This is a genomic window from Marinobacter iranensis (assembly GCF_029207565.1).
Classification (GTDB): domain Bacteria; phylum Pseudomonadota; class Gammaproteobacteria; order Pseudomonadales; family Oleiphilaceae; genus Marinobacter; species Marinobacter iranensis.
In genome coordinates this window covers 224,903-282,573 of record NZ_JANCMW010000001.1, presented here as the reverse complement: position 1 = coordinate 282,573, position 57,671 = coordinate 224,903, and the positions used below count along the sequence as shown (strand labels likewise).

At 58.7% G+C, this 57,671-nt stretch carries 53 protein-coding genes (2 of these 53 running past the window's edge); 24 read left to right on the top strand and 29 right to left on the bottom strand.

The features are described 5' to 3' along the window. From miaB to lnt, 5 genes are all read left to right on the top strand, one after another. Positions 1-19: the end of a tRNA (N6-isopentenyl adenosine(37)-C2)-methylthiotransferase MiaB gene (gene miaB / locus NLU14_RS01385; protein WP_275704364.1), read on the top strand. The gene continues 1,328 nt to the left of window position 1, outside the view; 19 of the gene's 1,347 nt are visible here — the last part of the coding sequence; its start codon lies beyond the left edge, outside the window; its stop codon occupies positions 17-19. A gap of 504 nt (positions 20-523) precedes the next feature. Next, positions 524-1,507 (top strand): PhoH family protein, encoded by a 984-nt coding sequence (locus tag NLU14_RS01380; RefSeq protein ID WP_275704363.1) that lies wholly within the window; start codon positions 524-526, stop codon positions 1,505-1,507. Next, positions 1,504-1,977 carry an rRNA maturation RNase YbeY gene (gene ybeY, locus NLU14_RS01375; RefSeq protein WP_275704362.1) on the top strand — a complete coding sequence of 158 codons (474 nt, stop codon included), beginning with the start codon at positions 1,504-1,506 and terminating at the stop codon, positions 1,975-1,977. Before NLU14_RS01380 ends, ybeY begins: the two co-directional genes overlap by 4 nt. Beyond that, complete coding sequence (locus NLU14_RS01370; protein WP_275704361.1) at positions 1,974-2,825, top strand: HlyC/CorC family transporter; 852 nt, start codon at positions 1,974-1,976, stop codon at positions 2,823-2,825. Before ybeY ends, NLU14_RS01370 begins: the two co-directional genes overlap by 4 nt. Then, on the top strand, positions 2,815-4,365 hold the full coding sequence (gene lnt / locus NLU14_RS01365; protein ID WP_275704360.1) for an apolipoprotein N-acyltransferase: 1,551 nt from the start codon (positions 2,815-2,817) through the stop codon (positions 4,363-4,365). Before NLU14_RS01370 ends, lnt begins: the two co-directional genes overlap by 11 nt. Positions 4,366-4,626: 261 nt before the next feature. On the opposite strand, the gene NLU14_RS01360 is transcribed toward lnt, so the two are convergent. Further along, the gene (locus NLU14_RS01360; RefSeq protein ID WP_275704359.1) at positions 4,627-5,181 is read right to left on the bottom strand and encodes a zinc ribbon-containing protein; all 555 of its coding nucleotides are present in this window, start codon (positions 5,179-5,181) and stop codon (positions 4,627-4,629) included. A 312-nt stretch (positions 5,182-5,493) separates the two neighbouring features. Here NLU14_RS01360 and leuS point away from each other — a divergent pair, with 312 nt between their 5' ends. The 5 genes from leuS to NLU14_RS01335 all read left to right on the top strand — a co-directional run bounded on the left by leuS (position 5,494) and on the right by NLU14_RS01335 (position 10,834). Further along, complete coding sequence (gene leuS / locus NLU14_RS01355; RefSeq protein ID WP_275704723.1) at positions 5,494-8,079, top strand: leucine--tRNA ligase; 2,586 nt, start codon at positions 5,494-5,496, stop codon at positions 8,077-8,079. Between the two features lies 1 nt (position 8,080). After that, positions 8,081-8,653, top strand: a complete 573-nt coding sequence (locus NLU14_RS01350; RefSeq protein ID WP_275704358.1) for an LPS-assembly lipoprotein LptE — start codon at positions 8,081-8,083, stop codon at positions 8,651-8,653. Further along, complete coding sequence (gene holA / locus NLU14_RS01345; RefSeq protein ID WP_275704357.1) at positions 8,650-9,657, top strand: DNA polymerase III subunit delta; 1,008 nt, start codon at positions 8,650-8,652, stop codon at positions 9,655-9,657. Before NLU14_RS01350 ends, holA begins: the two co-directional genes overlap by 4 nt. Before the next feature lie 89 nt (positions 9,658-9,746). After that, positions 9,747-10,010, top strand: coding sequence for a hypothetical protein (locus NLU14_RS01340; protein WP_275704356.1), 264 nt, complete (start codon positions 9,747-9,749; stop codon positions 10,008-10,010). A gap of 188 nt (positions 10,011-10,198) precedes the next feature. Further along, positions 10,199-10,834: an endonuclease gene (locus NLU14_RS01335; protein WP_275704355.1), complete on the top strand. Its 636-nt coding sequence runs from the start codon at positions 10,199-10,201 to the stop codon at positions 10,832-10,834. A gap of 77 nt (positions 10,835-10,911) precedes the next feature. Here NLU14_RS01335 and NLU14_RS01330 read toward each other — a convergent pair whose 3' ends face one another. The 9 genes from NLU14_RS01330 to bioB form a co-directional block, all read right to left on the bottom strand. Further along, the gene (locus tag NLU14_RS01330) at positions 10,912-12,702 is read right to left on the bottom strand and encodes an acyl-CoA dehydrogenase C-terminal domain-containing protein (protein ID WP_275704354.1); all 1,791 of its coding nucleotides are present in this window, start codon (positions 12,700-12,702) and stop codon (positions 10,912-10,914) included. Between the two features lie 212 nt (positions 12,703-12,914). Continuing rightward, positions 12,915-14,714: an acyl-CoA dehydrogenase C-terminal domain-containing protein gene (locus NLU14_RS01325; RefSeq protein WP_275704353.1), complete on the bottom strand. Its 1,800-nt coding sequence runs from the start codon at positions 14,712-14,714 to the stop codon at positions 12,915-12,917. A gap of 237 nt (positions 14,715-14,951) precedes the next feature. Next, positions 14,952-15,575 (bottom strand): putative metalloprotease CJM1_0395 family protein, encoded by a 624-nt coding sequence (locus tag NLU14_RS01320; protein ID WP_420845014.1) that lies wholly within the window; start codon positions 15,573-15,575, stop codon positions 14,952-14,954. 162 nt (positions 15,576-15,737) lie between these two features. Next, positions 15,738-15,983 (bottom strand): flagellar biosynthesis protein FlgE, encoded by a 246-nt coding sequence (locus NLU14_RS01315; protein ID WP_275704351.1) that lies wholly within the window; start codon positions 15,981-15,983, stop codon positions 15,738-15,740. Between the two features lie 51 nt (positions 15,984-16,034). Next, on the bottom strand, positions 16,035-16,727 hold the full coding sequence (gene bioD / locus NLU14_RS01310) for a dethiobiotin synthase (RefSeq protein WP_275704350.1): 693 nt from the start codon (positions 16,725-16,727) through the stop codon (positions 16,035-16,037). A 19-nt stretch (positions 16,728-16,746) separates the two neighbouring features. Next, positions 16,747-17,571, bottom strand: coding sequence for a malonyl-ACP O-methyltransferase (locus tag NLU14_RS01305; RefSeq protein WP_275704349.1), 825 nt, complete (start codon positions 17,569-17,571; stop codon positions 16,747-16,749). Further along, the gene (locus tag NLU14_RS01300) at positions 17,559-18,311 is read right to left on the bottom strand and encodes an alpha/beta fold hydrolase (protein WP_275704348.1); all 753 of its coding nucleotides are present in this window, start codon (positions 18,309-18,311) and stop codon (positions 17,559-17,561) included. Before NLU14_RS01300 ends, NLU14_RS01305 begins: the two co-directional genes overlap by 13 nt. Further along, the gene (gene bioF, locus NLU14_RS01295) at positions 18,308-19,486 is read right to left on the bottom strand and encodes an 8-amino-7-oxononanoate synthase (protein ID WP_275704347.1); all 1,179 of its coding nucleotides are present in this window, start codon (positions 19,484-19,486) and stop codon (positions 18,308-18,310) included. Before bioF ends, NLU14_RS01300 begins: the two co-directional genes overlap by 4 nt. Before the next feature lie 27 nt (positions 19,487-19,513). After that, positions 19,514-20,596 (bottom strand): biotin synthase BioB, encoded by a 1,083-nt coding sequence (gene bioB, locus NLU14_RS01290; protein ID WP_275704346.1) that lies wholly within the window; start codon positions 20,594-20,596, stop codon positions 19,514-19,516. 40 nt (positions 20,597-20,636) lie between these two features. On the opposite strand from bioB, the gene NLU14_RS01285 reads away from it, so the two are divergent. Then, complete coding sequence (locus NLU14_RS01285; RefSeq protein ID WP_275704345.1) at positions 20,637-21,425, top strand: ComF family protein; 789 nt, start codon at positions 20,637-20,639, stop codon at positions 21,423-21,425. 10 nt (positions 21,426-21,435) lie between these two features. Here the strand turns inward: NLU14_RS01285 and NLU14_RS01280 are convergent, their stop codons facing one another. Further along, positions 21,436-22,551, bottom strand: coding sequence for an NAD(P)/FAD-dependent oxidoreductase (locus NLU14_RS01280; RefSeq protein ID WP_275704344.1), 1,116 nt, complete (start codon positions 22,549-22,551; stop codon positions 21,436-21,438). A gap of 145 nt (positions 22,552-22,696) precedes the next feature. Between NLU14_RS01280 and NLU14_RS01275 the strand changes: the two genes are divergently transcribed. The 5 genes from NLU14_RS01275 to cmoB are packed head-to-tail and all read left to right on the top strand — an operon-like array spanning position 22,697 to position 26,290. Next, the gene (locus NLU14_RS01275; protein ID WP_275704343.1) at positions 22,697-23,119 is read left to right on the top strand and encodes a hypothetical protein; all 423 of its coding nucleotides are present in this window, start codon (positions 22,697-22,699) and stop codon (positions 23,117-23,119) included. Positions 23,120-23,128: 9 nt separating this feature from the next. After that, complete coding sequence (locus NLU14_RS01270; protein ID WP_275704342.1) at positions 23,129-24,130, top strand: serine/threonine protein kinase; 1,002 nt, start codon at positions 23,129-23,131, stop codon at positions 24,128-24,130. 33 nt (positions 24,131-24,163) lie between these two features. Next, on the top strand, positions 24,164-24,535 hold the full coding sequence (locus NLU14_RS01265) for a PA3694 family proteiin (RefSeq protein WP_275704341.1): 372 nt from the start codon (positions 24,164-24,166) through the stop codon (positions 24,533-24,535). Then, on the top strand, positions 24,528-25,283 hold the full coding sequence (gene cmoA, locus NLU14_RS01260) for a carboxy-S-adenosyl-L-methionine synthase CmoA (protein WP_275704340.1): 756 nt from the start codon (positions 24,528-24,530) through the stop codon (positions 25,281-25,283). Before NLU14_RS01265 ends, cmoA begins: the two co-directional genes overlap by 8 nt. 11 nt (positions 25,284-25,294) lie before the next feature. After that, positions 25,295-26,290, top strand: a complete 996-nt coding sequence (gene cmoB / locus NLU14_RS01255) for a tRNA 5-methoxyuridine(34)/uridine 5-oxyacetic acid(34) synthase CmoB (RefSeq protein ID WP_275704339.1) — start codon at positions 25,295-25,297, stop codon at positions 26,288-26,290. 25 nt (positions 26,291-26,315) lie between these two features. On the opposite strand, the gene NLU14_RS01250 is transcribed toward cmoB, so the two are convergent. The 11 genes from NLU14_RS01250 to NLU14_RS01200 all read right to left on the bottom strand — a co-directional run bounded on the left by NLU14_RS01250 (position 26,316) and on the right by NLU14_RS01200 (position 39,383). After that, on the bottom strand, positions 26,316-27,611 hold the full coding sequence (locus tag NLU14_RS01250; protein WP_275704338.1) for an adenylosuccinate synthase: 1,296 nt from the start codon (positions 27,609-27,611) through the stop codon (positions 26,316-26,318). Positions 27,612-27,691: 80 nt separating this feature from the next. Next, positions 27,692-28,873, bottom strand: coding sequence for an ATP phosphoribosyltransferase regulatory subunit (locus NLU14_RS01245; RefSeq protein WP_275704337.1), 1,182 nt, complete (start codon positions 28,871-28,873; stop codon positions 27,692-27,694). Between the two features lie 183 nt (positions 28,874-29,056). After that, on the bottom strand, positions 29,057-29,932 hold the full coding sequence (gene hflC, locus NLU14_RS01240; RefSeq protein WP_275704722.1) for a protease modulator HflC: 876 nt from the start codon (positions 29,930-29,932) through the stop codon (positions 29,057-29,059). A gap of 2 nt (positions 29,933-29,934) precedes the next feature. Continuing rightward, positions 29,935-31,134: an FtsH protease activity modulator HflK gene (gene hflK, locus NLU14_RS01235; RefSeq protein WP_275704336.1), complete on the bottom strand. Its 1,200-nt coding sequence runs from the start codon at positions 31,132-31,134 to the stop codon at positions 29,935-29,937. Positions 31,135-31,212: 78 nt separating this feature from the next. Continuing rightward, complete coding sequence (gene hflX, locus NLU14_RS01230; RefSeq protein WP_275704335.1) at positions 31,213-32,511, bottom strand: ribosome rescue GTPase HflX; 1,299 nt, start codon at positions 32,509-32,511, stop codon at positions 31,213-31,215. Positions 32,512-32,630: 119 nt separating this feature from the next. Continuing rightward, entirely contained in the window at positions 32,631-32,879 is a 249-nt protein-coding gene (hfq, locus tag NLU14_RS01225) for an RNA chaperone Hfq (RefSeq protein ID WP_007154829.1), read from the bottom strand. A 46-nt stretch (positions 32,880-32,925) separates the two neighbouring features. Next, positions 32,926-33,966 (bottom strand): tRNA (adenosine(37)-N6)-dimethylallyltransferase MiaA, encoded by a 1,041-nt coding sequence (miaA, locus tag NLU14_RS01220; protein WP_275704334.1) that lies wholly within the window; start codon positions 33,964-33,966, stop codon positions 32,926-32,928. 7 nt (positions 33,967-33,973) lie between these two features. Next, positions 33,974-35,896, bottom strand: a complete 1,923-nt coding sequence (mutL, locus tag NLU14_RS01215; protein WP_275704333.1) for a DNA mismatch repair endonuclease MutL — start codon at positions 35,894-35,896, stop codon at positions 33,974-33,976. A 19-nt stretch (positions 35,897-35,915) separates the two neighbouring features. Next, positions 35,916-37,262 (bottom strand): N-acetylmuramoyl-L-alanine amidase, encoded by a 1,347-nt coding sequence (locus NLU14_RS01210; RefSeq protein WP_420845022.1) that lies wholly within the window; start codon positions 37,260-37,262, stop codon positions 35,916-35,918. Between the two features lie 40 nt (positions 37,263-37,302). Next, positions 37,303-37,809 (bottom strand): tRNA (adenosine(37)-N6)-threonylcarbamoyltransferase complex ATPase subunit type 1 TsaE, encoded by a 507-nt coding sequence (tsaE, locus tag NLU14_RS01205; RefSeq protein ID WP_275704332.1) that lies wholly within the window; start codon positions 37,807-37,809, stop codon positions 37,303-37,305. Then, positions 37,809-39,383 carry an NAD(P)H-hydrate dehydratase gene (locus NLU14_RS01200; RefSeq protein ID WP_275704331.1) on the bottom strand — a complete coding sequence of 525 codons (1,575 nt, stop codon included), beginning with the start codon at positions 39,381-39,383 and terminating at the stop codon, positions 37,809-37,811. Before NLU14_RS01200 ends, tsaE begins: the two co-directional genes overlap by 1 nt. A 154-nt stretch (positions 39,384-39,537) precedes the next feature. Here NLU14_RS01200 and queG point away from each other — a divergent pair, with 154 nt between their 5' ends. Continuing rightward, on the top strand, positions 39,538-40,602 hold the full coding sequence (gene queG / locus NLU14_RS01195; RefSeq protein ID WP_275704330.1) for a tRNA epoxyqueuosine(34) reductase QueG: 1,065 nt from the start codon (positions 39,538-39,540) through the stop codon (positions 40,600-40,602). On the opposite strand, the gene orn is transcribed toward queG, so the two are convergent. Next, complete coding sequence (gene orn / locus NLU14_RS01190; protein ID WP_275704329.1) at positions 40,597-41,139, bottom strand: oligoribonuclease; 543 nt, start codon at positions 41,137-41,139, stop codon at positions 40,597-40,599. The two genes, queG and orn, sit on opposite strands and share 6 nt — an antisense overlap. A gap of 228 nt (positions 41,140-41,367) precedes the next feature. On the opposite strand from orn, the gene rsgA reads away from it, so the two are divergent. Next, positions 41,368-42,423, top strand: coding sequence for a small ribosomal subunit biogenesis GTPase RsgA (rsgA, locus tag NLU14_RS01185; protein WP_275704328.1), 1,056 nt, complete (start codon positions 41,368-41,370; stop codon positions 42,421-42,423). A gap of 27 nt (positions 42,424-42,450) precedes the next feature. On the opposite strand, the gene motB is transcribed toward rsgA, so the two are convergent. Then, on the bottom strand, positions 42,451-43,410 hold the full coding sequence (gene motB, locus NLU14_RS01180; RefSeq protein ID WP_275704327.1) for a flagellar motor protein MotB: 960 nt from the start codon (positions 43,408-43,410) through the stop codon (positions 42,451-42,453). Between the two features lie 29 nt (positions 43,411-43,439). Further along, complete coding sequence (gene motA / locus NLU14_RS01175; protein WP_275704326.1) at positions 43,440-44,291, bottom strand: flagellar motor stator protein MotA; 852 nt, start codon at positions 44,289-44,291, stop codon at positions 43,440-43,442. Between the two features lie 181 nt (positions 44,292-44,472). Between motA and asd the strand changes: the two genes are divergently transcribed. Continuing rightward, on the top strand, positions 44,473-45,351 hold the full coding sequence (asd, locus tag NLU14_RS01170; RefSeq protein ID WP_275704325.1) for an archaetidylserine decarboxylase: 879 nt from the start codon (positions 44,473-44,475) through the stop codon (positions 45,349-45,351). Here asd and epmA read toward each other — a convergent pair. Beyond that, the gene (epmA, locus tag NLU14_RS01165; protein WP_275704324.1) at positions 45,323-46,297 is read right to left on the bottom strand and encodes an EF-P lysine aminoacylase EpmA; all 975 of its coding nucleotides are present in this window, start codon (positions 46,295-46,297) and stop codon (positions 45,323-45,325) included. The genes asd and epmA overlap by 29 nt on opposite strands. A 12-nt stretch (positions 46,298-46,309) precedes the next feature. Then, entirely contained in the window at positions 46,310-46,885 is a 576-nt protein-coding gene (efp, locus tag NLU14_RS01160) for an elongation factor P (protein ID WP_275704323.1), read from the bottom strand. Positions 46,886-46,930: 45 nt separating this feature from the next. Between efp and epmB the strand changes: the two genes are divergently transcribed. From epmB to NLU14_RS01145, 3 genes are all read left to right on the top strand, one after another. Further along, positions 46,931-47,971, top strand: coding sequence for an EF-P beta-lysylation protein EpmB (gene epmB, locus NLU14_RS01155; protein WP_275704322.1), 1,041 nt, complete (start codon positions 46,931-46,933; stop codon positions 47,969-47,971). A gap of 225 nt (positions 47,972-48,196) precedes the next feature. Beyond that, positions 48,197-50,002 (top strand): GTPase, encoded by a 1,806-nt coding sequence (locus NLU14_RS01150; RefSeq protein WP_275704321.1) that lies wholly within the window; start codon positions 48,197-48,199, stop codon positions 50,000-50,002. A 153-nt stretch (positions 50,003-50,155) separates the two neighbouring features. Continuing rightward, positions 50,156-52,243, top strand: coding sequence for an EAL domain-containing response regulator (locus NLU14_RS01145; protein WP_275704320.1), 2,088 nt, complete (start codon positions 50,156-50,158; stop codon positions 52,241-52,243). A 49-nt stretch (positions 52,244-52,292) separates the two neighbouring features. Here the strand turns inward: NLU14_RS01145 and serB are convergent, their stop codons facing one another. Together serB and parC are read right to left on the bottom strand one after the other, a co-directional pair. Beyond that, complete coding sequence (gene serB / locus NLU14_RS01140; protein WP_275704319.1) at positions 52,293-53,513, bottom strand: phosphoserine phosphatase SerB; 1,221 nt, start codon at positions 53,511-53,513, stop codon at positions 52,293-52,295. Beyond that, a complete protein-coding gene (gene parC, locus NLU14_RS01135) occupies positions 53,506-55,821 on the bottom strand; it encodes a DNA topoisomerase IV subunit A (RefSeq protein WP_275704318.1) in 2,316 nt (771 codons plus the stop codon). Before parC ends, serB begins: the two co-directional genes overlap by 8 nt. Before the next feature lie 224 nt (positions 55,822-56,045). Between parC and NLU14_RS01130 the strand changes: the two genes are divergently transcribed. After that, positions 56,046-56,285 carry a hypothetical protein gene (locus tag NLU14_RS01130; protein ID WP_275704317.1) on the top strand — a complete coding sequence of 80 codons (240 nt, stop codon included), beginning with the start codon at positions 56,046-56,048 and terminating at the stop codon, positions 56,283-56,285. 114 nt (positions 56,286-56,399) lie between these two features. Next, positions 56,400-57,671: the 5' portion of a methyl-accepting chemotaxis protein gene (locus NLU14_RS01125; RefSeq protein ID WP_275704316.1), read on the top strand. The gene runs 366 nt beyond the window's last position; the window shows 1,272 of its 1,638 coding nt (coding positions 1-1,272); its start codon is at positions 56,400-56,402; the stop codon falls past the right edge of the window.

Below are 57,671 nucleotides of genomic sequence, written 5' to 3'. Positions count from 1 at the left end.
TAGCTCGGAGATGTTTTAGGGCTGGGCTCCCATTCGTCCAGGGCTTGGTGGTTGCCGAGTGGTGGGTACCTCCTCCCAAAAAACGCTACAAGCACATCCGTGTGCGCTTGGGCTCCGCCATCCATGGCTCCGCACATTTTTGGGAGGAGGCACCCACCACTCTCCGCGGACTCTTTCCGTGTCTGCAGTCCAAACGGAGTAAACGTAGGTTGGATTAAGCAAAGCGCAATCCAACAATGGCCGCGAGATTCACAAATGGCCCGACATTTGTCGGATTACGACTTCGTCTAATCCGACCTACTTGTATTTGTACAAGCGGGCCTGCACATAAACATAAGGACGCTGGGCGGGACGGCTTTCCAAAAACGTGGAGCGCCAGGGATGGCGCGACCGAGCCCTACAGGGACGTATTCACAGGCGTTTTTTGGAAAGCCGTCCCGCCCAGCGTCCATCGCACAATGCAAGAAAAGCAATCTCCCCGAAGACACAACCAGAGGGGAGTCAAAACACAACCGGAGACTGTTTGAAAACCAACGACTCAAGACAATTTGACCTGCATCCGGTGGACCAGCACCGACTGACCACCCTTTGCGGCCAGTTCGATGAGCACCTGAAGCACATCGAGCGGCGCATGAACGTGAAGGTGGGCCGTCGTGGCCATCATTTCCGGGTGGAAGGTGAAACCGAGCATGTGGCTGCGGCCACCGAAGTTATTCGGCACCTGTACCGGGAAACCGAGGCCAATGACGATATTTCGCCGGACATGGTTCACCTGTTTATCCGCGAGACCGGCTTCGAGCGGCTGGCGGAGGATGTGCCCTACAAGGGCGCTGTCACGGTTATCAAAACCCCGAAACTACAGGCCAAACCCCGGGGCGAGAACCAGCAGAAGTACGTGCACAACATACGCACCCACGATGTGAACTTTGGCATTGGCCCGGCCGGTACCGGCAAGACCTGGCTGGCGGTGGCCTGTGCGGTGGAAGCGCTGAAAGACGAGCAGGTGAAGCGCATCCTGCTGGTCAGGCCCGCCGTAGAGGCCGGAGAAAAGCTCGGTTTCCTGCCCGGTGACCTGGCCCAGAAGGTGGACCCTTATCTTCGCCCGCTTTATGACGCGCTCTACGAAATGCTGGGGTTCGACCATGTCACCCGGCTGATCGAGAAAAGCGTGATCGAGATCGCGCCGCTGGCGTTCATGCGCGGTCGCACCCTCAACAATTCGTTTATCATCCTGGATGAAAGCCAGAACACTACCCGCGAACAGATGAAGATGTTCCTCACGCGGATCGGCTTTGGTTCCACTGCGGTGATCACCGGCGACACCACCCAGGTGGACCTGCCCCGGGGCCAGAATTCCGGCCTGATTCATGCGGCGGGGGTGCTGAGCAAGGTGTCCGGTATTGGATTCACTCGATTCGAGGCCCGGGATGTGGTGCGTCATCCACTGGTCCAACGGATTGTCGAGGCCTATGATTCCTTTGATGACGGGAGTGCCACGGGCCAGTGAATGAACTGACAGTGGATTTACAGCGGATTGTCGAGGCACCGGGCGCGCCTTCCGACGCCGATTTTGAGCGCTGGGCACAGGCAGCGTGGCTGGGTGAGAATCCATCCGAGGTGACGATTCGTATCGTTGCCAGCGATGAAAGTGCCGAGCTGAACAGCCAGTATCGTGGGAAATCCGGGCCAACCAATGTCCTGTCCTTCCCATTTGAAGCGCCAGCCGGTATAACGGTTCCGTTGGCCGGTGATCTGATCATCTGCGCCCCGGTTGTTGAAAAAGAAGCCACCGAGCAGCAGAAGACACTGACGGAACACTGGGCCCATATGGTGGTGCACGGCATGTTGCACCTTCAGGGCTACGACCACATTGACGATAACGATGCCGAGGTCATGGAAGCCCTCGAGATCCGGTTGCTTGGGCAACTCGGGTTCAGCAATCCTTACGAGACAGAGGAAACGGAAAAAGACTCATGAACGACGATCAGTCGAGTCGCAGTCAGGGCAGTAACAAGTCCTGGCTGGAGCGTATATCACAGGCCTTCTCCAGCGGGCCTGAGTCCGTCGAGGACGTGCTGGAAATCCTGCGGGACGCCGAGTCCCAGGACATCATTGATACTGATGCCATGAGCATCATCGAAGGTGCCATGCAGGTGATCGACATGCGGGTGGATGAAATCATGATTCCCCGCTCCCAGATGGTCACCGTCAAGGCATCCCAGGATCCGAAAGAATTCCTGGGCGAAATCATCTCCTCCGCCCACAGCCGCTTCCCCGTCATTGGCGACAGTCAGGACGATGTGATTGGCGTGCTACTCGCCAAGGACCTGCTCCCCCTGGCCCTGAACAACGACCTCAACTGGAACCGCATCCGCGAAATCCTGCGTCCGCCCACCTTCGTGCCGGAAAGCAAGCGCCTGAACCAGTTGCTGAAGGAATTCAAGGAAACCCGGAACCACATGGCCATTGTGGTGGATGAATACGGCGGCACTGCCGGCCTGATCACCATCGAGGACGTGCTGGAACAGATTGTGGGCGAAATCGAGGATGAGCACGATTTCGACGAAGAAACCCACATCAAGGCCCGTGGTGACGGCACCTACGCCGTCAAGGCCGTAACGCCGGTGGACGACTTCAACGAATTCTTTGAAACCGAGCTGGACGAGGAAGAGTTCGACACCATCGGTGGCGTTGTGCTCAAGGAATTCGGTCACCTGCCCAGACGGGGCGAGTCGGTGGAGTTTGGCGGGTTGCAGTTCACCATTGCCAATGCCGATAACCGTGTCATCCGTCTGCTGCAGGTAACGCGTGGTGATGACCAGTAACACAACACCCCAAACCACCGTGCTGACATCGCCCTTTTCTGAACGACCCTGGCTGCGCGCCGTTGCTCTTCTGATCGCCGGCGCTCTGCAGACCCTGACCTTCTCGCCATTCAACTGGTGGTGGCTGGGGCCGTTGTCTGTTGCACTGATCCTGCTTTGCTGCCTGCCCCTGGCCCCGCAGAAGCTGTTCCGGGCCGGCTGGCTTGCGGGACTGGGTTTGTTTGGTACCGGCGCGAGCTGGGTTTATATCAGCATCAGTGAGCACGGCAACACCTCCGTGCCCCTGGCCATTATCCTCACGGTTATCTTCGTGGCGGGGCTCGCCCTGTTCCACGGCCTGGCATTCTGGGCCTGGGGTAAGCTGGCGAAGGACAACCCCATCAGGCGGCTGATCCTGTTTCCGGCAATCTGGATCCTCGGCGACTGGGTTCGGAGCTGGCTGCTGACCGGCTTTCCCTGGCTCTATCTGGGCACCGCCCATGTTGACGGCCCCCTGGGCGGATTCGCTCCCGTGATTGGCGTTTACGGTGTCACCTTCTGGATCACTGTTACCGGCGGCGCGATCGTTGCCTGTTGGTGGCTGGCCAGGAATACGCGCTATGCCAGCGCCGCCATTGTGGCCGCTGTGGCCCTGCTACCCTGGATTACCGGCCCTGTTCTCTCCAACGTCAACTGGACGACACTTGACGAAGAACCCACCACGTTCGTGTCCATGCAGGGCAACATCCCCCAGCAGATCAAGTGGGACCCGGATTTTCTCCGGGACCAGATCGTGGCCTACCTGGAGCTGACGGAAAACCACTGGGATACGGACCTGATCCTCTGGCCGGAGACCGCCATCCCCATCCCCCAGGACCAGGCCGGAAAGATCATCGACCACATCGGTGAGGAACTGGGGGAAAACAGCACTCTGATTACCGGCATTCCCTGGTATGGCTTCAGCGATCGTATTGAGGATTTCACTTTCCATAACAGCATCATGGCTATCGGCAATGGCGGCGGTATCTACCACAAACAGAAGCTGGTGCCTTTCGGCGAGTATGTGCCGCTGCAGCAGTGGCTCCGCGGCCTGATCGGCTTCTTTGACCTGCCCATGTCCAGTTTCAGCCGTGGCCCAGCCAACCAGGCGCCGCTTGATGCCAACGGCACCAACATCATGCCTTTCATCTGCTACGAAGTGGCCTACCCGGATTTCGTGGCTACCAATGCCCGCAACAGTGGCCTGCTACTGACCATCAGCAACGACGGCTGGTTCGGCGACTCCATCGGCCCGTTGCAGCACCTGCAGATTGCACGGATGCGGGCACTGGAAACGGGGCGATATATGCTCCGTGGCACCAACAACGGCGTTACCGCCATCATCGATCAGAAGGGCCAGATCCAGGAAACCATTCCCCAGTTTGAGCGTGCAGTGCTTACTGGCGAAGTCTATGTGGCCGAGGGTAATACGCCCTATATGCAGTCCGGCTCCTGGCCGGTGCTGACGTTGGCTGCGATTCTTATTGTTTTTGTTCGGGTGCGGGTGATTCCGAAAAGCTGACTTTGTTAAGCTTTGGGGCAAACGGGTAGCCTGCCTTGTTCGTGCCTGGCCACGGGGTGGGGGTGCCTTTTCTTTGGAAAAAGAACTCGCTGCGCTCGGACACCTTTTTCTGGCAGAAAAGGCACCCCCACCCCATGGCCATTCTGACTCTGCTCTGCACTCCCGTAGGTCGGATTAGCGAAGCGTAATCCGACACCCAGTCAGAGGCGGACACCATTTGTCGGATTACGCTTCGCTAATCCGACCTACACCTACGCCGACCTACTCTTGCTCCGACTTCCGGGGCCAGCGGCTGGTGACACGTTCGTAGTAGTGGGAGCCGCAGGCGTCGCAGGGTTCCAGGTGGCTTGTCGCTGTCAGGCAGCGCATGTGGCCACAGTTTAGGCATTTGAACATGCCGGCTGTTGCCACTTCGCCGCTGATGTACTGGCTGGGCTCGTGGTTTTCCAGTTTCTGGTTCAGTTCCAGTGTGTCGAGTCTGGTCTTGTCCGCCACGGAGAACAGCATGTCCGCCAGCTGGTGCTCCAGCAGGGATATATCCAGTTGCAACCAATCCTTCAGGCCTTCGCCGGTTTCCTCCACGAAATGCAGCAGGTGTTCAAGGTCCCGTTGAAGGTATGCACCCAGCAGGTCCGCCTCTTCGCGGGTCATCTCTTCCAGTTCGTACTCAAACTCCACCGCCCGCTCGATTTCCTCTTTCAGGGTATCGCGGGTGGTGTTTTCCATGTCGCTGAGCCGGGCCTGAACCCGTTCCAGCATGCGGTCGTAGGCTTCAAGGGCCTTGCCTGAGAGATGATTGCGTTCTGGTTCGGTCATGACTGCTCCTTTATACCGGTTACAGGTGCGGCGCCGGGCTGTGGGTGGCCTTGTAAGGCTGACTCCCAAGGTCCGGGGCAGAGCGGGTATGGCTGTCCAGGGATGTCAAAAACATGGATGTTTTTGTCAAGCGTACAGGGACGTATTCACAGCGTGCCCTGGACAGCCATACCCGCTCTGCCCTCCACCATAACTGTAAGTCTGGCACAGTATCGGGAATTTGGCAGGCTACCTGTTAAGCCTTGTGTGCGTTAGAATGTCCGGCCGCTTCGCACATCTTTTTGATACAGGGTAACTTTGGTAATGGCAGGAATGGACCAGCAATACAATCCCCGCGACGTTGAACAGAAGGCCCGCACCTACTGGGAAGAAAATAACACCTTCACAGTGAAGGAAGAGCCGGGCAAGCCAAAATACTATTGCCTGTCCATGTTCCCCTACCCCAGCGGCAAACTGCACATGGGGCACGTACGCAACTACACCATCGGCGACGTGATCTCCCGTTACCAGCGTATGCAGGGCAAGAACGTGATGCAGCCCATGGGCTGGGACGCGTTCGGCCTGCCCGCTGAAAATGCCGCCATTGCCAACAAGACCGCGCCCGCGAAGTGGACTCACGCCAATATTGCCTACATGAAAAACCAGCTCAAGCAACTGGGTTTCGGGTACGACTGGAACCGCGAGCTGGCGACCTGCAAGCCGGACTACTATCGCTGGGAACAATGGTTCTTCGCCCGCCTGTATGAAAAAGGCCTGGTGTACAAGAAAATGTCGACCGTCAACTGGGACCCCATCGACCAGACCGTGCTTGCCAACGAGCAGGTGGTTGACGGAAAAGGCTGGCGCTCCGGTGCTCCGGTCGAGCAGAAAAAGATTCCCCAGTGGTTTATCCGCATCACCGACTACGCCGAAGAACTGCTGAACGACCTGGACCAGCTTGAAGACTGGCCCGAGCAGGTCAAGACCATGCAGCGCAACTGGATCGGCAAGTCTGAAGGTACTGAACTGACGTTCCCCCTCAAGGGCCGTGAGGACGTACTGGATGTCTACACCACCCGCCCGGATACCCTGATGGGTGTGACCTACATGGCAGTGGCGGCAGAACACCCTATTGCCATTGCGGCCGCCGAGCGCTATCGGGAGGTGGCTGAATTTGCCGAGCAATGCCGCAACAGCAAGGTCGCGGAAGCCGACATGGCGACCATGGAAAAGAAAGGCATTGATACCGGATACAAGGCCATCCATCCGCTGACCCAGGAAGAAATTCCGGTCTATGTCGCCAACTTCGTGCTGATGGAATACGGCACCGGCGCGCTTATGGCCGTGCCCGCCCACGATGACCGCGACCATGAGTTCGCCCTCAAGTACCGTTTGCCGATCAAGCAGGTGATTGCCGCCGCCGACAATCGCGAGATCGATGTTCAGGAACAGGCCTTCACCGAAAAAGGCATTCTGGTATCGTCCGGCAAATACAACGGCCTGACCAGTGCGGAGGCCTTTGACGCCATCGCCGACTATCTGGAAAAGAATGGCATTGGCAAACGCATGGTCAACTATCGCCTGCGGGACTGGGGTGTGTCACGCCAGCGTTACTGGGGCGCGCCGATTCCGATGATGACGCTGGAAGATGGCACCGAACGCCCGGTACCGGACGACCAGTTGCCGGTTACCCTGCCCGAAGACGTGGAGATGGACGGCGTGCAGTCGCCGATCAAAGCCGACCCGGAATGGGCGAAGACCAGCTACGAAGGCCAACCCGCTACGCTGGAGACCGACACCTTCGACACGTTCATGGAGTCGTCCTGGTATTACGCCCGTTTCTGCAGCCCCAATTACGACAAGGGCATGCTGGACCCGGCTGCAGCCAACTACTGGCTGCCGGTAGACCAGTACATCGGTGGTATCGAGCACGCCATTCTTCACCTGTTGTACGCCCGTTTCTTCCACAAACTGCTGCGGGATGTGGGGCTGGTGAACAGTTCCGAACCTTTTAACCGTCTGTTGTGCCAGGGCATGGTGCTGGCGGAGACTTATTACCGCGAAGACAGCAACGGCGGCAAGGTGTGGATTTCCCCGGCGGATGTGGTCACCGAGAAGGACGACAAGGGCCAGGTTGTGCGCGCGGTTCACAAGGACGACGGGCAACCGGTGGTCTCCGGTGGCGTGACCAAGATGTCCAAGTCCAAGAACAACGGCATTGACCCCCAGGCCATTATCGATGAACACGGCGCTGACACAGTGCGCCTGTTCATGATGTTCGCTGCCCCTCCGGAGCAGTCCCTGGAATGGTCCGACAGCGGCGTTGAGGGTGCCCACCGTTTCCTCAAACGCCTGTGGCGCATGGTCAGCGAACACACCGGAAAAGACGCTGCCCCGGCCCTGGATGCAGCCAGCCTTAGTGAAGGCCAGCGCAACCTTCGCCGCAAGACCCACGAAACCATCGCCAAGGTCAGCGACGACGTCAGTCGGCGGCTGACGTTCAACACCACCATTGCTGCGGTCATGGAGCTGCTCAACGACGTCAGCAAGCTGACCGACGACGAGCCCCAGAGCCTGGCGGTTCGCCAGGAAGCACTGGATACCGCGGTGTTGGTGTTGTCCCCGATTGTGCCCCACATCTGCCACCAGTTGTGGCACGCACTGGGTCACGAGGAGCCGGTGGTTGACGCCTCCTGGCCTGAAGCCGACAAGGACGCCATGGTGCGAAGCGAAATCCAGGTGGTTTTGCAGGTCAACGGTAAAGTCAGGGCCAAGGCCGATGTTCCGGCCAACATCGAGAAAAGCGCGCTGGAAACCCTGGCCCTCGAGAACGAGAACGTCGTCCGCTTTACCGAGGGCAAGACCGTACGCAAGGTCATCGTTGTGCCTGGCAAACTGGTGAACGTGGTGGCGAACTGATATGGCACTCCCGGCCAGCTCCGCAAAGCACTACATGGTTGGCCTGGCCCTGTCACTGCTGGTGGCCGGGTGCGGGTTTCAGCTGCGGGGGGCACCACCGGTGTCATCCGCGCTTCAGCCGCTTGCCGTCGATTGCTCCGGCGATATACCGGCGCAACTGTGTGGCGCGGTCCGGGAACAGTTGGAGCTGGGCGATATTGACCTTCAGTCCACTGAAAACGCTGAGTTTGTCCTGAAGATCAGTAATTTTCGCCGGGAACGCCGGGCAAGCGCCATCACCGTCCGCGCTGCCGCTGCCGAGTACACCTTGCGGCAAACCGTCGATATCGAAGTTTTGACTTCCGACAACATCCCGTTGATTGCGCCAGCCGACCTGACCAGCAGCGAAACCTATCGCTACGATGAATCCAATGTGCTAGCCAAGCAGCGGGAAGAGGAAGCTTTGCAGGAACAGCTCTATAACCGCCTTGCCCAGCAGATTATCTTCCGCCTTGCGCCCCTGGACAGGGCACGGATAGAACGGCTCAGACAGGAAGCCGAACAGGCACGCGACGAAGACAACGGGCCGTCATGAAAACCCAGGCCCATCAACTCCCCCAACTCCTCCAGAAAGGCCTTGCTCCCGTCTACCTGGTATCGGGTGATGAACCCCTACTGGTTCAGGAATGCTGTGACCAGATCCGGAAAACGGCGCGTGAGGCTGGTTTTCTGGACCGGGTGACGTTCCATGCCGACCAGCAACTGGACTGGAACAGCGTCGGGGAAGAGTTCGGGGCGCTGTCCCTGTTTGCCGAGAAACGCCGCATTGAAATACACCTGCCCACCGGAAAACTGGGTGATGGCCGGGCGGTTCTCGAAAGCGTGCTGCAAAACCCTCCCGACGACATCGTACTGCTGCTGATCAGCGCCCGGTTGGACGCAGCCGAAACCCGGCGCAAATGGTACAAGGAACTACAAAACCAGGGCGTGCACGTGCCGGTATGGCCCATCGATACCGACAAGTTCCCCGGCTGGCTGCAGCAGCGGGCCCGCAACCATGGCCTCAGCCTCACCCGCGGTGCGCTGGATGTCCTGGCGGAACGCCTCGAGGGCAACCTGCTGGCAGCAAGTCAGGAGCTGGATCGCCTGGCGTTACTGGGCTCCGGCACGACCATCGACGAAGACACAGTGGAACAGGCGGTACAGGACAGCTCCCGTTTCAACGGGTTCGAACTGGTGACGGAACTCCTGGCCGGCCGGGCTGCCCACGCCCGCAAGATCGTCGGCGTGCTGCAACAGGAGGGCGAAAACCCTTTGGGGTTGCTTGCGGTTCTGACCCGGGATCTTAACCTCACCATGGAGCTGCACATTGCCGCCTCCAAACGTGAGAACACCACCGGTTTCCTGAAAAAACGCGGCGTATTCCAGCCCCAGCGAGCCAGGGCCGTTGAACAGGCTGCCCGGCGCCTGAACCGCCGTCAGCTCAATGCCGCTCTGGAGCTTTGCAGCACCACCGACAGGGCCGCGAAAGGCTTCGATCCCCTGTCCCCGTGGCATTACCTGCAGGATATGATCACCCTGCTGGCAAAACCCGCCTGACCCGCGTCGTATACGCACCAATCCCGCTTGACAGTTTTCGACCTTCGGTAGCATCGTATAAGCATCATCCATCAAAGGAGGTGCATGATATGAGCTTCCAGGACGAACTGAAACAACTCTCGGAAAAAGTAAAACAGTACCGCGACGAAGCCCGGGTCCAGCTGCATCTGGCTCGCGAAGACGTCAAGGATGAATGGGACGATCTGGAGAAGGACTGGGAGCGGTTCCGTAGCAAGCTGGATCATCTCTTGCACGATGCGGAAGATACAACGAAAGAGGCACGTCAGACAGCCCAAAAGCTGGGCGAGGACCTGAGAACGGGCTACAAAAACCTTCGTAACCGTATGAAGTGAAGTGTTAACCAGTTAACAGAATGCCACAAATACCAACCATGAGGCTCTTTCCTGACAGAGCCTCTGTGCCATACTTCTCAATATAGATGAATGAAGCGTCATTTTTCTGACTGTATCGGGTCGGCAATGAACCATTCATGGCCCGATCAGCAAAGGCGCTTCCACGCGCTGAGAGGTATAAATGGCCTATGAAAACCCTAACCTTATTTTCAGTCGCACTTTCGGTATTGCTCATCCCCTCACTCGTTATCAGCCAGAACACCCGGTTCAGTGACCCGGAGACAGTCGTGGAGAATGAGTTCTGGGGAAAACTCTATGCCCAGGGAGGAAACTCCTTTTTCTGTGAAACTCCCTTTACCAGCAAGGGTTTCGTCCTCACGGAGGGTTATGTGTACCCCTTGAACCAGGTTCGCAGCGCCCTGGGCTGTGGCACCAGCAGCCAGTGCGACGATAACGACAGATACCGCCAGATCGCTTCGGACCTTCACAACATGGTGCCGGTTCGCAGCCGTATCGAGATGAGCCGGCGCAACGCCCGGTATGAGGAACTGGGCGATGTGAGCAGCCCGGACGAGTGCGGCATTCGCGAAAGCGCGCAGTTCTTTGAACCGCCACAAAAGGTGAAAGGCGACATTGCCCGGACGGTTGCCTACATGGTGGACACTTATGACCTGCCCTGGGCCGGCGCCTCGCGGGTATTCAAAAGCTGGAACCAGTTGGACCCGCCCGACGACCGCGAACTTACCCGCCATCGCCAGATCGCCGACATTCAGGGTAACGAAAACCCCTTTGTCCTCAATCCGGACCGAATAGAAAACCTCTAGAGGGGAAAGCATCAGGCATCAAAAAAGGCAGGCCCATGGCGTGGGCCTGCCTTTTTTGCTTACTGCCGACCGCTTTTTCAGAATTCTTCAGCAGTCAGCGCCATCATTGAATCGCTGCCACTGCGAATGCCTTCTGCAAGCGCTACCGTCTTGGGCAGCAACCGGTCGAAGTAGAAGCGGGCACTCTTCACCTTGCCGGTATAGAAACCGGAGGTATCGCCCTCAGCCTTGGGTGCGGCCGTTTTCACCATCTTAGCCCACATATAACCCAACGCCGTCAGGCCAAACAGGTCGAGGTAGTCTACCGAGGCCGCACCAACAGCGTCCGGGTTATTGCCCGCCTGATTGATGACGTGCTCGGTGACATCGGACAGGCGCTCGAAAGCCGCGGCCAGTGGCTCCAGATAAGGGCGAAGGTTTTCATCGCCGCTGTTCTCCTCAATGAAGTTAGCCACGTCCTCGGCAAACAACTCATACAGCTTGCCCTGGCTGCCAACAACCTTCCGGCCCATCAGGTCGAGTGCCTGAATGCCGTTGGTGCCCTCATAGATCTGGGTGATACGGCAATCGCGAACGAGTTGCTCCTGGCCCCACTCCCGGATAAAGCCATGGCCGCCGAAGACCTGCTGGCCCATGATGCAGGCGTCCAGACCACGGTCGGTCAGGAAGGCCTTCGCCACCGGTGTCAGCAACGCCACCATGCCCTCGGCGTGTTTGCGGCGCTCATCATCGTCTGAGTACTTGGCGATATCCAGCCACTGGGCCACGTAGGTGGAGAATGCACGGCCACCTTCCACATACCCTTTCATGGTCAGTAGCATACGACGTACGTCAGGATGCACCAGGATCGGGTCCGCGGCTTTGTCCGGCTGTTGGGCACCGGTGGGCGCACGGCTCTGGATACGCTCCAGGGCGTATTCACGGGCGCTCTGCAGTGAGGCTTCCGCCGCACCAATGCCCTGGATGCCAACGCCCAGGCGCTCGTAGTTCATCATGGTGAACATGGCGGCCAGGCCCTTGTTCTCATCGCCGACCAGCCAGCCTCTGGCACCATCAAAGTTCATCACGCAAGTGGCGGAACCCTTGATGCCCATCTTTTTCTCGAGGGAGCCACAGCTCAGGCTGTTGCGCTCGCCCAGGGAGCCATCGTCATTCACTGCAAACTTGGGCACCAGAAACAGGGAAATACCCTTGGGCCCCTTGGGCGCATCCGGTAGCTTGGCCAGAACAAGGTGGATAATGTTCTCCGCCATGTCGTGCTCGCCCCAGGTAATGAAAATCTTGGTACCAGTCACGCTGAAGGAACCGTCGCCGTTGGGTTCAGCCTTGGTGCGGATAATACCGAGATCGGTACCGGCATGGGGCTCGGTCAGGTCCATGGCGCCAGACCAGGTGCCCGCGTACATATTGGGCAGGTATTTTTCCTTGAGCTCCTGGCTGCCATGGGCGTCCAGGGCCAGGCAGGCGCCAGCAGTCAGCATCGGGGCAAGGCCGAACGCCATATTGGCGGCCTGCATCATTTCCTCAAACTGGGCCACCAGGGTTTTCGGCATGCCCATGCCGCCAAACTCCGGGTTGCCACCCAGGCCATTCCAGCCACCTTCAACGATGGTCTGGTAGGCTTCACGAAAGCCTTCCGGCGTGGACACTTCACCGTCATTCCACTTGCAGCCCTGCTCATCACCTTCGCGGTTCAGGGGAGCCAGCACACCACTGGTAATCTTGCCCGCTTCCTCCAGAATGGCGTCGGCGGTGTCCGGATCAACGTTCTCTGCCACTTTCGGCAGCGATGCCCACAGGGCCGGTGCATCAAAAACTTCATTCAGGACAAAGCGCATGTCACGTAAAGGTGCCTGATAATCAGCCATCTAAAACTCTCCACAATTCAGTCAGTCTGCGAAGTGAACGTGCCCGGGCCTACGGCCCTGTTCACTTCCTCGGCTATGTGTCCGCTAGGGTTATTTTTATGGTCGGTATTCTACCCTATTGACGCGCCCGACTCATGAGGTCCCGGCGGCCATTTCATGAAAAAAGCCCGCCTCCTGGGAGAGCGGGCTTTTTCGGTTCCCTGAAACCCGCCTTAGAAGGCGAAGGCTTCTTCCGGCATGTCCATCAGGCTGTCAGCGCCGGCCAGCATACTCTCGGCATGCCCCTTGGCGCGTGGCAGCATGCGCTTGAAGTAGAAGCGTGCCGTCTGGATCTTGGCGTTATAGAACATTTCCTCGGTGGTACCTTCCACCATCTTGTCCAGTGCCACCTTGGCCATGCGAGCCCAGAGATAGGCGAACACGGCATAACCGGAGTACATCAGGTAATCCACGGAGGCGGCACCTACCTCTTCACGGTTTTTCATGGCCGTCATGCCGACTTTCATGGTCAGGTCGCCCCACTCCTTGTTCAGAGCTGCCAGCGGCTCAACAAACTCCTTGAGCTGTTCGTTGTCGGCGTTTTCCTTGCAGAACACGTGAACCTGCTTGGTGAAGCCCTTGAGGGACTCACCCTGGGTCATCAGCACCTTGCGGCCCAACAGGTCCAGCGCCTGGATGCCGGTAGTACCCTCGTAGATCATGCCGATACGGGCGTCACGAACGTTCTGCTCCATGCCCCACTCGGAGATGAACCCGTGACCACCGAATACCTGCATACCCAGGTTGGCCGCTTCGTAACCGATCTCGGTCAGGAAGGCTTTGGCGATCGGCGTCAGGAAGCCCAGGGCTTCGTCGGCCGCCTTGCGCTCTTCCTCGGTCTTGCCGCTGTGAACGATATCGGCCTGCTGCGCGGTCAGATAGATCAGTGCGCGAGCGCCTTCGGCGACGGCTTTCTGGGTCAGCAGCATGCGACGTACGTCCGGATGAACGATGATCGGGTCCGCAATGCCTTCGGGATTCTTGGCACCGCTGAGGGAACGCATGGCCAGACGGTCCTTGGCGTAGGCCAGTGAGCCCTGAAAGCCAAGCTCGGCGGCACCCAGACCCTGGATGGCAGTACCGATGCGGGCTGTGTTCATGAAGGTGAACATGCAGTTCAGGCCCTTGTTCTCCGGCCCGATCAGCCAGCCCTTGGCGCCGTCAAAGTTCATCACGCAGGTGGCGTTGCCATGGATGCCCATCTTGTGCTCGATGGAGCCACAGGAAACCGCGTTACGCTCGCCGGAAGAACCGTCCTCGTCGGGCAGTTGCTTGGGGACGATAAACAGGGAAATACCCTTGGTGCCTTCCGGAGCGCCCGGCAGGCGGGCCAGTACGATGTGGATGATGTTCTCCGCCATGTCGTGCTCACCAGCGGAGATGAAAATCTTGGTGCCGGTGATGGCATAGGTACCGTCAGCGTTGGGTTCGGCCTTGGTACGCAGGGTGCCCAGGTCGGAACCACAGTGTGGCTCGGTCAGGCACATGGTGCCGGTCCACTCACCGCTGATCAGCTTGGTGAGGTAGGTCTGCTTCTGTTCCTCGGTACCGTGGGCTTCGATGGTGTTGGTGGCGCCGTGGCTCAGGCCCGGGTACATGCCCCAGGACCAGTTGGCGGTTCCGACCATCTCGCTCATCACCAGGCCCAAGGAGTGTGGCAGGCCCTGGCCACCGTAGTTGGGGTCAGCCGTCATGGACGGCCAGCCGCCCTCCACATACTGCTGATAGGCTTCCTTGAAGCCGGTCGGCGTTTTCACACCGTCTTCGCTCCAGGTACAACCTTCGTTGTCGCCCACCTGGTTCAGCGGAGACAGCACCTGCTCACAGAATTTGGCACCTTCCCCGATAATGGCATCGACCATATCCGGAGTCGCATCTTCGGCCCCTTCCAGATTGGCGTAGTGCTGCTCGCTGTCCAGCAGCTCGTTCATTACGAATTTAATATCACGCAGGGGCGCTTTGTAGTCAGGCATGGAATCCACCTCAGATTTTCGGTCTCAGCTGCGAAACAGTCACAGCACTCAGCCTCGGGGTTTGCTCATACGCCACGGACAGGATACCGGGCGCCAATAAAACACTTGTTTGAAACATACGTTTAGAGGCACAGAATTGTCAATAGGCGCAATCAAAATTTGTGTTGTGTTTTGTGGCAAATGTATCCGGTAGCGCCTGACAGAGGGGGACAGCCAGGGTTGTAAAATGATCTGCTTTCAGGCGGTTGCCTGAAAGGAGGGGCCGGTATCAGAGGTTACACCGTTGGTCCCGAGGCCAGAAATGATCTGGTAGGCGCTGGCCACTTCGCGGGGCTGGCTTGCGGCGGATTCATTGCCGGCCTCTCTCTCGCGCTCACCGGATTGCCCCGATTCATCAGAGCGCCCCGGTTCAGAGGAGAGCTCTACCTGTGCCTGCAGCATCAACTGCATGGCCTCGGCGGCGACCGCCCGATCCTGCGAGGAAGGCTCCGCCGGTGCCAGGGCCGCGGCCCTGACCACTCGCATTTTGTCGATCGTTGCCTGGGGATCTCCCCTCACGGGAGAAGTATCTATAGAGACTTCACCGCCGACGGCATACTGGGCACCGTCGGGGCCACGCTGGTAAACGTAGGAAATGGAACCGGTGTACTGCCCGCCAACCGATTGGTGGGCAGCCTCGTGAGCACGAACTTCACGGTCGCGGGCTTTCAGTTCCGTCAGTTGTTCCAGTTCGGACTCATCAAAACCCCGGGCATTCTCAGTGCTCGAGCGCTGCGGGCGGGCGCGCTCATTTGCGGAGGCTTGTTCAACTGGGCGGTCGGAACCGGATTCGTCAGAGCCAGTACCAGATGTGGCGGTCACCTGGGGGGAAGGCTGAGCACCTGTTCCGGACAACGGGACGACGCCGGACGCCCCTGTGGAAGTCAGGGGAAATGTCGGAGCCATCGACGGAAGGGAACCCGAAATCGTCATGTCAGCAATCTAGTAGCCAGATCAGAAGGGCGTGATCTCGCCCGGACAGGTTCAGGCGTTGATATCCAGGAGTGTACCCAGAGTCTCATCGGCGGTTTTCACAACCTGGGCTGACGCCTCAACGCTGCGCTCATAGAGCTTCAGGTCGATGATGGGTTCGACCAGGCCGCCGACACCTTCCGCCGTACCCTGGGGACCATCAACACCACCACGGGCAATCCTGCGGGCGGCATTTTCCATGCCCTGCATGCCGTCCTGGATGCCCTGGATACCAATTCCCAATGTATTGTTGATCATAACAGCAGTGTCCAATGGCCATATATTGACACCAGTAAGCCACAATCCTGGTCAATTTTCAAACAAAAAGGCAATGTCCAGGGCCCCGGCCAGCTCGCGTGGGTCCGGCGCTTGCTGCCACGGCAATACGCCCAGACAGGGCGCCGGAAGATTCCGCATAAGATAGTCCAGGGTTTCGCGTTCACAGTCCATGGCCTCCGCGTCCGGCCGGTTGGCCACCCAACCGGCGATCTGCAGGCCGTCGCGGCGAATGGCTTCAGCGGTCAACAAGGCGTGGTTGATGCAACCAAGTTTCAGGGGCACCACGAGAATAACGGGCATTCCCAGGACCACGGGCATGGCGGCATAGGTCTCCCGGTCGTTGAGCGGTACGCGCCAGCCGCCAGCACCCTCAACCAACAACAAATCCCCAGGGCGCATCTGCAGGCCGCGGCAGAACCCGACCAGGCGCTCCGCAGTCAGGTGTCGGCCCGCCTGGGCCGCAGCCACATGGGGCGCAATGGCCGGTCGCAAAGCCACCGGGTTGACCTGGTCGTAAGCCAACGTTTCCGTCATCGCCTTCATTAGTATCAGCGCGTCTTCATTGCGCAGCCCTTCCGGTGTCTCGTCACAACCGGACGCCACCGGCTTCATGGCCAACGTCCGCTTTCCGAGGGTGGCGGCTGCTTCCAGTATGGCGGCGGACACCAGCGTTTTACCGACTCCCGTGTCGGTACCGGTCACAAAATAACTTTTCCTGGCCATAGATCAGAGAACCCCGATATCAGTCCGGCAGGCGGCAGGTCAGCCACGCTGCTTTGTAGGTCGCGTATACGTTACCGTCACGGCCTTTCGGGTAATAACGGCACATAGCCCGCAAACGGCCGGGCGCGGTTGCGCTGTGGCGCCGCGATGCGCCCTTGAATCCTGCCCCGATAGCCTTGAGCTCGGCCAGCAGGGCCAGCGGTGAGGGATAGTCCAGCGAAATCGTTTCAGTTGCAAGATCCGGCACCGGGAGTGTATCGAATGCCTGCTGCCGGAAACCGGCTTCGGATTCAAAACGGTTGACATGCTGATGCCCGGGGTCGGCCCTGCGCCATGCCTCCCTGAGCTCATCAAGGGTGCCATCCAATAGGGTAGACACCATGAGCCGCCCACCCGGGCGAAGAACACGGCGACATTCCGCCAGCACGCTGGCCGGATTACGGCACCACTGGATCATCAGGTTGCTGAACACCACGTCCACGCTGTTATCGGGCAGCGGCAACGATTCGGCATCAGCCATCAACCATCGAATCCCCGTCGGGTTGACCGAGCGGGCGTAGCGGAGCATTCCCGGGGCAATATCAACACCGGTAACCCTGGCCCCCGGTATGCCCGCGAGCTGCCCGGTAAACCAGCCGGTGCCACTGCCAAGGTCCAGTACCTGAAGACCTTTACAAGGCGGACTCACCGCCAACGCTTCCTCGAGTTGGTCAAGCATGACCTGCCCCATGTAACGCTGTAACCGAGCGGCAGGGTTGTAGGTCCGGGACGCGGCCCCGAAATCCCGCGCAATCGCCGCTTTCGGAGGTATCCAGGCTGGTGTTTCGGTTGTTACAGGGGCCATTGATTCTCCTTACTGAAGACGAACTGGCGAATGGCTTCACGGCAGGGCTTCAGGGCCGGTCCACGAGGCCAGTGGGTCATAGCCGGCACCGGAATCACTTCAGCCGTGCCCGCTGAACTGAAAGTGCCGTTCCAGCACTGGACGACGGCGTCCCTGCCCGCCTGGAGATGAAGTACCGGCACCGGCGAGTCTCTCCACAGGGAAAGCTGGTTTTCACTGCTCAGCCATTCCAGCCCGCGAACCAGACTCGCAGCATTGCCCACCGGGCCACGCTCAAGCCATGGCCGCAATTCCTGCCGAGCCTCTGATTCATCATCACTACCGTGGATCAACAGATGCTGGAAACGCTTCCAGGCCCGGCCTGCATTCCGGGCCACCTCTTCCCGAAAGGTTTCGAAGGTAGCCGCCGCCATTCCCAGGGGCCACTCCGCGCTGGCGATAAAGCGCGGAAAACCGGCCAGGGTAATCACCCGGCGAACCTGCAAGCTGCTCCGGGCCGCTGCGGCCATGGCCACATGGGCCCCCTGGGACCACCCGGCCCAGACCGACGGGCACGGGTAGCGGGCCAGCAGGTAGTCCGCAACGGCCGTGATCGAATCACAGCGGGACATCAGGACGTCATTCAGAGAGACCAGGTGAATTTCACCGGGCCAGTGGTCAAATAGCGGAAGCAGCATGGCGGCATCGACGCCCCAGCCACCGACTACCACCAGAGGAGTTCTTGGTCCCACGGCGCTCATACAGCCTCTGCGGATGGCCTATTGATCAGTGAACGACATTCCGCCAACGCCGCCAGCAACCTCGACAGGTCCTCCCGGGAATGAGCGGCACTGAAGGTTACCCGCAGGCGGGCCTGACCTTCCGGTACGGTCGGCGGCCGGATCGCCGTGACCATCAGCCCTTTTGCTTCCAGCGCCTGGCTCAGCGCAAGGGCCGACCAGTTGTCCCCGACCATAATGGGCTGTATCGGAGTGCGCGACGGCATCAGTTCATAGCCCAGCAAGGATGCCTGGCGGCGAAATTCACCGATCAGCGATTGCAGATGGCTGCGGCGATTGTCTTCCCGCTCGATAAGCTCAAGGCTGGTACAGGTGGCGGCTGCAATGGCAGGAGGCATGGCGGTGGTGTAAATATAGGTGCGCGCCTTTTGCACCAGATAATCCATCAACAGTTGCGAGCCGGCCACAAAAGCGCCACTGGTACCCACGGCCTTGCCCAGGGTACCGATCAGCACCGGTACATCCTCCTCCGAGAGCCCGAGTTCGGTCAGACTGCCTCGCCCCTGGGGCCCGAGCACTCCCACACCGTGGGCATCGTCCACCACCAGAAGTGCATCGTGGGCCCGGCAGAGCGCTGCCAACTCGCTCAAGGGTGCGATGTCCCCGTCCATGCTGAATACGCCATCGGTGACCACCAGCTTGTGGCCATCGGCACCGGCCAGCATATCCGCCAGTGCGTCCATATCCCCGTGGGGATAACGCCGAACCCTGGCGCGGCTGAGGATACAACCGTCAACAATGGAGGCGTGGTTGAGGCGGTCGGAGAAGATAGTATCGCCACGGCCCGCCAGCGCGGAGATCACGCCCATATTGGCCATATAGCCGGTGGAGAAAAACAGCGCCGAGCTGCGACCGGTAAACGCCGCCAACCGGACCTCCAGTTGATGATGGGCGTCGTGATGGCCGCAGATCAGGTGAGATGCCGCCCCGCCCAGGCCGGTCTCGGGCATGGCGTCGGTCGCGGCACGGATAATATCGGGATGGTTTGCCAGCCCCAGGTAGTCGTTGCTGCAGAAAGATAGCAACGGCACACCGTCGGAAACCAGTGCCGGCTGCTGCGGGCCACTGATTAACCGGCGGGTACGGTAAAGCCCCGCCTGCTTGCGGTTTTCCAGTTCGGCTGCAAAGTCACGCATGATCAGCCCTCACAGGCGATTGCCTGCTTACGCAGACTCACGAGTGGCGTCGTAGAACATATGACGGGTCTGCTCGTATTCCACCGCCTCGACGATAGAATCTTCCGCTTCCTGTTCCGAGCAGGCCTGCTCCCGCACTTCCGGACGAACGCCCAGACGATTGAACAGTTCACGGTCCGCATCCGCTTCGGGATTGGCGGTGGTCAGCAGCTTTTCACCATAGAAAATCGAGTTGGCGCCGGCCAGGAAGCACAGGGACTGCATCTGCTCGTTCATGTTTTCCCGCCCCGCGGACAGGCGCACGTGGGAAGCCGGCATCATGATGCGGGCCACCGCAATGGTGCGGATGAAATCAAACGGGTCGAGGTCTTCCACATCTTCCATCGGCGTGCCCGGCACCTTCACCAGCATGTTCACCGGCACACTCTCCGGGTGATGAGGCAGATTCGCCAGTTGGACCAGCAGGCCAACCCGGTCGTCCGGATCTTCGCCCATGCCCACAATGCCACCGCAACAGACTTTCATGCCGGCGTTGCGGACATTCTCGAGGGTATCCAGCCGGTCCTGGTAGGTGCGGGTGGTAATGATGTGGCTGTAGTATTTCTCGGAGGTGTCCAGGTTGTGGTTGTAGTAATCCAGCCCGGCTCCCGCCAGTTCGTCCGCCTGCTCCTGCTTCAGCATCCCCAGGGTCATACAGGTTTCCAGGCCCAGTGATTTCACCTGGCGAACCATGTCCACCACATACCCCATATCCTTCTTCGAGGGGCTGCGCCAGGCTGCGCCCATACAAAAACGGGAAGCGCCTTTCGCCTTGGCTGCCTTCGCCTCGGCGACCACTTTTTCAATTTCCAGCAACTTTTCCTTTTCCAGGCCGGTGTTGTAATGGCCGCTCTGGGGACAGTACTTGCAGTCCTCCGGGCAGGCACCGGTCTTGATGGACAGCAGCGTGCTGATCTGCACCTCGTTGGGGTCGAAATGCTCACGGTGGACGCTCTGGGCGCGAAACAACAGATCGTTGAAGGGCAGCTCGAACAGCGTGCGGGCTTCCTGCATGGTCCAGTCGTGACGGGGTGCGGTGGAGGGTGCGATGGAGGGCGCGGTGGCAGTCATGATTCAGTCCTGTTAACTTTACCGGGATTCTGGTTTACGGATGAAACAGATGATAAAGGGACTGAGATCGCTGTCAACCTTGTTAACACCAAAGGTTAACAGCGAAGAATGGATTCAAGGATCGGCACGGGGCATCCGAAGCCTCCTGCCTTCCGGTGGCGGCCAGTGTGTAACCTGTCTGGAGCCGCAGGCCCGCTTCGGGCTCTGCACCCCCTGCCGCCAGGACTTACCCGCCAATCACTGGCACTGCCGGTGCTGTGCCCTGCCCCTCGCCTATGCCGGCAACGAGGTTCTCTGCGGCCAATGCCTGCAGGACCCACCACCGTTTACCCGGGTCATCGCGCCCTGGCGCTATCGTTTTCCGGTTGACGGCATGATCCAGCGCTACAAGTACAATGGCCAGCGCGCGTTTGCTCGACCATTGATTCATGATCTTGCGGAGAACTTGATGTCGGTCCTGGAGACTGCTCCGGAACAACGGCCGGACCTTCTGGTGGCAAGCCCGATGCATCCGGCTCGTCGTCGGAAACGGGGGTTTAACCAGGCGGCGGATATTGCCGAACACATCAGCCGGCGGAGCGGAATTCCCTGGAGCGCGGATCTGGTGATCCGAAGCCGGCGCACCCGGCCCCAGCGGGGTCTGAACAGGGAAGAGCGCCTGGCCAACCTGCGGGGGATCTACAGGGTAACCCGCCCCCCGCCAGCGAGTATCGCCATCGTGGACGATGTGGTGACCACCGGCGCTACTGCAAGAAGCCTTACCGAAGCCCTGCTGGATGCCGGCGCCCGGGAGGTGCAAATCTGGGCACTGGCGAGGACTCCAGGCTAACCAGCGATGCTCAATCGCCCAGTTGCTCGACCACTTCCTCCGCAATAGCCAGGCACGCCGTCAGCCCGGGCGATTCAATGCCGAACAGGTGGACCAGCCCGGGAACACCGTGCTCTGACGCACCCTCAATGCGAAAATCCGCAAACCCGCCGTCCGGGCCTGCAAGCTTGGGACGGATACCGGCATAGGCGGGCCGCAGGCGGGTCTCATCCAGTGCCGGCCACCAGTGGCGGATGCTGTCGGCAAACAACCGCGCCCGGTCCGGGTCAACGGAGAAATCCATCTGCTCTATCCATTCCACGTCCGGCCCGAACCGCGCCTGACCGGCCAGGTCCAGGGTCAGGTGCACACCCAGGCCACCCTGCTCCGGTACCGGGTAGACAAGCGAGTTGAAGGGATGACGGCCGGAATAGCTGAAGTAGACACCACGGGCCAGCCATTGCCGGGGGACAATGTTCCCGGACAGACCTTCCCAGCGTTTCGCCAACGCCACAGCTCCCAGGCCGGCTGCGTTCACTACCCGTCGGGCCAGCAACTCACAGGGCACCTGCCCGCCTACCTGCAACCAATGCCGTTCGCCACTGGTGGCCGCCCGCTCCACTGGCGCATGGCAGACCAACTGACCCCCATGGCCTTCCAGCTCTCCCAGCAACGACAGCATCACACCATGGCTATCCACAATGCCGGTTTCCGGGGAGTACAGAGCTTCATCTGCGGAAATGTCGGGCAGCGACTCCCGCACGCCCTTGGGCCCGACCCTTTCAAGGAGAACACCGTTACGCTTCGCCTGCCCGGCTATGGCATCGAGTTTCTCCAGTTGCGCCTGTCCACGGGCAACAATCCACTTGCCGGTCTTGCGATGGCCAATATGGCGCTGTTGACAATAGTCATACAGCAACTGGCGACCACGAACGCACAACCTTGCCTTGCGAGAGCCCTCCGGATAGTAAATACCCGCATGGATAACCTCACTGTTGCGGGACGACAGCCCCTCACCAAAGTGAGCCCCGGATTCCAGTACCAGAACCTCCCTGCCCTCCATGGCCAGCCGCCTGGCCACGGCAAGGCCAACGATGCCGGCACCGATCACCACGGTATCTGCCTGGAGTCTATCGCTGTCTGTCATGGGGTTTGAATTCACCTTTGTGGTCATCCGGGCGTCTGTCAGTATCACCGCCAGGTTCGTCCCTTAAAAAGCCCGAATCACATTACGGTGGCGCTCCCGAAACGTTATACTTGCCCCAGAAATGAGTGCACGGAGCAGGGAACCGATGTCTGACAGGAAGCAGTTTATAATTGTAATGCTGGTAGCGGCCATATTTGTAGGCTGGCTGGGTTGGCGCGGCTTTGAAGTCATCAGCCTCAACCGGGACCTGAAATCCGATGAAATGGTCGCCAATTACCCTTATCAGCACCGCGTTCTGAGGGTTGAGGGGGGCACTGCCATTATGAGTTCATTGCGTTCCCATGAGACCTCCACTCACGTCGCACTCACCACCATTTTCCCCAGCATGCGTAACCTGGGTGACAACCACCGGGACTGGCAACGGGCCGAGCGTGAACTGGCCCAGGTTCAGGCCAGGGCCGGCGACATTGTACTCAGCGCTTCCAATATTGACCGGGTGCGCTGGGAACTGGACGAAAACTGGTATCACCTTGCCGAGATGCAGGCCCAACGAAGTTCGAGGCGCTAAACCTTATTTATGACCGAAATCTCCAGCCATCCGTACGACGACCTCAAGCCCGATAAGATTCTCGACGCCATGGAGGATGCCGGATTTGTGGTCAACGGGCGGCTTTTCGCCCTGAACAGTTACGAGAACCGCGTTTACCAGATAGGCATTGAGGACCAACCGCCGGTCATCACCAAGTTCTACCGCCCGGGGCGATGGAGCGAAGCCCAGATACGAGAAGAGCACGTCTTCACCCGCCAGTTGCTCGACGCCGACATTCCGGTTGTGGCCCCCATGGCCATGCTTTCCGGCGATACCTTGGGCCGCAGCGGTGATTTCCTGTTCGCTGTGTTCCTCCAGCGGGGAGGGCAGGCCCCGGATACCAGCGTGACCGACACGCTCTACCGCCTCGGCCAATGGCTGGGGCAGCTCCACAATATTGGTGACACTGAAAGCTTCAGCCATCGCCCTGCGATGTCATTGCTCTCCGGTATTGAGGAGAACAACCGCTTTCTGACGGAGAATCGCTGGGTTCCCGATGATCTCCGCCCAGCCTGGGACTCACTGATTCCCGATCTTGTGGACCACTGCGCCCGACGGATTGACGAGGCCGGTGAGGTTCATTCGCTGAGGCTGCACGGTGACTGCCATGCCGGCAATATCCTGTGCCGCGAGGAACAGATGCTGTTTGTCGACCTGGATGACTGCCGCACCGGGCCGGCAATCCAGGATCTGTGGCTGCTGCTGAATGGGGACGATACCGAGCGCGGCCAGCAGTTTGGCGAATTGCTGGAAGGGTATGAAATGTTCCGGGACTTCAATCGCCGCGAACGCCACCTGATTGAACCCCTGCGCTGCTTCCGGCAGATCTCCCACTGCACCTGGCTGGCCAAGCGCTGGGACGATCCCGCGTTCCCGCGCTTCTTCCCCTGGTTCGCCCAGCCCCGTTTCTGGTCCGACCAGATCCTGTCGCTGCGGGAACAGCTCGCGGCGCTGCAGGCCCCTTCTATCAATATTCCCGGCCAGTACTAAGGCCGCTACAACCGACATACCGGAGACTGATTGATGAGCCAGAGTGAGGCCAGATTTACCATCCGAAGCCTGATTGCCACCGCCATCGGTACCATCATCGTTACCATTGTTGTGCTGGAAGCCAGCGGCAGGATTGACCACTCAGGCAACAAGGACCATGTGCCCGTTGGTGAATTCGAGGCGGTCCACATAAAACCTGGCGAAGAATTTCGCATGTCACCCAAGTCGTCGGAACTGCATGCCGTGTGTGAGCAAGGCTTCCTGGCCATCGCCGCCGATGTGGACCCGGACTTCCGAGGCATTCTCGTCGACTACAAGAACCGGGGGGTTCGCTGTAGCCGTGGCCCGGCGCCGGTACACGACCGGCCCGTCCACGAGGGGCAGGAGCCCGCAGACAATGAGTAACAGCAACAAAAAGCCGGGGCAGGCACTGGATCGGCTGTTTGCCAGTGAACGTGAAACCGGGGAATTCCGCTTTGACGCCTCTGTCGCGCGGGTTTTTCCAGACATGATCCGGCGGTCGGTCCCCGGCTATACCACCATTATTCCGATGATTGAGGTGATCACCGAGCAATACGCCCGGCCAGGCAGTCATTGCTACGATCTCGGCTGCTCCCTCGGCGCCTCGACACTGGCCATGCGGCACGGCATTGGCGACCGCGATTGCATTCTTACTGGCGTCGACAATTCGGCCGCGATGATTGAACGCTGCGAGCATTATATTGCCCTGGACGATCACCCTCTGCCGGTTTCGCTGCGTTGTGAAGACATCCTCGACACCGAACTGATGAACGCCTCCGTGACCACCCTGAATTTCACCCTGCAATTCGTGGCGCCCGAAAGACGGGCGGAGCTGATGACGCGTATTGCCGATGCCACCCTGCCCGGGGGTGTGCTGATCCTGTCCGAAAAAATCCGTTTTGAATCCGAAGAGGAGCAGGCGATACAGACGCAGCTCCACCATGAATTCAAGCGGGCCAACGGCTACTCCGACCTCGAAATAAGCCAGAAGCGATCCGCCCTGGAACAGGTGCTGATTCCCGAAACCCTGGCGGAACATCGACAACGGCTGACGGATGCCGGTTTCAACCAGGTCATGGTGTGGTATCAGTGCTTCAATTTCGTTTCCATGCTCGCCATCAAATCGCCCTGAACGGAGCCTTCATGACGACTTTCGACTGGCAGAGGTGTTTCGCCCCACTGTTCGACGACCTGGACAGCCGTGGCCTGGAACACTGGCGAATCCTGCTACAGCAACAGCTTCGCAAACGCTTCGACGAGAACCCCCACGGAGACATCGCACGCTGGATGCGGGCACTGGACACATTGCCCGCCATCGGCAATGTGAAAACCGAACTGGACCGCCCGGCCATTACCCTGCGCGCGGACCAGTCTCTGTCAGCAGGGGCCGCTGATCAGCTCGAACAGAGTCTTCGTGGGCTGATGCCCTGGCGCAAGGGCCCGTTTGAATTCTTTGGAACCTATATCGATACCGAGTGGCGTTCAGACTGGAAATGGGACCGGGTGGCGCCCTACCTGTCAGACCTGGATGGCCGGCAGGTACTGGACGTGGGTTGTGGCTCAGGCTACCACTGCTGGCGCATGCTCGGTGAAGGCGCCGGTCGGGTGATCGGTATTGATCCGGGGCTGTTGTTCCTGTTTCAGTTCCTGAGCGTCAAACGCTATGTCAGCCCGGAGCAGCGTATTGACCTGCTGCCTGTGCGCATGGAAGACCTGCCAGCAAAACTGGAGGCTTTCGACACCACCTTCTCCATGGGTGTGCTCTACCACCGCCGATCGCCACTGGATCATCTTCTGGAACTGAAGGATACGCTCCGCCCGGGGGGTGAGCTGGTACTGGAAACCCTGATTGCGGATGGGCCGGAAGGCTATAGCCTGATGCCGGAGGACCGCTATGGCCAGATGCGGAATGTATGGTTCCTGCCCAGCTGCGACACACTGCTGCGCTGGCTGGACCGGACCGGCTTCCGCAACGCCCGCGTGGTGGATGTGACCGAAACCACCACGGAAGAACAGCGGAGCACGGACTGGATGCGGTTTCAGTCGCTGAAAGACTTTCTGGACCCGGACGACCCAACGAAAACCGTGGAAGGCTATCCGGGCCCGAAAAGGGCAACCGTTATCGCGGACAAGCCCTGAGGCAAGCCGCGACAACACTGGAGGACTACTCGCCGAAGGGATGGCGGAGGATAACAGTCTCCACCCGGTCAGGGCCGGTGGAAATAATGTCGATCGGCGCTTCGATCTGTTCTTCCAGGAAACGGATATAGGCTTTCGCGTTCTCCGGCAACTGGTTCAGGCCGGTCAACCCTACCGTGCTCTCCTGCCAACCCGGAAGCTCCGCGTACACCGGCTCGATATCCTTGTAGGTATCACAGCCAATGGGCGGCCGGGTGATCTCTCCCTTGGGCGTTTTGTACCCAATACAGACCTTCACGGTGTCCATTCCATCCAGGACATCCAGTTTGGTCAGGCAGATGCCCGAAACACTGTTGATCTGGATCGCGTGGCGCAGCGCAACGGCATCGAACCAGCCACAACGGCGTGAACGCCCGGTCGTGGTGCCGATCTCGTTACCTTTCACCGCCAGGTGCTGCCCCATGTCGTCAAACAGCTCGGTCGGGAATGGGCCGGAACCGACACGGGTGGTGTAGGCCTTGGTGATCCCCAGCACGTAGTCCAGGAACAGCGGGCCAAAACCGGAACCGGTGGCTGTGCCGCCAGCCGTGGTGTTGGAGGATGTAACGTACGGGTAGGTACCCAGGTCAATGTCCAGCAGTGAACCCTGCGCGCCCTCAAACAGGATGTGCTCCCCGCGCTTGCGCAAGTCATGGAGAATATCCGTGACATCGGCGGACATCGGAAGAATCTCCTCACCCATGGACATCAGTTCGGAGAATGCCTGGTCGATGTCTTCTGGTTCTTCGCGGAAATACTCGGTCAGCACAAAATTGTGGTAGGACATGATCTCCTGGAGCTTTTCCTTAAAGCTTTGGGGATCACACAAGTCGCCAACGCGAACACCACGGCGGGAAACCTTGTCTTCGTAGGCCGGGCCAATACCACGGCCGGTGGTGCCAATCTTGTCGATACCCCGTGCACGCTCGCGGGCCTGATCAATACGAACGTGGGTTTTGAGGATGATGGGGCAGGCCAGGCTGACCTTGAGCCGATCCCGTACGGCAACACCGTTGGCTTCCAGTTCGCGGACTTCTTTCAGCAAGGCTTCCGGAGAAAGCACCACACCGTTGCCAATCAGGCACTGGACATTCTTGCGCAGAATGCCCGAAGGGATCAGGTGAAGGGCCGTTTTCTTGCCTTCAATGACCAGGGTATGACCGGCATTATGGCCGCCCTGGAAGCGCACCACCGCCGCAACCTTGTCGGTCAGCAGGTCAACAATCTTGCCTTTTCCTTCATCACCCCACTGGGTGCCCAACACTACAACGTTTTTACCCATGACTCTCTCTCAATGCGGTCTCGCCAGACGACGGGTACCCGCAGGTTTACCTGTAAATGAGTGGCCCGATTCCGGGGTTATCAGTCCAACTGCTCCACGGCCCACTGACCGTCACGCTTCACCAGAACACGGTCGCAATTACGAGACCGTGGATCAACGCCTTCGTCTTCCGGCAAGGCCCGGACAACCGTTTCAGTCATCCGTAACCCGGAAATAACACCATCCAGCGCTGGGTCGTTGACTGCCGGTGCCCAAATGGACCTGCGGGCATGGCTGGCGCGCTGGCCAAGTGAGACCAACGCCCGAATGTCCAGACTGAACCCCGTGGCGGGTCGGGCGCGGCCGAAATCACTGCCGATGGCATCGTAGCGACCGCCCTTCGCAACCGCGTCGCCATGCCCGGGTACATAGGCCGCAAACACCAGCCCGGTGTGGTAGTTGTATCCGCGAAGCTCACAGAAGTCGAAACCAAAGCTTACTTCCGGATAGCTACCGGACAACATCTCTGCCACCCGCTCCAGTTGATCCAACGCCTGACGCAGCGGTTTCGGCGCACCCTCAAGGATGCGTTTTGCTTCGATCAGCGCTTCCTTCCCACCACTGACCCTGGCCAGTTCCCTGAGCATGCCGCCAGCGGACCCCGGCGGGCATTCGCCCAGCATTTCATCCAGTTCCGGCACCGATTTGCGAGCCATGGCATCAAAGATGGCGGCGCCGGTATCGCGGTCAAATCCTGCCTCGCCCACGAGGGTTTCGTAGATCGCCACATGAGCGAGGTCCAGGTGGATTCGCGGCAGGCCGGACACCCGCAGGGTTTCCAGCATCAGGCTGATCACTTCCAGGTCCGCCGATTCCGAAGCGCTGCCAAACAGCTCGCAGCCAGCCTGGATGGGCGTGCGGCCCGTCAGCATATGACGTGGCCGGGTATGCAGGACATGGCCGGCATAGCAAAGACGGGTAATGCCTTCCTGCCCAAGGGTATGGGCATCGATACGCGCCGCCTGGGGCGTCATATCCGCGCGCAACCCCATCATCCGGCCGGTCAGCTGATCGGTCAGCTTGAAGGTCTGAAGCTCCAGATCATGCCCGGTGCCGGTAAACAGCGATTCGAGATACTCAATTAGCGGCGGGATAACCAGCTGGTAGCCCCAACGCTGGCAGGTATCCATTACATCACGGCGCAGGGATTCAATCTGTCCAGCCAGTGGCGGAAGGATGTCTTCCACGCCATCCGGCAGTAGCCAGCGGTCAGATACTGTCATGAGATTCTGTTGTCCGTTTTGCCCCATGGCGAGAACTCGGACCACGGGAGTGCACAGGATTTAGGGCGATGTCCGGGGGAAGATAAAAACCCGGACCAAAACCGGCAGAATTTTACACTGTTGGCAGGCACAAAAAAACCGGAATACCGAGGTATTCCGGTTTTGTCGTGACCGCGACGTCGATCAGCGGCTTCCCTGCGGGTCCTTCAGGAACTTGAGGAAGTCACTCTCTGTGTCGATCACCATGATGTCATCCTTGCTGTCAAACGTGCTCTGGTAGGCCTCAAGACTGCGATAGAAGCTGTAGAACTCACTGTTCGAACCGTAGGCATCGGCGTAAATCTGCGCGGCCTGGGCATCCCCTTCACCACGCATCTCTTCAGCCTTGGCGAATGCCTCGGCCAGGATGACCGTGCGTTGACGATCGGCATCCGCGCGAATCCCTTCGGCAAGCTCGCGACCGCGGGAACGGAATTCCTGCGCCAGCTTCTCACGCTCGGTGGCCATGCGCCGGAATACGTTCTGGCTGACCTGGCCCGGGAATTCAATGGCCTTGACGCGGATATCCACCACCTCGATGCCGAACTCCTTCAGAACTGTCTCATTCACACGGTCCCGCAGGGTGTGCATCAGCTCATCACGCTGGCCCGAAACCACCTCGACCATGGTCCGGACACCGAACTCATCCCGCAGACCATTGTCCACCCGGGACAGCAGCAGTTCGGAAGCACGGTACTCGTCGCCGCCGGTGGCCCGGTAGAACTGGTCCACGTCGCGAATTTTCCAGGCAATGTACGAATCCACATCCAACGGCTTCTTCTCGATGGTCAGATACTGACGCGTAGGAAGATCGGTCGTCAGCAACCGGACATCAAATTCTCTCACCTGATCGATTACCGGCACCTTGAAGTGAAGGCCCGCTTCGATGTCCGTTTCGATCAACTCACCGAACCGCAACAGCACACCCCGATGGGTTTCCGGAATGATGTACACACTGGAAAGCGCAACAAGTATGACGATCAGGGCGCCTGCAAGGCCCACAATACTTTTGGGTCCCATCATTATCTACTCCTCCGAACGTCAGTATCCTGCCTGCCACGCAGCTCCTGAATCACCTGGTCTGACAGGGTCTTGATATCGATGTCACTGCTGCCGGAGCTACCAGAGCTGCTCTGGTTACCGGTGCTTGTGCCAGAACGATTCGTCAGCCTGTCCAGAGGCAAGTACATCATGTTATCGCTGCTTTCGGTGTCAACCAGAACTTTGCTGGTGTTCGACAGGACCCTTTCAAGCGCCTGGATGTACATGCGCTCACGAGTGACCTCTGGCGCTGTCTCGTAAACACCAAGCACCGCGAGGAAGCGTGAGGTTTCACCACGAGCACGCTCGATTACCTGTTGCTTGTAGGCCGCAGCCTCCTCAGTCAGGCGCTGAGCCCTACCACGTGCCTCGGGAACTACCTTGTTACGATAGGTTTCCGCTTCTTCCTTGACCTGCTGCTCGTCCTCACGAGCACGCTGCACTTCACGGAAAGCGTCCTGCACCTCATTGGGTGGCTGGGTGCTTTCAACGTTCACCCTTACGATCGACAGGCCGGTACCGTACTCCTCCAGGAAACTCTGGAGACGCTGCTCAACGCGAACCGCCAGTTCCGCACGCCCTTCGGTCAGCACGTCGTCCAGGGTCGAACTGCCAACCTCATGGCGCAAGGCGCTGTCGGTGGCAAATGCCAGCGCTTGATTGGAATCACGAACATTCAGCACATAAGCCTTGGCATCACCAACGCGATACTGAACCTGCAGGTCAACGGAGACGAGATTCTCATCCTGGGTCAACATCTGGCCGGTGGATTCAGCGTTCCGTACGCTGGTCACCCTGACCAGATGTACGCTATCGATCAACGGCACCTTGAAACGCAGGCCAGGGGTTTCGGTACGACTGTATTCACCGAAGCGCAGCACAACCGCCCGCTCCTGTTCGTTCACGATGTAGAACGACTGGAATATGACGTACCCGGCAAAAATGATCGCCGCCAGCGCGAGAATGGCACCAAAGCCACCGGCGCCACCACCTGAAGACGAGCTGCCGCCATTACCTCCGGATTTATTGCCCTTGCCACCCAGCAAGCGGTTGAGTTTGTCGAGGCCCTTTTTCAGCGCCTCATCCAGGTCTGGTGGACCCTGATCCTTGCCGCCACGACCGCCACCGGTTCCCCAGGGATCATTGTCGTTTCGGTTTCCACCCGGTTCATTCCAGGCCATAGTGTTCTCCGTTCCAAACTAATCGAATGGCTGCAAATACTAGGGATTTATAAGCGCCCCGGCAATAGCACAGCCGGTCTATATACGTTGTTCTTCAAGTCTTACGTCTTTTTCCCGTACGCCGGCACGGCTCAGAAGCTGTAACCAGTCCCGGTGCTGCAAGCGGACCTCAAGCACCGAATCCCCACTATCGCGGTGATTTTCAGTTAATACAGATCCTGCCTCGTGCAGTAGCGCCCGCAGTTTTCCATCGGCCGGTCCCAGCAGGACAAACTGGTGAATAACATCTTCAGCCAGTCGCTCCACAATGGTATCGAACAAGCCCTCAAGCCCTTCCCCGGTGACAGCGGAGACCCAAACACGAACCGGTACGCCATCTTCGTTGCGCTCAATTCGTGGCTGAAAATTATCAAGCAGATCAATCTTGTTGAAAACCTGCAGCACCGGGATCTCGTCGGCACCGATTTCCGCCAGCACCTCTTCCACCTGCTCCATATTCTCTTCACGCCGGTTGTCGTGACAGTCGATTATGTGAAGAAGGATGGAGGCTTCCGTGGTTTCTTCCAGGGTGGCACGAAAGGCTTCTACCAATTTATGGGGGAGGTGCCGGATAAACCCGACGGTGTCAGCCATTACGACCGGACCTATATCCGGAAGTTCCAGCCGTCTCAGCGTCGGGTCAAGGGTGGCAAACAGCTGATCCGCCGCATACACGGTGGAGGTGGTGATACGATTGAACAGCGTGGACTTGCCCGCATTGGTGTAACCCACCAGCGAGACGGTTGGAATATCCGCACGCTTTCGGGCCCGGCGCCCCTGGTTGCGCTGTTTTCGGACTTTCTCGAGCCGGCGATGAATGGACTTGATACGCTCCCTGAGCAACCGCCGGTCGGTCTCCAACTGGGTTTCACCCGGGCCACGCAGGCCAATACCGCCTTTTTGCCGTTCAAGGTGTGTCCAACCCCGGATCAAGCGGGTCGACATATGCTCGAGTTGGGCCAACTCTACCTGAAGCTTACCTTCATGGGTACGGGCACGCTGGGCAAAAATATCCAGGATGACGCCGGTGCGATCAAGCACGCGACAGCTGAGCTCGCGCTCGATGTTACGTTCCTGACTGGGGCTGAGCGCATGGTTAAAAAGCACTACATCGGCTTCACCAGCTGTCACCGCATCACGGATTTCTTCCAGCTTACCCTTGCCCACAAACAATCTGGGGCTGGGCTGTTTACGGGACCCGGTAACAATACCAACCGGCTCCACTCCGGCGGACCAGACCAGCTCACGGAACTCATCCAGGTCCTCGGACTCCTCGTGGGAGGAAAACTCAATGTGAACGAGAATCGCCCGTTCACCAACGTCGGGACGCTCAAACAAGTAGTAATAACTCCAAATCAGTCAGGCTGCATTTACCACCAAAACAAGCACCCGCGGCCCTGGGAGCCTGAGCAGGCTCTTCGGGAGCGCGGGTGACAACGCCGGTATTACCGGGTAAATCAGTCCTCAGACTCTTCTCCGCCCGGGGCCTGTGGCGGGATACGAACGTTCCGCGCAGGCACCACCGTGGAAATGGCATGCTTGTAGACCATCTGGCTGACAGTATTTTTCAGCAAAATCACGAACTGGTCGAAAGACTCAATCTGGCCCTGAAGCTTGATGCCATTGACCAGAAAGATGGAAACCGGAATGCGTTCCTTGCGTAATGCATTAAGGTAAGGGTCTTGTAGAGAGTGCCCTTTTGACATGTGTTTTCTCCTGTTTATAAGTAAAGGCAGATCGTCATATTCAGTTTTAAAATGTGGTGCGAGATTCAATAATTTTCAAGGCAGTGCCTGACATAAGTTTGTCGTCACTGGAGAGCCAGTCCACACCGGACCATTTTCGCAACCAGGTCAGCTGTCGCTTGGCAAGCTGCCGAGTAGCGGCAACGCCCTTGCCCACCATGGTGTCGTAGTCATAATCACCAGCCAGGTAGGCCCAGCCCTGGCGATACCCAACACAACGCATGGAAGGCAGGCCGGGGTGCAGATCACCTCTGGCCATCAGCGCCCTGACCTCATCAAGAAAACCCGCATCCAGCATTGCCTGGAAACGCAGGCTTATTCTTTCATGGAGCATTCGCCTCTCGGCGGGAGCCATCGCAAGCTGCACTACAGTATACGGAAGAGTCGGCGCTTCGTCTGCCTGCCATTGGGTGAAATAGGTGTAATCCTCAATGCTTTCCCTGTTTTGGTCACCGGTGGTGACCCGCTCGCTGGCTGGTTTATCCTGCCAAATTGAGGAAATCGGCCGGCCCGTCAAACGAATAACCTCCAACGCCCGGACCAGTCGTTGCCGGTTATTCTGGTGGATCAGCCTGGCCGCCACCGGGTCCTGCTGTTCCAGTTCCCTATGAAGGGCGCCCCACCCCTTTTCCCGGGCTTCCTGCTCCAGCACCTGCCGGATGGCAGGATCCGCGGGAGGAAGATCGGACATGCCATGGAGCAGCGCCTTGAAATACATCATGGTACCGCCCACCAGCAGCGGGATCCGGCCTGCTGCGGTAATTTCGGCCATTTCCTGCAGGGCATCACGACGAAAGTCCGCGGCAGAGTATGTTTCCGCAGGATCACAGATATCGATCAGCCGGTGGGGTGCCCGGGCCAGCTCCTCACGGGAAGGTTTGGCCGTGCCAATGTCCATACCCCGGTAAATCATGGCTGAATCAACGCTGACAATATCGCAGGGCAGATGGCGACAGAGCTCAATAGCCAGATCGGTCTTGCCGGAGGCTGTCGGCCCCATCAGGCATATGGCAGGAGGCTTGGCATCCTCAGCAGTTGTTACCGTCATACCGGCGTTAGCGCCCCCGCAGAAATAACTTGTCCAGCTCGGACAGGGTGACCACGGTCCAGGTAGGTCGGCCATGGTTGCATTGGCCGCTTCGCTCGGTGGCTTCCATGTCCCGCAGCAAGGTGTTCATTTCGGGGATGGTCAACTGCCGGTTTGCCCGAACCGAGCCATGACAGGCCATGGTACCAAGCAGTTCATGGGTGACGGCCTCCACGCGGTCGCTTTCGCCGTTCTCGATCAGGTCCGACAGCACGTCCCTTACCAGTTGCTCGGCATCCGCTCCCCGCAACAGCGCTGGCATCTGCCTGACAGCGAGGGTTTCAGGGCCAATGCGCTCAACCCTCAACCCCAATTGCAGAAGTTCCTCACCATGGGTTTCAGCCAACGCTGCTTCTTTCTGGCTGACCGCAAGGGAGACCGGCACCAGAAGTGGCTGACTTTTGAGATCCTGAGCGTCCAGCGCACGCTTCATGCGTTCATAGGTGATGCGTTCGTGGGCTGCGTGCATATCAACCACAATCATGCCCTGGCGGCTTTGGGCAAGAATATAAATCCCGTGCAACTGGGCAATGGCGTACCCCAGGGGAGGTTCATCACCACTTTCCCGGGGTGGTGTGGGAGATGCCACCGCCAGCTCCCCGGTTTCGGCCATGGCTGCCCGCTCGCCCACGCCACCATTTTCCACACCGCCACCTTCGTTCAGGGACTGGTAGAACGCCATCTGGTCACGGGCCTGCCATTCATGCTGCGGTGGCCGTGGAGAGCCGGAAAAGCCGGCCGGCTGCTGGCCGGTGGAGGCTGCGAAAGGATCGGGAGCTGGCTGGTTACTGACGCCAGGCATGGAAGCCTGGGTGCCATAACCGCCGGGTATCCCGGCGGATTCGCGACCATGGGACTGGGCTACCGCCCCCCGCAAATGATCGTCCGGCCGTACGTCTGCCAATGCCTTGTGAAGGGTACGGAAAATGAAATCGTGGACCAGTCGCCCGTCTCGGAAACGTACTTCGTGCTTGGTGGGATGGACATTCACATCCACATTGGCAGGATCAACCTCCAGATACAGGACGAAGGCCGGGTGGCGATTGTTGTAAAGCACATCCCGATAGGCCTGGCGCACAGCATGAGCCACCAGCCGGTCACGGATCACCCGGCCATTCACAAAAAAGTACTGCAGGTCCGCCTGGCTGCGGGAAAAGGTTGGCAGCGCCACCCAGCCCCAAAGTTTCAGCCCCGTTGCCTCCGCGTCGATCACGACAGTATTGTCGATAAACTGCTGGCCGCACAGGGCACCGATCCGCCGCTCCCGGTCCAGCGGGTTTTCCGCAGGCCGCAGGCTCTGAATCACGCGCTGATTGTGGCGGAGAGTGAATCCGGTATCAAAACGGCTCAGAGCCTGGCGGCGAACGCATTCCTCAACGTGGTTGAATTCGGTCTTCTCAGTGCGGAGAAACTTGCGCCGGGCGGGGGTATTAAAGAACAGGTCCCGCACTTCCACCGTAGTTCCCACTGGGTGGGCCGCCGGGGAAATGCTGGCATCCATGTCGCGCCCTTCCACCTCCACCCTGGAGGCAGCTTCCTGACGTTCCGTGCGGGACGTCAGCGCCAACCGGGAGACCGAGCTGATACTGGCCAGTGCCTCACCGCGAAAGCCGAGAGAGGCCACCGCCTCAAGGTCATCCAGGTTTTCTATCTTGCTGGTGGCATGTCGGCTCAGCGCCAGCGGGAGATCCGCCTCGTCGATACCATCACCGTCATCACGCACGCGGATCAGCTTGACGCCGCCCTGCTCAACCTCAATGTCGACCCGGCGGGCGCCGGCATCAAGCGCGTTTTCTACCAGTTCCTTGACGACCGAAGCCGGGCGCTCAACCACCTCGCCGGCAGCAATCTGGTTTGCCAGGCGAGGAGTCAGTAATCGAATGGCGGGCATGCTAGCAGGAGACCTCGTTTCAGGATGCAGGAATACGAATGGTTTGCCCTACCATAACACGGTCATCATTGAGGCCGTTATACTGCATTAATTCGCTGACGGTTGTCTGATTCTCACGGGCAACGCCTGACAGCGTATCGCCCCGGCGAATCCGATACTGGCTGACATTGCCATTGCCCTGCCCGTTCTGCTTCTGCCACGCGAGCAGAGTTCCTGGCGGCGGTGTTTTCTGAAAGTAGTCATTAATCCCCTGGAAAACCGCCCGGGAAATTTTCTCCCGATACCAGGAACTGGACAGATTTTTCTCTTCCTTCGGATTCGATATAAACCCAGCCTCAACCAGGACTGATGGGATATCCGGCGATTTCAGCACTGCAAACGCGGCCTGCTCAACCCCCTTCTTATGGAGTTTGGCGACATCGCCAAGCCTGCCGAGGATAGAGCCCCCGACGCCAAGGCTGGAATTAATGCTGGCAGTCATGGACAGGTCCAGGAGAACGCCCGCCAGCATCTCGTCACGACCATCCAGCGAAACGCCGCCGGCACCACCGATCAGATCTGACCGGTTTTCGCTTTTTGCCAGCCAGCGGGCAGTCTCACTGGTGGCCCCCCGTTGCGATAGCGCGAAAACCGAGGCGCCCCTTGGCTGCGGCGTGCGAAAAGCGTCGGCGTGAACAGAAACAAACAAGTCCGCGTTTTGTTTGCGAGCCAGCAATGTGCGGCTACGCAGGTCGATATAATAGTCCCCGGTACGGGTAAGCTTGGCGGTATATCCAGGCTTGGCATCCACCAGTTCCGCCAGGGTCCTGGCCATTTTCAGCACCACGTCCTTCTCGCGCGTGCCACGAGGGCCAATGGCGCCGGGGTCCTCACCTCCGTGCCCGGCGTCGATCACCACAATGATGTCACGCTTGCCGTTGCTGTTTTCGGTGACGGTCGGCTCCGAGGACTTCCGTGCTTTCAGACCACCCTCGTCGATCAAATCCACCACCAAACGATGGCCGTACTGTTGGTTGGGTTCGAGTTGAAAGCTACGGGGCTTGATATCGCTTTTGAGGTCCAGCACCACCCTCAGATCGTTGCCATTACGGGGAGCACTACGGATGCGTTTCACAGGGCTTCCCGAAAGATCCAGCTTGTCGAAATCCGCTTTCAGGGTGGTATTTTCAAGGTCGATGACCAGGCGTGACGGCCCCGACAGGGCAAACACCTTGTGATCGACCTTGTCAGCGATATCCAGCACCAGGCGGGTATGGTCCGGCGCTGGCCAGATCCTTGCTCCCTCCACATTAACGCCTGCCATTGCCGCAACGGGATACAGCAGTACCCAAACCAGACTAACGGCCAGGCACCATCCTGAGAACATTCTTGTCATCATCCTGCCCACCTGTAATGATCACACATAGCTAACCTTCCTGATCCGGCGAATGCATTGCACCAAGCCGGGCCTGCAATTCCATGCCTCTGGAGGTCGCTGCCGAGACAAGCGCACTGCGCCCTTCTCCGCTTACATCCAGACGTATCCACAAGTCAGCCGCCGGAAGGATGCCCTGGCCGCGCTCCGGCCACTCAATCAGGCAAAGGTTCCGGCCCTGAAAATAATCCCGTATCCCCATGTACTCCAATTCTTCCGGATCACCCAGCCTGTACAGATCAAAATGATAGGCTGGCGGAGTCAGATGTTCGTACGGCTCCACGATGGTGTATGTGGGGCTCTTGACAGCCCCGTCGTGGCCAAGGCCACGCATCACTCCGCGACTAAGCGTGGTCTTACCTGTTCCGAGATTACCCTCAAGGAACACCGTCAATCCCTGACCACCCTGCCTCACCAACGCGGCAAGCGCTCTACCGAAGCTCTCCGTAGCCGCCTCATCTTCCAGGTAAAGGGAGAGCTCCTGCGTTACAGTGTTCATCAACCTTCCCCGTTTTCTCGCCGTGCCGTTCGGCCCCCGGATCGACGCTCTGATTCCGCCAGCACCTCTGACAGGGCCTCAATCACATCCATGGGCAACAACCCCATATAGCCGCGTGTTTCCGAGGCCCGGTCAGCCGCTGCCAGATGCAATGCAGCCCCCGCCGATGCCGATAGGTGGGCATCCCCAAGCTGGGCGTACAAACTGCCCAACACGCCCGAAAGCACGTCTCCCATTCCACCGGTGGCCATGCCGGGATTACTGCCGCTGATAATGTCTGGCAATACGCCCTCGGCCGCGACAACCGTACCGGCGCCTTTAAGCAATGCCACACCGCCAAACATCTGGCGAAGACGACCGGCGGCACTCACCCGGTCGTCTTCGATTTCGACCACTTCGCACTCCAGCAATCGCGCCGCCTCGCCGGGATGCGGCGTGAGAATGTGATTGTCTGCCGGCTGGGCGACGCGAGAGGCCATCAGGTTCAGGGCATCCGCATCGAGCACACGTAGCTTTCCACTGGCGACTACCTGTTGGAGCATCTGTTGTCCCCAGGCGCCCTGACCAATGCCAGGACCACAAACAATCACATCGGCCGCACTGATCAGTGGCGGCAGTTCAGAACCATGAATCAGCCCCTGAACCATCACAGACGGACAACGAGCCAGTGCAGCCGACACATATTCCGGGCGCGTGGCCAGGGTAACCAGCCCGGCGCCCGTCCTTGCCGCTGCCTCCGCCGCCAGCATGCCGGCACCACCAAAACCACGATCCCCGGCGACAATGAGTACGTGCCCGAAACGCCCCTTGTGCGCAGCCTTCGGGCGCCTGGGCAGCGCTGAACGGACAGAGTGCCAGTCAACCCGACGAGCCCGGGGCTTTTGGCCACTCTCAGAGGCCCAGTCATCGGTATCCAGGGACTCAAACAGTATGTCACCGCCAAACTCGGGCCCCTGCCCGGTGAACAAACCGGCCTTCAGCCCGATGAAGGTTACGGTCGCGTCGGCCCTGATGGCATCACCAGCCACCGTTCCCATGGTGGCGTTCAAACCCGAGGGTAAATCAATGGCCAACACCGGAGCGGCTGCCTCATTGCACTGGCTAATAATACCTGCAAACGGCTCCCTCGGCGCGCCGGTCACACCGGTTCCCAGCATGGCGTCGACGATCAGCCCGGCGCTGGCGATATGTCGGCGCACATCGACATCGTTGAGGTCCGCAAGCTCCAGCACCTTTACTCCATCCCCGACCGATTTTTGCCACGCCTTGCGGGCATCGCCGGAGAGTTTTTCGGTGGGTGCAACGGCAATGCAGTCCACATCAAGGCCATGGCGCACCCCATTTGCAGCCACCAGGTAACCGTCACCACCGTTATTGCCTGCACCACACAGCACCAGGATCCGGCCTGGCTCGGGCCAGCAACGCACCAGCCTGCGAAAGGCGCTGGCGGCAGCTGCCTGCATCAGATCAAATCCATTCACCCCTTGTTGATCAATCACATAGCGATCAATCTCCCGCACTGCATCGGCGGAGTAGAGGTCTTCTGGTAAACTGTGACCACCAGACAGGGGCATGCAATACCGCTCCCGCTAAAGAATTTGGGTTAAGAAAAACGGCCAGATACCTGTAAAGAATAGCAAAACAGTGGAAAAGGTCATAACTTAATCAAATTAAACTTCGTTACCGTTCGCGCCACCGGGAAACCGGACGCTGTTCAACTGGCACTCAATGACCGATTTCATCGATCACAAACTGAACGATCTTCCGCAACAGGTCCACGCCTGGGCCCGTGAACTGGGCTTCAGTGATGTCGGCATCACCCTGCCGGAGACCGGCGTCCACGGGGAGCGACTCAAAGACTGGCTCCGTGAGGGGTTTCACGGCGAGATGGCGTACATGGAAGACCATGGGGACAAACGCTATACCCCCACGTCCCTGGTGGAGGGCACCCGGCGGGTGATTTCCGTGCGACTGGATTACCTGCCTGCCCCAGACAACCCGGGGCAGGTACTCACTAACCGGGAGAAGGCCTATATCACCCGTTATGCCACCGGGCGCGACTACCACAAACTGATGCGAAAGCGCCTGGCGACCCTGGCAAAATGGATTGACGAGGCCGTGTCGGGCTACGATTACCGGGCGTTCGTTGACAGCGCGCCAGTCCTGGAGCGCGCCCTGGCCCAGCGCGCGGGGCTTGGCTGGATTGGCAAGAACAATATGCTGATCCATCCGAAGGCCGGCTCTTTCTTCTTTCTCGGGGAAATATTCACCAGCGCTCCGCTACCGCTCGACGAGCCGTTTGAGAAAGAACACTGCGGCAGCTGTGCGGCTTGCCTGGATATCTGCCCCACGGACGCCTTTGAAGGCCCCCATAAACTCGATGCACGAAAATGCATCAGTTACCTCACCATCGAACTGAAGGGCAGCATTCCGGAGGAGCTGCGATCAAAGATGGGTAACCGGGTCTTCGGGTGTGACGACTGCCAGTTGGTCTGCCCGTGGAACAAGTTCAGCAAGCCAACGGCCGAGAAAGACTTCCAGCCCCGCCATGGCCTGGACAACAGCGAACTGGCCACCCTGTTCCTGTGGACCGAGGAGGAATTCCTCAAACGCACCGAAGGCTCCGCCATCCGCCGTACCGGGTACGAAGGCTGGCTCAGGAACCTGGCCGTGGGATTGGGGAACGCCCCATCCACCATCCCGGTGATAGAAGCCCTCAAACAGAGGGCGGACCACCCGTCAGAGATGGTTCGCGAGCATGTGCACTGGGCCCTGCGCAGACACGGTTTATAACTTGAAGAAGTTTTCCCGGTAGTGGCGGAGTTCGTTGATGGAGTCACGAATATCGTCCAGCGCCAGGTGGCTGCCCTTCTTCTTAACTCCGTCCAGCACATCGGGCCGCCAGCGCCGGGCCAGTTCCTTGATCGTGCTTACATCCAGATTGCGGTAATGGAAGAAGGCTTCAAGCTCCGGCATATATTTCACCAGGAATCGCCGGTCCTGGCCGATACTGTTGCCACACAGCGGTGACTGACCCGGTTCAAGATATCGCTGAAGAAACTCCAGAGTCTTCTGCTCAGCGTCGATCTCACTGAACTTGCTATCCTTGACCCGCTGGGTAAGCCCGCTTTCACCATGGGTCCGCGTACACCATTCATCCATTTCGCTGAGCAGTTTGTCTGATTGGTGGACGGCAATAACAGGCCCTTCTTCTATGGTATTCAGCTCCGAGTCGGTAACAATTGTCGCTATCTCTATGATCCGTTCTTTTTCCGGGTCCAGCCCGGTCATTTCCAGGTCAATCCAGACGAGATAATTTGCTTCTGGCATTCAGTGATCTCCAGCGGTTAACTCGTGATTCGGGCAACGGTCGGGCAGGGCTTCCCGGGAGTGTCTGAAGCCATGGATGGCTTCAGACAAGCGCACATGGACGTGCTCGCAGCGTCTCCCGGGAAGCCCTGCCTGACCGTTGCTGCACATAGTCTGCCTATTGTGGATGAATCACGTATGATGTTACAGCTTTCACTATTCTCCACCAGGATCTGACCGACCTACGATATGGCTAAACGTCGACTGAACAAGCAGCAGCAATGGCGCATCAAGAAAATCCAGCAGGAGCGGGCTACGCGGGCGGCGAAGAAAGAGGAATCCATCGGTGAGAAACTGGATGCTGGCGACCTGGGCCCGGAACAGCAAGGGCTGGTTATTGCCCACTATGGACAGCAACTGGACGTGGAAGCCCTCGAAGGGGAAGACACCGGCAAGGTGCTGCGCTGCTTTGTGAGAGCCAATATCGACAGCCTGGTGACCGGCGACAAGGTGATCTGGCGGCCAGGCAGTGACGGCACCGGGGTGATTGTCGCCCGTTGCGACCGCCATACCCTGCTGCAACGTCCCGACAACTTCGGGGCACTCAAGCCCGTTGCCGCCAACATCGACTACATTATCCTGGTGATTGCCTCAGAGCCTGAGCCTCACGACAACCTGATTGACCGGTATCTGGTGGCTGCGGAAAGCACGGATATTCCGGTCATTATCCTGCTCAACAAGACCGACCTGATTACCGACCGGAACCGGGAGGCCATCGACAACCTGCTGGCACGCTATGAAAAGCTTGGCTACCGCACGGAACGTACGTCAGCAAAGACCCTGGAAGGTGAACAGGCGGTTCGGGTGGAAGAACTGGCGAAAAATCAGACCAGCGTATTCGTGGGCCAGTCCGGGGTTGGCAAGTCGTCTATTATCCAGACACTGCTGCCTGAGGAGTCCATCCGGGTAGGTGCGATTTCAGAAAGCACCGGCAAGGGCATCCATACCACAACTACGGCAAGGCTCTTTCACCTCAACTGTGGCGGCGATTTGATTGACTCACCGGGCATTCGGGAATTCGGCCTGTGGCACATGACGCCTCAGGAGATCGAGTACGGTTTCCGGGAAATCCGCGACCTGATCGGCCATTGCCGGTTCCGCAACTGCAGCCATATGGGCGACCCCGGCTGCGCCATTGCACAGGCCGCCGAGGACGGACGGATAAGCGTAGAGCGTATGAAAAGCTTCAAACGGATTCTGCAGGATATGGCGGAACAGCAATCCCGGGGCCTGAAAGCCGACTAGTGCCCCATCTCGCCAGGCACTGGTGATTTACCAGTTCAGTTCGCCGGGTTTGGGTTCTTCCTTCTCTTCCGACCAGTTGCCTTCCTCAAGCCGTTTCATGGCCTCCTGCTGTTCCTCCTCGGAGGGCGCAGTGAGGTCGATCAGGGGTTCGCTAGACCTGCCCGCATTGCTCTGGATGCCTTGCGCCGTCTTCTTGTTCATTACAATGATCGAAATACGCCGGTTTACCGGGGCCTGGGGGTCATCCTGGTCGAACAGAACGGAATCGCTCAGGCCCACCACCCGGCCAATTTGTTGTTGCCGGACCCCACCGGCCACCAGAGCACGGCGGGCAGTATTGGCGCGATCGGCCGACAGTTCCCAGTTGGTGTAGCCAGGGCGACCACTGAACGGCGTAGAGTCGGTGTGGCCGGTAATGCTCAGTTTGTTGTCAACGGTGCTCAGGGTTTTGGCGAGTTCAAACAGAATATCCTGGGAATAATACTTGAGCTCGGCGCGACCGCTGTCGAACATCGGGCGCTGGGAGCGGTCGACGATCTGGATGCGCAGGCCTTCACTGGTGATATCAATCAGCAGTTGGTCCTTGAACTCCTGCAGGGTTTCGTTCTGCTCGATCCGCTCCTTCAAGTCCTGAAACAGCTCCTCCATCTGTTGTTGCTCCAGGGTCTGGGCCAGTTCCTCCACCACCTCGTCTTCAATCTGGATATCACTGCGCTCGATGTCTTCGCTGCTTTCGTTGATAACGGAGGCACTGCCTTCAAGATCCACCGGGTTGGGAGACCCTCCCTCGGTAAACCCGACCGGGTCCTTGAAATAGCCTTCCACCGCACGAAGCTGTTCCGGGGATGCGGTGGCTGTCAGCCAGAGCACGAGGAAAAACGCCATCATGGCGGTGGCGAAATCGGCGAAGGCCACTTTCCAGGACCCACCGTGATGTCCGGAGACGACCTTCTTTTTCCGCTTTACGATAATCGGCTGTTCTTCCAAGGAACTACTCCAGACGGCTCTTGCTCAAACTATTTCGAACGGACGTGGTCGTTCAGTTCCTGGAACCCCGGCCGCTTGTCAGACGGCAGGGCCTTACGGCCGAACTCTATGGCCATCTGCGGCGCCTGGCCGGATACGGTTGCAACGATCGCCGATTTCACGCATTCGTAGGCCTTGATTTCGTATTTGGCAGAATGCTCCATGGCAATCGATGTGGGGCCAACGAAACCATACCCCATCCAGATACCAAGAAAGGTGCCCACCAGCGCCGCTGCCACACTGAGACCAATCTTTTCGGGGCCCTCGCTCATGAAATTCATGGTGATAACAATACCGAGCACCGCCGCCACAATCCCAAGGCCTGGCAACGCGTCCGCAATCTTGTTGACGGCATGGGCCGGTTCTTCAAGCTCATGCTGGCGGCTGTCGATTTCGTTTTCCATCATGCCTTCCAGTTCATGGGTGGCCATGTTTCCGGAACTGATAATCCTGAGGTAATCCGTCATGAAGGCAAGCAGGTATTTGGATTTCATAATGGCCGGGTAACGGGTGAAAATCTGGCTCTCTTGCGGATTGTCGATGTCTTCCTCAATGGCCATGACACCCTGCTTGCGGGATTTGTCGAAGACCTCATACATCAAGCTGAGCAAATCCATGTAATAGGACTTGTTGTAAGGGGACCCCGTCAACTGGCCGAGCACGCCTTTGCCAACTTCCTTGATGGTGTGGAGGGGGTTGGCAATAATGAAGGACCCTAACGCTGCACCGCCAATAATGAGGATCTCCGTAGGCTGCCATAGCACCATGAGATTACCACCATGGAGCACGTACCCTCCGAGGACACTGGCAATTACAATGACTGCACCGATTATGAGTAGCATGGAATGAGAGCATACCTTCTGTAGTATTTGGCAGATAAGCGCGCCTGAAACGGACCCGCCTGGCCGGTTTGCACAGATAATAGCAAGCACCGGTCCGAACCGCGAAGATGTGAAACAATTTCTATACACACCCCCGCATTTGGTAAACTTCGCGCCTTTGAGCGCAAAGGATCACTTTTTAATGTTCAACAAGCTTTTTGTAATGAGCCAGTACGTGGTGCCGCAACTGGCGATTTCCCGCCTGGCAGGCCGTTTGGCAAACAATGAGAGCATGCCTGCGCTCAAGAACCGCGTCGTGCGTTGGTTTATCGGCCGCTATGGCGTAAACATGAACGAAGCCGCCGAACCGGACCCGACAGCCTACCCAAGTTTCAATGCCTTTTTCACCCGCGCCTTGAAGCCCGGCCTGCGCCCCGTGGATGAGCGGGAGACCACCCTGGTCAGCCCCGTTGACGGCGTTATCAGCCAGTTGGGCCACGTCACCGATGACCGGGTTTTCCAGGCCAAGGGCCAATCCTTCAGCCTCAACGAACTGCTGGGCGGCGATGATGAGCGCGCCGCCGACTTTGTCGATGGCGAATTTGCCACCATTTACCTGTCCCCGAAAGACTACCACCGGATCCACATGCCACTGGCCGGCACGCTGCGCGAAATGGTGTACGTCCCCGGAAAGCTGTTTTCCGTTAACCCGACAACCGCGGAAAACGTACCTGACCTGTTCGCCCGGAACGAGCGGGTTGCCTGCATTTTCGATACCCCCGCAGGCCCGATGGCCCTGGTGTCGGTAGGTGCCATGATCGTTGGCAGCGTCGAAACCATCTGGGCCGGAATCGTATCCCCAGGCAACAAAGAGGTTTCCGTTTCCCGCTACGGTACCCTCAAGACACCAATACGCTTTGAAAAAGGTGAAGAAATGGGCCGGTTCCGCCTGGGCTCAACCGTTATCATCGTGATGCCCAGGGGCACGGTAAACTGGAATGCGGATCAGGTGGCAGGAGGCACAGTACGCATGGGAGAGGCTTTCGGCGACATCAAGACCGGTCAGCCGGAAACGCGATAACGCCGGACAGATTGTCCAGCTCCAGTTTCAGCATCAACAAACGGTCAAGGCCAAGCGCCACACCGGAACAGTCCGGCATACCGGCTTCCAGTGACGCCAGAAACGCCTGGTCAGCCGGCATCTCGGGCTTGCCGGCTGAACGCCGCGCCCGGTTGTCCGCCGCAAACCGGCGCTTCTGCTCGTCCGGATCGGTCAGTTCCCAATATCCGTTGCACAGCTCCACACCCTCCACATAGAGCTCAAAGCGATGCGCCTGACGAAGCCCGTCCCTCTCTGACACCCGGGCCAGCGCCGCCTGGGATTCGGGATAGCCAGTGATAAACACCGGCCCCACTTCAGCCAACGCCGGCTCTACTGCGCCGCTCATCAGCAGATCCAGGCAATCACCACGGGTACACACCTGCAATTGTGCCGGCTGCATCCATTGCTGACAGCACTTCAACAACTGACTGTCGCTGGCCAGAAACGGGTCGACACCTGCAAAGCGGAGAAATGCATCGCGATAACGCATTGTAATAGGGGGCTCGCAGCCCAGCCAGCCGCATACCAGGTCGGAAACCTCCGCCATCAGGTCGGTATCGGTGAAACCGGGACGGTACCACTCAAGCAGGGAAAACTCGGGATTGTGCCGCCGCCCGAACTCACCGTCCCGAAATACGCGCGCGACCTGGTAGATGGGCCCGGAACCGGCAGCCAGCAGGCGCTTCATATGGTACTCAGGGGAGGTCTGGAGCCAGCCACCTGCAGCACCGGGGCCAACAGGGGCGGGGTTGGCGGAAATACTGTCGATATTGACATCGGTGACACCGTGTTGGCCAAGCACGGGTGTCTCTACCTCCATCACGTCACGTTGCGCAAAAAAGCCGCGCACCCAGGCCAGCTGTTGTGCGCGGCTTTTCAGGGCAGCCAGAGAAGCAGAGGGCTGCCATTGTACAGAGTCAGTCACGGCAGCAACCGATCAGCTGCTTTTTACCCGGCTGACGTATTCACCGGAGCGGGTGTCCACCTTGAGCACCTCGCCAATGGTGATAAACAACGGTACGTTCACCACCGCACCGGTGGAGAGTGTTGCCGGTTTGGTTCCACCCTGGGCGGTATCGCCCTTCATGCCCGGATCGGTATCCACCACTTCCAGTTCGACGAAGTTGGGCGGAGTTACTGTCAATGGCGCGCCGTTATAGAGAGTCACGGTGTAGACATCCTGCTCTTTTAACCACTTGAGCGCATCGCCAACCGCTTTCGCGTCCGCAGGGAACTGCTCGAAAGAGCCGTCTGTTTTCATGAAGTGCCAGAACTCGCCATCGGTGTACAGGTATTCCATTTCCTGATCGATAACGTCGGCGGCTTCCAGGCTTTCACCGGACTTGAACGTGCGCTCCCACTGGCGATTGGTCATCAGGTTGCGCAGCTTGACCCGGTTGAATGCCTGGCCCTTGCCGGGCTTTACGAATTCGTTCTCGAGAATGATGCAGGGGTCACCATCCAGCAAAACCTTAAGACCGCCACGGAATTCGTTGGTAGAATATGAAGCCATGAAAATATCACCTGAAAAGATGCTTTTAGAAATTCGAAGGTGGCTATGATACAGCGAACCGCCACCCGTATAGAAGCCCGCCCCGTCGACAACGCCAATCACAGCTGGCAGCAGTTGCTCTCGGAGTCCGTCACTACGCCGGACGCGCTGCTCAGACGCCTTGATCTTGACCCTGCCATCTGGCTCCGGGGGGCAAATGAGGGTCACCGGCTTTTTCCCATAAGGGTGCCCGCACCCTACCTGAAACGGATTGCCATGGGGGATCCAAATGACCCGCTGTTGCGACAGGTGCTGCCACTGTCTTCCGAAACTGAAACACAGCCCGGCTTTGTAACCGACCCGCTGCAGGAAGGTGGCTCCATGCAGGCCACGGGGCTGATCCGCAAGTATGAAAGCCGTGCCCTGCTGATGGTAACGGGGCAGTGCGCCATCAACTGTCGCTACTGTTTCCGGCGTCACTTCCCCTACGAGGAACACCGGCTGTCTCCGGCCGACCGGGCACAGGCCCTGAAAGCGCTTGCGGACGACCCTGGTATCAACGAAGTGATTTTCAGCGGGGGCGATCCATTGGTGGCCAATGACCGATTGCTGTCTGAGTGGGCCAGCGCTCTGGCGGATATTCCCCACATCCGAAGACTCCGGGTACACACCCGGCTGCCAGTGGTTATTCCCCAACGCGTGTGTGATTCACTGATCGATTGGCTAGCGGGCACCCGGCTTCAGCCTGTGATGGTTATCCATACCAACCATCCGGCGGAACTGGACACCGACACGCAGAAGGCTCTCGGCCGGCTGAAAGCCGTGGGTGTCACCCTTCTGAATCAGAGCGTGGTATTGAAGGGGGTCAACGACAACGCCGGCGTGCTGGCCGAACTCAGCGAACGACTGTTTGAGTGCGGCGTACTTCCCTACTACCTGCATGCGTTTGATCCGGTGGCCGGCGCCCATCACTTCGAAGTCAGCGACGACAGGGCCCGGGAACTGGTGCGACAGCTGCTTGGCACATTGCCGGGATTCCTCGTGCCGAGGCTGGTCAGGGAGATCCCGGGCCAGGCCGGGAAAACGCCGCTGGACCTGTTTGCGTGACACGTTTGGCAAAGTTGGCCCAAATTTACTTGTCAAATATTGTCAACTCGTGCTTTTCTCGCTTTTTGTTGTGCGTTTGCTATTTTACAGTGCGACTAGCAATAACAATAAAAGCTGTATTTGCGGCGTTTACCGATTAAAACACGCAGGCTTCAGTAACCTGAGCCTGTAGTTCGTGGTGCAACCCGGAGTACCTACCGTGGTCCAGACAATTGGCGTGAACTCATGGAAGGCATGATTCTGAAACCCGATCTCCGTGTTCCTGAACAGAAGACGGCAAGCCTCTCGTTTTGCCAGACTTCCCCAAAAGCCTTCAGGGACTGGGTGAAACAGCTACCTATGGCAAACATTGGCGAAGCTTCACGGCAGCTTTATCACGCCATTATAGAGCTGAACCAGCTTTTTATAGCGCCTCAACAGCGCCTGCAATTGCTGGAACTGATTCGCCCGAAAATACACTTTGTCTGCTCCGAGCTGTCCCGGCACTATCTCGGACTGGCCGTGGCACTACCGGAAAAGCAGCGCAAGATTGCCAACCTGTCCCAGGCGCTCCAGCTTCATGCCGCCAGCGGATACAAACTGTGCGTGATTGAATTCCTGGACAACGGGGGCCTGGACAAAAACCGCAAGGCGGTCGCGACCGCCATTCACCGGGCGATCTCGGAGTTAGCTGCCACCATCGTCCGGGCCCATCAGCTGTATTGCCCGAGCCCCTCGCAAAGCTGGCTGGAGTGCCACCGACTGTTCCGATTCGCCCATCGCAACAAGATCAATGGGCTGTCGGTCGACGACGACACCCTGACACACCGCCGGGCAAGCACCGTAGAGGACAGCTACAAACGCATCCTGCTGCTGGGATGTGCCCGCCCCAACCAGTTGAGGCAGGCAGAACTGGCACAGATTTACGAATTGTTTGAAAACTGGACCCACCTGGTTTCCTGCGGGCCAGAGAACGCTAACGACAGCTTGTTTGTGGTCAACATGGAACGGGATACCACACCGGTATACCGCAGCTTGCTGGAGCAAAAACCTGGCAACGACAGCTACAATTTTGACACCCGTGAACTGTCGGAGCAGATCACGCAGGCCCTTCACGCGCGAACCAGGAAGGAGAGCCAGGCCAGCGAACTGGAACTGCCCTCCCGGATTGGCGATACGCTGCTGACCCACCTCAGCCAGGCGTTGGGCATATTGGCGAAGCGCAACTTCAACCGTATTGCCAGCCAGGGCACCCTGGAGATCTGCATTGGGTTGACGGCGACCCATTATTACGTGGCCGGCGCCAAAACGTTCAACGAGTTTGTCAGTGGCAATGACAGCGGCAATGGCGACCACGACAACCTGTTCCTGCGTTCGTCCCGCCATAGTCAGGACGCCTGGGCCGGAGCTCATGACGCCGGGCCGAATGATGAGCCACTGCAATCAGCGGACACGCCGATCAACTTCCGCAATAGCATCGGCGCCACACCAGACAGTGAATCGGACCGCCGGAAACCAAAGTCCCACCATGCCTTGCTGGTAAACACCAGCCCCGGCGGCTACTGCGTTGCCTGGGAAACCAACGTGCCCCCCTCACTGCAGGCGGGTGAGGTGCTTGGCGTCCGCGAGCAGGCAAGCCACCCCTGGAGCGTGGCCGTAGTGCGCTGGATCAGGCAGGTTCGTAACCAGGGCACACAGGTCGGTATTGAACTTCTGGCACCAAGCGCTGCGCCCTGCGGTGTGCGGCTGATACAGAAAGTCGGCAACAGCAGCGAATACCTGCGCGGCTTGTTGCTGCCCGAGATCAGCGTGGTTAACCAGGCCGCAACGCTCATTACACCCAGGCTTCCGTTCCAGTCCGGCAGCCGAATATCCCTGCTTCACGACGGCCGTGAGGACCAGGGCACATTGTCCCGCAAAATTTCAGCAACCGGCAGCATCAGCCAGTTTGAACTAAAACTCCAGAATGCCGGCGCAACGCCGGTGGGCAACAACCCGCCCGCAACGGGAACGAGCGAGGACGAGTTCGATTCGCTGTGGCCCTCGCTCTAGTGCCTCGTTACCGGAAACAGAAGCACCCGAACCTGCGCGAAGGGTTGTTATTGGCCGGTAACCCCTGCATCATTCAGCGTTAGTGAAAGGCCGGCTCTGCGCTCTGGATAAAGTGCCGGCACAGCCAACGTGTATCACGAGACATCTGACGAAATGCAGAAAAAGAACGCAACCGTACACCTGCTGATCCTCGATCCGTCGCAGAACGATGCCGAGACCCTGGTCAGCCTGCTCAGAAATTCAGGCAAAGCCACACGGGCTCATCGCATCACCTCCGAGGAAGACCTGGAAGAAACCCTGAAAGCAGGCAACTGGGATCTGCTACTGGCACGGGACGACGTAGAGCAGGAATTCGGGGCCGACGGCGCCCTGGCGATGATTCGTCGCATGGACAAGGACATTCCGTTTATCCTCCTGACCAGCGAATTCACTCGCGAGCGCACCGTGTCGGTGATGAAAGCCGGAGCCCAGGACACCGTTCCGTTTGAAAATACCGATCAATTGGTACTGGTGGTCAATCGGGAACTGACCGCCCTGGAGGATCGCCGCCGGCGCAGAATTCTCGAGTCTCACCTGCGGGAAGCCGAACAACGCTGCCAGTTGCTGCTGGAGAGCTCCAAGGACGCCATCGCCTATATCAATGATGGCATGCATATCTATGCCAACCAGTCCTACATGGAATTCCTCGGTTATGATGACATTGATGACCTGATCTGCATTCCGGTTCTCGATACTCTCACGCCGGAAAGCCAGGAAAAGTACAAGGAGTTCATGAAGTCCTTCGCCGAGAGCGGCGAGGACGGCATGACTATGAACTGCGTGGCCCGCCGTAGCGATGATCAGGAACTCAATGTGACCATGTCCGTGTCAGCTGCCACCTACGACGGCGAGACCTGCACCCAGATCGTTATCCAGCCCGAACACAGCGATGCCGAACTGGAAGAGAAGATTCGCCAGATCAGCAGCCAGGACCTGTTGACTGGCCTCTTCAACCGCCAGTACCTGATGGATGCCCTCGGTCAGGCTATTGCCACCGCGGGTAAGGACAACAAAACGGGCGCGCTGGCCTATATTGCCCTGGATAACTTCATGAGCCTGAAAGGCCAGGTAGGTATCGCAGGTGCAGACCTGATGCTTGGCGATCTTGCTACCCTCCTGAAAGAACAGACGCCGGAAAACATGGTACTTGCCCGTCTCAGTGATGATGCGTTTTGCCTACTGTGCCAGCCCTGCGAGGAAAAGGAGATGGCGGACCTGTGTGAGGTGATTCGCAAGAAGGTGGAGGACAATCTTTTCGACATCAACGGCCGCACGCTGCAGTTGACCCTGAGCATTGGTGTTGCCGCGATTACGGAGAACGCCCCCAAGGCACCGGACCTGATGGGGCGGGCCCATACCGCATCGTCCGAATTGAAGAAGAAAGAAGGCCACGGACAGGGTAACGGTGTGCTGGTGTACAACCCGGCGGACTACGAGGCGATGGATGAGAGTAACTCGGTTGATGCCATCCAGAAGGCCCTGGACGATAATCGCTTCCGGCTGCTGTTCCAACCTATCATCAACCTCCGCGGTGAAGGCGAGGAACACTACGAAGCGTTCGTGAGGATGCTGAACAAGGACGACGAGGAAGTGTCTCCTTACGACTTCCTGCCACCGGTTGGTCCCTCGGAAATGGCCATCAAGATAGACCGCTGGGTCATCCTGCAAACCATCAAACAACTCTCCAGCCACCGTTCACGCGGGCACGACACGCGCCTGTTCCTGAACATCACTGCGGAGACACTGGACGACAAGACCTTTACCCCGTGGCTGAGTGTGGCATTGAAGGCCGCACGGCTGCCGGGTGATTCACTGATTTTCCAGATTCGGGAGGGCGACGCCAACAACTACATGAAACAGGCGAAGGAGTTCTCCAAGGCTGTTCATGAGTTGCACTGCAAGGTATCGATCTGCCAGTTCGGATGCGCACTCAATCCGTTCAATACCCTGAAGCATATCGACGTGGATTACGTGAAAATCGACGGCTCGTTCACCGAAGAACTCCAGAAAAAGGACGAAGCCAAGGAAGAAGTCAAGGAGATGGTCAAGAGCCTTCAGAGCTCCGGCAAGCTGACCATTGTGCCGCTGGTGGAAAATGCCAGTGTGCTGGCAACCCTCTGGCAGGCCGGCGTGAACTATATCCAGGGTTACTACCTGCAGGCACCGGTTCCCGAAATGAACTACGATTTCGGCGACCACTAGGCCCCGCATTGCGCGGTCCGGCCAAAGGCCGGACCGCGTGTGCTGGCAACTACTTTCCTACCTGCAGGCTGTCACTTTCCCGGAACCCGATCAGATAGAGAATGGCATCAAGCCCCAGGGTCGAGATGGAATGGCGGGCAGACTCCTTGACCAATGGCTTGGCGCGGAAGGCAACGCCCAGACCGGCCTGGCTCAGCATCGGAAGGTCGTTGGCGCCATCCCCCACCGCAATCACCTGCTCCCGCGATATGTGCTCCCGCTCGGCAATTTCCTGGAGCAACTCGGCCTTGCGTTTGCCATCCACGATCTGGCCGGCCACGCGGCCCGTTACCTTGCCATTCTCGATTTCCAGTTCATTGGCATAAACGTAATCAATCCCGAGTTTTTGCTGGAGATGACGGGCAAAGTAGGTAAAGCCGCCTGAAAGAATCGCCGTGCGATAACCCAGTGACTTAAGCCTGAGTATCAGGTGCTCCGCGCCCTCGGTCATCCGCAGGCGCCCGGCAATACCCTCAAGCACCGACTCGTCCAGGCCCTTGAGTAGAGCCAGACGCTCCGCAAAGCTCTGGCTGAAGTCCAGCTCTCCCAGCATGGCCCGCTCGGTGATTTCCGCCACCTGCGCTCCCACACCGGCTTCCAGGGCCAACTCGTCGATGACTTCGGCGTCAATCAGGGTGGAATCCATATCGAACACCACCAGTCTGCGGTTGCGACGGAAGATGGAATCCTCCTGGAAGGCAATATCCACGTTCATTTCCCCGGCGATGTGGAGGAAATCGGAACGCAACTGCTCCAGGTCAGAGGGAGTGCCCCTTACGGAAAACTCGACACAGGCGATGCGGTTCTCGGAAGGGTTCAGAGACGGACGGGCCGACAGCCGGCTGATATTGTCGATATTCAGGCCATGGCGGGCGGTAATGGCGGACACCCGCGCAATCTGCTCTGCCTTGATATCCCGCGACAGCAGCGTGACGATGTAGCAGGCGCGGTTGCGACCTTCCGCCCACTGCTGATATTCCTCGATGGTGATGGGTGCAAAACGCACCTGCAGGTCCAGCGCATGCAGCCGGAACAGCAGGTCCCGGATAACCGGCGAGGACTTGGATTCGTCGGGAATCTCGATCAGGATTCCCCAGGTCAGGTGGTCGTGAATCACCGCCTGACCAATGTCCAGAATCCGCACATCGTACTGCCCCATGATGCCGGTTATTTCCGACGTCAGACCAGGCTTATCACGCCCCGACACGTTGATCAGAACCAGCTCACTCACTGTCAGGCTGCTCCTCTGCATTGGCGACGTCATCAGCGACAGCGGCATTGCTGGCCGACTGAATCACATCAATGGCATCCACCCGCTGGAGCCCGCGGGGCAATTTGTGGCCACGGCGGCCGCGTTCGCCCAGATAGTGCTCCAGGTCACTGAACTGCAATCCCATTTTGCGCTTACCGGCGCGGATTTCCAGTTGGTCGTCTTCGGCAAACACCGCGACGGCCACCACGTACTCTTCCCGGTTCTGAACCCTTGCAGAGGGAATACTGATGATCTTGTTGCCCTTGCCCTTCGACAACTCCGGCAACTCGCTCAGAGGGAATACCAGCATCCGGCCCTCGTTGGAAATAGCCCCGAGGTACAGTGGCTTTTCGGAATCCGACACCGCCACGGGCGGCATGATCCTGGCGCCTTTCGGTACCGACACTACGGCCTTACCGTTGCGGTTCTTGCTGATCATATCGTTCAGGGAGGTCACGAAGCCGTAGCCGCCATCAGTGACCAGCAGCACCTTGCGGGCCGGATCGCCCATCAAAAGGCCTGCGAAAGTCGCGCCCGAAGGCGGATTGATACGACCACTCAGGGGCTCGCCCTGCCCCCTTGCGGAAGGGAGCGAATGGGCAACCAGGGAATAGGCTCGCCCGGTGGAATCCAGGAACACCGCCTGCTGGTTATTGCGGCCTTTGGCGGCCATGGCGAACTTGTCGCCGGCCTTGTAACTCAGCCCTTCGGGCTCGATATCGTGCCCCTTGGCGGCCCTGACCCAGCCCTTCTCGGACAGCACAACCGTCACCGGGTCATTGGATACCAGTTCGGTTTCGCTGAAGGCCCTGGCCTCTCGGCGCTCCACAATGGGCGACCGACGATCGTCACCAAAGGTTTCCGCATCCGCCAGCAACTCGTCTTTGATCAACTCCCGCAGTCGGTCCTCGGAGCCAAGAATCGCCTGCAGCTCATCCCGCTCGGCGGACAGCTCGTCCTGCTCACCACGAATCTTCATTTCCTCAAGCTTGGCCAGGTGGCGCAATTTCAACTCAAGGATGGCTTCGGCCTGCTCTTCCGACAGCCCGAAGCGGGACATCAATTCCGCCTTGGGCTTGTCCTCATAGCGGATAATCGCTATGACCTCGTCGATGTTCAGGTAGGCAACCAGCAGACCCTCAAGGATATGCAGACGCGCCAGCACCTTATCCAGCCGGTGCTGCAGACGCCGTGTGACGGTGGTACGGCGGAAGCTGAGCCACTCCGTCAGCATCTCACGAAGGCCTTTCACACCCGGACGGCCGTCGTTGCCGATCACATTGATATTCACCCGGTAGGTCTTTTCCAGGTCGGTACTGGCAAACAGGTGGGCCATCAGCCCTTCCAGATCCACCCGGTTGGAACGAGGAACAATCACCAGCCGGGTCGGGTTCTCATGGTCCGATTCATCCCGCAGGTCCGCCACCATGGGCAGCTTCTTGGTTTGCATTTGCTGGGCTATCTGCTCCAGCACGCGGTTCCCGGATACCTGGTGCGGCAGGTCGGTCACCACGATTTCGCCACCCTCGTTGATCCAGCGCGCCCGCATCCGCAATGAACCGCGGCCGGTTTCGTACATCTGACGGATGTCCTTACGGGGGGTAATAATCTCCGCGTAAGTCGGGAAATCCGGCCCCTTGACGTGCTCACACAGGTCGTCGGTGGTGGCGTCTGGCTGCTCAAGCAGGCGTACACAGGCGGCCGTAATTTCCCGGACATTATGAGGCGGAATATCCGTTGCCATGCCTACGGCGATACCCGTGGTGCCGTTCAGCAGAACGTGCGGCAGCCTGGCGGGCAATACGGCAGGCTCGTCCATGGTGCCATCAAAGTTCGGTACCCAGTCCACTGTGCCCTGCCCCAGCTCACTGAGCAGGACATCCGCAAACCTGGCGAGGCGTGATTCAGTGTAGCGCATGGCTGCGAAGGATTTGGGGTCATCAGGTGCACCCCAGTTGCCCTGGCCGTCAACCAGCGGATAACGATACGAAAACGGCTGGGCCATAAGCACCATGGCTTCATAACAGGCACTGTCACCGTGGGGGTGGAACTTACCCAGAACATCACCCACCGTACGGGCGGACTTCTTGTACTTTGAGGTGGACTTCAGGCCGAGCTCGGACATGGCGTAGATAATCCGACGCTGGACCGGCTTCAATCCGTCCCCAACGTTGGGCAGTGCCCTGTCGAGAATGACGTACATCGAGTAGTCAAGGTAGGCCTTTTCGGTATAGTCCCTCAGTGAAACCCGCTCAAAGCCTTCATCCGTGGTCTGAAACTCTGGCATGGATGCCCCTTTGTTGCCTGCTGTGAATGTTGCCTGATGTGCATTCCGCTGGATTACCCGGCCAGCAGCCGGAGCGCACATTATATGGAGGCGGGAGCGGATACACCAACACCCCGTCGGATTTCCAATAGCGGAATTCCCGCATGGAGAGAGTTTAACCCTCACCGTATGCTCGCCATCAGTATAACGATGACCCGTTTCACGACATCCACGAGTGGAGAACTATGAAACCAAACCTGAAAGCCTGCGGGCAGGCCATGATTACGGCCATGGTGAATGCTGTTCTTGCTCTTACCCTGATGCTGCTGGTGGAATTCGCCATAAGCGGCACTTTCCAGTTAGCGGAACCCTACCTGTGGGCAGGGCTGCTGATTGGCCTGGTTATCTTTTTCGGCCAGTTCTGGCGTCAGCGGCACCTTTGCCGCAACGGGCAAGCAGCCGCGGAGTCCACGGATACACTCTGAAGGGCTGATATCTGGCATGCTCAGTCGAGCCATCCCTGAACAATGACAAACCGCTTTCCGCTGCTATTCTGACTGGACGCATGACGCTATTTCCAGAAGGCAGAGGAAGGACAAATGAATATAAGAAGTTCCTTGGGCCTGCGGGCCAAAGTCGCCTTACCTTTCGCAATTTCCGCCATAGCCCTGATTGTCATAGGCCTTTTCAGCGTTCTTACAGCAAGAAACCTGGTCGCACACACAGAAGCGCTTTCCGAACGCTACCTTCCCGCTGTCAGCGAAGCCCTAAACGGTGACCGGGACCTTTACCAGGCACTGGTCGCACAGATGTCCTTCATCAGCGCCACAGAAAACAATGAACCCCCTGACCAGCACAAGGCGGACTTTGAGGAAAACGCTGGCCAGGCACTGGAGAGACTGAATAAAGCGATAGAGCGCCTGCGGGGCACCGGCATTTCCGAGAAAATCGAGGGGTTTCGCGCTACCTACGATGAGTGGTTGAATACGGCGCGCCAATCCATGAAGATTGCCCGGTCAGGTGACCCACATGCCGGGCATCAAATGTTGATTGGCCCGAGCAACCAGGCCTTCAGCCAACTCCGGGGCTATTACGACCGCGTAGGCATCCATGCCGACGAGCAGGCGCAGTTCGTTGCCCATGAGGCCTCCGGAGAAGGGCTTTCCAGTTCCGTCTTTATACTGATCATTACGGTCGGCGCCGTTATCATCGGCATTCTCTTGTTCGTTGTGTTCCTTCGGATGATTGTTCAATCCGTTGGCGTACTGAGAAAACAACTGGACAACATCGCCCAGGGCGAAGGAGACCTTACCCAACGAATCCCCGTTGAAACGGACGATGACCTGGGCAAACTGGCTGTAAGTTTCAACCATGTACTGGAAAACCTCCAGACCATGATCGGCTCCATCCAGAACCTGAGCAAACAACTGGGCGAGGGTGCTTCCGAATTATCAACCGCTGCCAGCGATAACAGTAACGGGGTAACCCGGCAAACCGATGCCATTTCCATGGTCGCAACGGCGATCAATGAAATGCAAAGCGCTATTGAAGAAGTCGCGGGCAATGCGTCGCGGGCCGCTGACATTACCAAACAGGCTCAGGAGAAAGGCCGCAACGGGGCGACCATCATCCGTAATTCATCCGTTCAGGTACAGCGCCTGGCGGCACAGATTTCCAAGGCGGTGGAGGTTATACGCAAGCTTTCACAAGACTCGGAAAACATTACCTCGGTACTGGACGTTATTCGGGAAATCGCCGATCAGACCAACCTGCTTGCCCTCAACGCGGCTATAGAGGCTGCCCGCGCCGGGGAACAGGGGCGGGGGTTTGCGGTTGTTGCCGACGAAGTCCGCACACTGGCCAAGAGAACC

What these genes read in the sequence shown, in the direction of transcription:
- leuS (WP_275704723.1), top strand. Translation starts at nt 5,494, where the DNA reads ATGGACCAGCAATACAATCCCCGCGACGTTGAACAGAAGGCCCGCACC.
- NLU14_RS01300 (WP_275704348.1), bottom strand. Translation starts at nt 18,311, where the DNA reads ATGAGCGCCGTGGGACCAAGAACTCCTCTGGTGGTAGTCGGTGGCTGG.
- NLU14_RS01245 (WP_275704337.1), bottom strand. Translation starts at nt 28,873, where the DNA reads ATGACAGTATCTGACCGCTGGCTACTGCCGGATGGCGTGGAAGACATC.
- bioF (WP_275704347.1), bottom strand. Translation starts at nt 19,486, where the DNA reads ATGCGTGACTTTGCAGCCGAACTGGAAAACCGCAAGCAGGCGGGGCTT.
- NLU14_RS01330 (WP_275704354.1), bottom strand. Translation starts at nt 12,702, where the DNA reads ATGGCTGATTATCAGGCACCTTTACGTGACATGCGCTTTGTCCTGAAT.
- NLU14_RS01150 (WP_275704321.1), top strand. Translation starts at nt 48,197, where the DNA reads ATGGAAGGCATGATTCTGAAACCCGATCTCCGTGTTCCTGAACAGAAG.
- NLU14_RS01270 (WP_275704342.1), top strand. Translation starts at nt 23,129, where the DNA reads ATGACCGAAATCTCCAGCCATCCGTACGACGACCTCAAGCCCGATAAG.
- NLU14_RS01335 (WP_275704355.1), top strand. Translation starts at nt 10,199, where the DNA reads ATGAAAACCCTAACCTTATTTTCAGTCGCACTTTCGGTATTGCTCATC.
- miaA (WP_275704334.1), bottom strand. Translation starts at nt 33,966, where the DNA reads ATGACGGTAACAACTGCTGAGGATGCCAAGCCTCCTGCCATATGCCTG.
- NLU14_RS01305 (WP_275704349.1), bottom strand. Translation starts at nt 17,571, where the DNA reads ATGGCCCCTGTAACAACCGAAACACCAGCCTGGATACCTCCGAAAGCG.
- cmoB (WP_275704339.1), top strand. Translation starts at nt 25,295, where the DNA reads ATGACGACTTTCGACTGGCAGAGGTGTTTCGCCCCACTGTTCGACGAC.
- bioD (WP_275704350.1), bottom strand. Translation starts at nt 16,727, where the DNA reads ATGGCCAGGAAAAGTTATTTTGTGACCGGTACCGACACGGGAGTCGGT.
- NLU14_RS01200 (WP_275704331.1), bottom strand. Translation starts at nt 39,383, where the DNA reads ATGCCCCTGTCTGGTGGTCACAGTTTACCAGAAGACCTCTACTCCGCC.
- cmoA (WP_275704340.1), top strand. Translation starts at nt 24,528, where the DNA reads ATGAGTAACAGCAACAAAAAGCCGGGGCAGGCACTGGATCGGCTGTTT.
- motA (WP_275704326.1), bottom strand. Translation starts at nt 44,291, where the DNA reads ATGCTACTCATAATCGGTGCAGTCATTGTAATTGCCAGTGTCCTCGGA.
- holA (WP_275704357.1), top strand. Translation starts at nt 8,650, where the DNA reads ATGAAAACCCAGGCCCATCAACTCCCCCAACTCCTCCAGAAAGGCCTT.
- NLU14_RS01130 (WP_275704317.1), top strand. Translation starts at nt 56,046, where the DNA reads ATGAAACCAAACCTGAAAGCCTGCGGGCAGGCCATGATTACGGCCATG.
- hfq (WP_007154829.1), bottom strand. Translation starts at nt 32,879, where the DNA reads ATGTCAAAAGGGCACTCTCTACAAGACCCTTACCTTAATGCATTACGC.
- NLU14_RS01340 (WP_275704356.1), top strand. Translation starts at nt 9,747, where the DNA reads ATGAGCTTCCAGGACGAACTGAAACAACTCTCGGAAAAAGTAAAACAG.
- hflC (WP_275704722.1), bottom strand. Translation starts at nt 29,932, where the DNA reads ATGGGACCCAAAAGTATTGTGGGCCTTGCAGGCGCCCTGATCGTCATA.
- lnt (WP_275704360.1), top strand. Translation starts at nt 2,815, where the DNA reads ATGACCAGTAACACAACACCCCAAACCACCGTGCTGACATCGCCCTTT.
- NLU14_RS01325 (WP_275704353.1), bottom strand. Translation starts at nt 14,714, where the DNA reads ATGCCTGACTACAAAGCGCCCCTGCGTGATATTAAATTCGTAATGAAC.
- NLU14_RS01285 (WP_275704345.1), top strand. Translation starts at nt 20,637, where the DNA reads ATGAAACAGATGATAAAGGGACTGAGATCGCTGTCAACCTTGTTAACA.
- NLU14_RS01265 (WP_275704341.1), top strand. Translation starts at nt 24,164, where the DNA reads ATGAGCCAGAGTGAGGCCAGATTTACCATCCGAAGCCTGATTGCCACC.
- NLU14_RS01280 (WP_275704344.1), bottom strand. Translation starts at nt 22,551, where the DNA reads ATGACAGACAGCGATAGACTCCAGGCAGATACCGTGGTGATCGGTGCC.
- orn (WP_275704329.1), bottom strand. Translation starts at nt 41,139, where the DNA reads ATGCCAGAAGCAAATTATCTCGTCTGGATTGACCTGGAAATGACCGGG.
- NLU14_RS01370 (WP_275704361.1), top strand. Translation starts at nt 1,974, where the DNA reads ATGAACGACGATCAGTCGAGTCGCAGTCAGGGCAGTAACAAGTCCTGG.
- asd (WP_275704325.1), top strand. Translation starts at nt 44,473, where the DNA reads ATGTTCAACAAGCTTTTTGTAATGAGCCAGTACGTGGTGCCGCAACTG.
- mutL (WP_275704333.1), bottom strand. Translation starts at nt 35,896, where the DNA reads ATGCCCGCCATTCGATTACTGACTCCTCGCCTGGCAAACCAGATTGCT.
- NLU14_RS01360 (WP_275704359.1), bottom strand. Translation starts at nt 5,181, where the DNA reads ATGACCGAACCAGAACGCAATCATCTCTCAGGCAAGGCCCTTGAAGCC.
- queG (WP_275704330.1), top strand. Translation starts at nt 39,538, where the DNA reads ATGACCGATTTCATCGATCACAAACTGAACGATCTTCCGCAACAGGTC.
- NLU14_RS01275 (WP_275704343.1), top strand. Translation starts at nt 22,697, where the DNA reads ATGTCTGACAGGAAGCAGTTTATAATTGTAATGCTGGTAGCGGCCATA.
- parC (WP_275704318.1), bottom strand. Translation starts at nt 55,821, where the DNA reads ATGCCAGAGTTTCAGACCACGGATGAAGGCTTTGAGCGGGTTTCACTG.
- NLU14_RS01210 (WP_420845022.1), bottom strand. Translation starts at nt 37,262, where the DNA reads ATGTTCTCAGGATGGTGCCTGGCCGTTAGTCTGGTTTGGGTACTGCTG.
- NLU14_RS01145 (WP_275704320.1), top strand. Translation starts at nt 50,156, where the DNA reads ATGCAGAAAAAGAACGCAACCGTACACCTGCTGATCCTCGATCCGTCG.
- NLU14_RS01250 (WP_275704338.1), bottom strand. Translation starts at nt 27,611, where the DNA reads ATGGGTAAAAACGTTGTAGTGTTGGGCACCCAGTGGGGTGATGAAGGA.
- NLU14_RS01350 (WP_275704358.1), top strand. Translation starts at nt 8,081, where the DNA reads ATGGCACTCCCGGCCAGCTCCGCAAAGCACTACATGGTTGGCCTGGCC.
- hflK (WP_275704336.1), bottom strand. Translation starts at nt 31,134, where the DNA reads ATGGCCTGGAATGAACCGGGTGGAAACCGAAACGACAATGATCCCTGG.
- tsaE (WP_275704332.1), bottom strand. Translation starts at nt 37,809, where the DNA reads ATGAACACTGTAACGCAGGAGCTCTCCCTTTACCTGGAAGATGAGGCG.
- bioB (WP_275704346.1), bottom strand. Translation starts at nt 20,596, where the DNA reads ATGACTGCCACCGCGCCCTCCATCGCACCCTCCACCGCACCCCGTCAC.
- efp (WP_275704323.1), bottom strand. Translation starts at nt 46,885, where the DNA reads ATGGCTTCATATTCTACCAACGAATTCCGTGGCGGTCTTAAGGTTTTG.
- NLU14_RS01315 (WP_275704351.1), bottom strand. Translation starts at nt 15,983, where the DNA reads ATGATCAACAATACATTGGGAATTGGTATCCAGGGCATCCAGGACGGC.
- rsgA (WP_275704328.1), top strand. Translation starts at nt 41,368, where the DNA reads ATGGCTAAACGTCGACTGAACAAGCAGCAGCAATGGCGCATCAAGAAA.
- epmB (WP_275704322.1), top strand. Translation starts at nt 46,931, where the DNA reads ATGATACAGCGAACCGCCACCCGTATAGAAGCCCGCCCCGTCGACAAC.